Source organism: Streptomyces sp. D2-8, from assembly GCF_023184515.1.
Classification (GTDB): domain Bacteria; phylum Actinomycetota; class Actinomycetes; order Streptomycetales; family Streptomycetaceae; genus Streptomyces.
This window is the reverse complement of sequence record NZ_JAAHBP010000012.1, coordinates 57672-115342: the sequence shown is the minus strand read 5'-3', so window position 1 is coordinate 115342 and position 57671 is coordinate 57672. Positions and strand designations below refer to the sequence as shown.

Annotated in this window: 39 protein-coding genes and 1 pseudogene (2 of these 40 cut by a window edge); 21 read left to right on the top strand and 19 right to left on the bottom strand. The window is 70.8% G+C overall.

The genetic code is table 11. The features are described 5' to 3' along the window. Positions 1-400 carry the start of an NAD(P)/FAD-dependent oxidoreductase gene (locus tag G3I77_RS21815; protein ID WP_248506270.1) on the bottom strand. Its footprint begins 824 nt before the window's first position, so only the first 400 of its 1224 coding nucleotides appear in the window; it begins with the start codon at positions 398-400; the stop codon falls past the left edge of the window. A 152-nt stretch (positions 401-552) separates the two neighbouring features. On the opposite strand from G3I77_RS21815, the gene G3I77_RS21810 reads away from it, so the two are divergent. The 3 genes from G3I77_RS21810 to G3I77_RS21800 all read left to right on the top strand — a co-directional run bounded on the left by G3I77_RS21810 (position 553) and on the right by G3I77_RS21800 (position 4734). Continuing rightward, positions 553-1479: a LysR family transcriptional regulator gene (locus tag G3I77_RS21810; RefSeq protein ID WP_248506268.1), complete on the top strand. Its 927-nt coding sequence runs from the start codon at positions 553-555 to the stop codon at positions 1477-1479. 189 nt (positions 1480-1668) lie between these two features. Next, positions 1669-2541, top strand: a complete 873-nt coding sequence (locus tag G3I77_RS21805) for a hypothetical protein (protein WP_248506267.1) — start codon at positions 1669-1671, stop codon at positions 2539-2541. Between the two features lie 60 nt (positions 2542-2601). Continuing rightward, positions 2602-4734 (top strand): SpoIIE family protein phosphatase, encoded by a 2133-nt coding sequence (locus G3I77_RS21800; protein ID WP_248506265.1) that lies wholly within the window; start codon positions 2602-2604, stop codon positions 4732-4734. Positions 4735-5456: 722 nt separating this feature from the next. Here G3I77_RS21800 and G3I77_RS21795 read toward each other — a convergent pair. From G3I77_RS21795 to G3I77_RS21785, 3 genes are read right to left on the bottom strand one after another with little or no spacing between them, the layout of a single operon-like run. Beyond that, complete coding sequence (locus G3I77_RS21795) at positions 5457-7049, bottom strand: nickel transporter (protein WP_248506264.1); 1593 nt, start codon at positions 7047-7049, stop codon at positions 5457-5459. A 3-nt stretch (positions 7050-7052) separates the two neighbouring features. Further along, a complete protein-coding gene (locus G3I77_RS21790) occupies positions 7053-8315 on the bottom strand; it encodes a tetratricopeptide repeat protein (RefSeq protein ID WP_248506263.1) in 1263 nt (420 codons plus the stop codon). Further along, a complete protein-coding gene (locus G3I77_RS21785; RefSeq protein WP_248506262.1) occupies positions 8312-9799 on the bottom strand; it encodes a DUF4331 domain-containing protein in 1488 nt (495 codons plus the stop codon). The genes G3I77_RS21790 and G3I77_RS21785 overlap by 4 nt, the downstream gene beginning before the upstream one ends. Before the next feature lie 295 nt (positions 9800-10094). Here G3I77_RS21785 and G3I77_RS21780 point away from each other — a divergent pair, with 295 nt between their 5' ends. Next, entirely contained in the window at positions 10095-10790 is a 696-nt protein-coding gene (locus tag G3I77_RS21780; RefSeq protein ID WP_248506261.1) for a hypothetical protein, read from the top strand. A 1274-nt stretch (positions 10791-12064) separates the two neighbouring features. Here the strand turns inward: G3I77_RS21780 and G3I77_RS21775 are convergent. From G3I77_RS21775 to G3I77_RS21745, 7 genes are all read right to left on the bottom strand, one after another. Further along, positions 12065-12490: a hypothetical protein gene (locus G3I77_RS21775; RefSeq protein ID WP_248506260.1), complete on the bottom strand. Its 426-nt coding sequence runs from the start codon at positions 12488-12490 to the stop codon at positions 12065-12067. A gap of 45 nt (positions 12491-12535) precedes the next feature. Continuing rightward, positions 12536-13228, bottom strand: a complete 693-nt coding sequence (locus G3I77_RS21770; RefSeq protein ID WP_248506259.1) for a hypothetical protein — start codon at positions 13226-13228, stop codon at positions 12536-12538. A 134-nt stretch (positions 13229-13362) separates the two neighbouring features. Next, a complete protein-coding gene (locus G3I77_RS21765; protein ID WP_248506258.1) occupies positions 13363-13677 on the bottom strand; it encodes a hypothetical protein in 315 nt (104 codons plus the stop codon). Positions 13678-13905: 228 nt separating this feature from the next. After that, a complete protein-coding gene (locus G3I77_RS21760; RefSeq protein ID WP_248506256.1) occupies positions 13906-14664 on the bottom strand; it encodes a hypothetical protein in 759 nt (252 codons plus the stop codon). Between the two features lie 7 nt (positions 14665-14671). After that, positions 14672-19438: a putative T7SS-secreted protein gene (locus tag G3I77_RS21755; RefSeq protein ID WP_248506254.1), complete on the bottom strand. Its 4767-nt coding sequence runs from the start codon at positions 19436-19438 to the stop codon at positions 14672-14674. Positions 19439-19440: 2 nt separating this feature from the next. After that, positions 19441-20097, bottom strand: a complete 657-nt coding sequence (locus tag G3I77_RS21750; protein WP_248506251.1) for a hypothetical protein — start codon at positions 20095-20097, stop codon at positions 19441-19443. Continuing rightward, the gene (locus tag G3I77_RS21745; protein WP_248506249.1) at positions 20087-20509 is read right to left on the bottom strand and encodes a hypothetical protein; all 423 of its coding nucleotides are present in this window, start codon (positions 20507-20509) and stop codon (positions 20087-20089) included. Before G3I77_RS21745 ends, G3I77_RS21750 begins: the two co-directional genes overlap by 11 nt. A 645-nt stretch (positions 20510-21154) precedes the next feature. Between G3I77_RS21745 and G3I77_RS21735 the strand changes: the two genes are divergently transcribed. The 4 genes and pseudogenes from G3I77_RS21735 to G3I77_RS40900 form a co-directional block, all read left to right on the top strand. Then, positions 21155-21349, top strand: a complete 195-nt coding sequence (locus G3I77_RS21735) for a hypothetical protein (protein ID WP_248506247.1) — start codon at positions 21155-21157, stop codon at positions 21347-21349. Further along, positions 21349-22035 carry a polymorphic toxin-type HINT domain-containing protein gene (locus G3I77_RS21730; protein WP_248506245.1) on the top strand — a complete coding sequence of 229 codons (687 nt, stop codon included), beginning with the start codon at positions 21349-21351 and terminating at the stop codon, positions 22033-22035. The genes G3I77_RS21735 and G3I77_RS21730 overlap by 1 nt, the downstream gene beginning before the upstream one ends. 26 nt (positions 22036-22061) lie before the next feature. Further along, positions 22062-22376 (top strand): hypothetical protein, encoded by a 315-nt coding sequence (locus G3I77_RS21725; RefSeq protein WP_221754559.1) that lies wholly within the window; start codon positions 22062-22064, stop codon positions 22374-22376. Positions 22377-22438: 62 nt separating this feature from the next. Next, a pseudogene (locus tag G3I77_RS40900) lies at positions 22439-23650 on the top strand (FtsX-like permease family protein); the annotation flags it as partial. Positions 23651-24220: 570 nt separating this feature from the next. Here the strand turns inward: G3I77_RS40900 and G3I77_RS21710 are convergent. Together G3I77_RS21710 and G3I77_RS21705 are read right to left on the bottom strand one after the other, a co-directional pair. Continuing rightward, entirely contained in the window at positions 24221-24808 is a 588-nt protein-coding gene (locus tag G3I77_RS21710) for a sigma-70 family RNA polymerase sigma factor (protein WP_248506243.1), read from the bottom strand. 615 nt (positions 24809-25423) lie between these two features. Further along, positions 25424-28552, bottom strand: coding sequence for a BTAD domain-containing putative transcriptional regulator (locus G3I77_RS21705; protein ID WP_248506241.1), 3129 nt, complete (start codon positions 28550-28552; stop codon positions 25424-25426). A gap of 540 nt (positions 28553-29092) precedes the next feature. Here G3I77_RS21705 and G3I77_RS21700 point away from each other — a divergent pair. The 5 genes from G3I77_RS21700 to G3I77_RS21680 all read left to right on the top strand — a co-directional run bounded on the left by G3I77_RS21700 (position 29093) and on the right by G3I77_RS21680 (position 34390). Beyond that, complete coding sequence (locus tag G3I77_RS21700; RefSeq protein WP_248506238.1) at positions 29093-30241, top strand: serine hydrolase; 1149 nt, start codon at positions 29093-29095, stop codon at positions 30239-30241. A 396-nt stretch (positions 30242-30637) separates the two neighbouring features. After that, a complete protein-coding gene (locus G3I77_RS21695) occupies positions 30638-31477 on the top strand; it encodes an alpha/beta fold hydrolase (protein WP_248506236.1) in 840 nt (279 codons plus the stop codon). A gap of 102 nt (positions 31478-31579) precedes the next feature. After that, on the top strand, positions 31580-32413 hold the full coding sequence (locus tag G3I77_RS21690) for an alpha/beta fold hydrolase (protein WP_248506234.1): 834 nt from the start codon (positions 31580-31582) through the stop codon (positions 32411-32413). A 467-nt stretch (positions 32414-32880) separates the two neighbouring features. Next, the gene (locus tag G3I77_RS21685) at positions 32881-33690 is read left to right on the top strand and encodes an SDR family NAD(P)-dependent oxidoreductase (protein WP_374386110.1); all 810 of its coding nucleotides are present in this window, start codon (positions 32881-32883) and stop codon (positions 33688-33690) included. Positions 33691-33823: 133 nt separating this feature from the next. Next, a complete protein-coding gene (locus tag G3I77_RS21680) occupies positions 33824-34390 on the top strand; it encodes a cysteine hydrolase family protein (RefSeq protein ID WP_248506230.1) in 567 nt (188 codons plus the stop codon). A gap of 36 nt (positions 34391-34426) precedes the next feature. Here the strand turns inward: G3I77_RS21680 and G3I77_RS21675 are convergent, their stop codons facing one another. The 4 genes from G3I77_RS21675 to G3I77_RS21660 all read right to left on the bottom strand — a co-directional run bounded on the left by G3I77_RS21675 (position 34427) and on the right by G3I77_RS21660 (position 38568). After that, positions 34427-35458 carry a LacI family DNA-binding transcriptional regulator gene (locus tag G3I77_RS21675; RefSeq protein ID WP_248506228.1) on the bottom strand — a complete coding sequence of 344 codons (1032 nt, stop codon included), beginning with the start codon at positions 35456-35458 and terminating at the stop codon, positions 34427-34429. A gap of 64 nt (positions 35459-35522) precedes the next feature. Beyond that, complete coding sequence (locus G3I77_RS21670) at positions 35523-36350, bottom strand: ATP-binding cassette domain-containing protein (protein ID WP_248506225.1); 828 nt, start codon at positions 36348-36350, stop codon at positions 35523-35525. Further along, positions 36347-37360 carry an ABC transporter permease gene (locus G3I77_RS21665; RefSeq protein WP_248506223.1) on the bottom strand — a complete coding sequence of 338 codons (1014 nt, stop codon included), beginning with the start codon at positions 37358-37360 and terminating at the stop codon, positions 36347-36349. The genes G3I77_RS21670 and G3I77_RS21665 overlap by 4 nt, the downstream gene beginning before the upstream one ends. A 182-nt stretch (positions 37361-37542) precedes the next feature. Further along, a complete protein-coding gene (locus G3I77_RS21660; protein ID WP_248506221.1) occupies positions 37543-38568 on the bottom strand; it encodes a sugar ABC transporter substrate-binding protein in 1026 nt (341 codons plus the stop codon). A 281-nt stretch (positions 38569-38849) separates the two neighbouring features. On the opposite strand from G3I77_RS21660, the gene G3I77_RS21655 reads away from it, so the two are divergent. From G3I77_RS21655 to G3I77_RS21645, 3 genes are all read left to right on the top strand, one after another. Further along, entirely contained in the window at positions 38850-39812 is a 963-nt protein-coding gene (locus tag G3I77_RS21655) for a carbohydrate kinase (RefSeq protein WP_248506219.1), read from the top strand. Positions 39813-40033: 221 nt separating this feature from the next. After that, the gene (locus G3I77_RS21650) at positions 40034-42595 is read left to right on the top strand and encodes a GH32 C-terminal domain-containing protein (protein ID WP_282573651.1); all 2562 of its coding nucleotides are present in this window, start codon (positions 40034-40036) and stop codon (positions 42593-42595) included. A gap of 14 nt (positions 42596-42609) precedes the next feature. Next, positions 42610-42909: a putative quinol monooxygenase gene (locus G3I77_RS21645; protein ID WP_248506218.1), complete on the top strand. Its 300-nt coding sequence runs from the start codon at positions 42610-42612 to the stop codon at positions 42907-42909. 264 nt (positions 42910-43173) lie between these two features. Here the strand turns inward: G3I77_RS21645 and G3I77_RS21640 are convergent, their stop codons facing one another. Continuing rightward, positions 43174-44328, bottom strand: coding sequence for a mannose-binding protein (locus G3I77_RS21640; protein ID WP_248506216.1), 1155 nt, complete (start codon positions 44326-44328; stop codon positions 43174-43176). Between the two features lie 515 nt (positions 44329-44843). Here G3I77_RS21640 and G3I77_RS21635 point away from each other — a divergent pair. The 4 genes from G3I77_RS21635 (at position 44844) to G3I77_RS21620 (ending at position 51563) form a co-directional block, all read left to right on the top strand. Further along, entirely contained in the window at positions 44844-45581 is a 738-nt protein-coding gene (locus tag G3I77_RS21635; RefSeq protein WP_248506528.1) for a type VII secretion system-associated protein, read from the top strand. A 74-nt stretch (positions 45582-45655) separates the two neighbouring features. Beyond that, entirely contained in the window at positions 45656-46858 is a 1203-nt protein-coding gene (locus G3I77_RS21630) for a ricin-type beta-trefoil lectin domain protein (RefSeq protein ID WP_248506214.1), read from the top strand. A 143-nt stretch (positions 46859-47001) separates the two neighbouring features. Then, a complete protein-coding gene (locus tag G3I77_RS21625) occupies positions 47002-50319 on the top strand; it encodes a right-handed parallel beta-helix repeat-containing protein (RefSeq protein ID WP_248506212.1) in 3318 nt (1105 codons plus the stop codon). Next, a complete protein-coding gene (locus tag G3I77_RS21620; RefSeq protein ID WP_248506210.1) occupies positions 50316-51563 on the top strand; it encodes a S8 family serine peptidase in 1248 nt (415 codons plus the stop codon). Before G3I77_RS21625 ends, G3I77_RS21620 begins: the two co-directional genes overlap by 4 nt. A 425-nt stretch (positions 51564-51988) precedes the next feature. On the opposite strand, the gene eccCa is transcribed toward G3I77_RS21620, so the two are convergent. Continuing rightward, on the bottom strand, positions 51989-56014 hold the full coding sequence (gene eccCa / locus G3I77_RS21615) for a type VII secretion protein EccCa (RefSeq protein WP_248506209.1): 4026 nt from the start codon (positions 56012-56014) through the stop codon (positions 51989-51991). A gap of 404 nt (positions 56015-56418) precedes the next feature. Between eccCa and eccD the strand changes: the two genes are divergently transcribed. Then, positions 56419-57671, top strand: the 5' portion of a protein-coding gene (gene eccD / locus G3I77_RS21610) for a type VII secretion integral membrane protein EccD (RefSeq protein WP_248506207.1). 154 nt of this gene lie beyond the right edge of the window; 1253 of the gene's 1407 nt are visible here — the first part of the coding sequence; the start codon lies at positions 56419-56421; its stop codon lies beyond the right edge, outside the window.

The window sequence follows — 57671 nt, the reverse complement described above, 5'->3', positions numbered from 1 at the left end:
CGGTGACGGTACGGCCGAAGTGGATCACGCCCTCCAGACCAGCGGCCATGATCTGCCGCAGGGTGCGCCGGTTCACCGCGGTGTGGGGCCGTACCGGGTCGTTTGGCGGGCCGATGTGCGGGCGGGCACCCAACTCGTTGCCTCGGTGGTCGAGCTGAACGAAGACTTCCCGGCGTGGTGTGGTGCGGGAGGTTCGCAGGTAGAGCTCGTAGAGGTTCTCGGGCAGGCACTCCTGCAGTGCCCGCCCGCCCGCGCTGTTCATGTGCAGCCGGTAGCCGGAGGGCGCGATGCCCCCGGCCGCTTCGAACAGGGTGCACTCGATACCGGACTTGCGCAGGCCCTGGGCCAGACATAGCCCGCCGATGCCTCCCCCGGCGATCAGTACGCGAAACGACGGCATTGCCGATCCTTTGGGTGGACGGGGGAACCTGTTCGTCCTTCAGGTCCTCGATGAGCCCGTACCGCCACTCTCGTCCGCCTCGCAGGTATCGGGGAAGCCGAAGTTGCCTATGCTGAGTATCGGAATATCCGATGCCCTGCGGAGGTGGGCCGATGAGCCTGGACCTGAACCTCCTCGTGTCACTCGACGCCCTGCTGCAGGAACGGAGTGTGACGAGAGCGGCCCAGCGGCTCGGCCTGAGCCAGCCCACCCTGAGCACGGCTCTGGCCCGACTGCGGCGCCACTTCGGCGACGAGCTTCTGACCAGGGTGGGCAACGCCTACGAACTGACACCCCTGGCCGAGCGTCTCTCCGAGAACACGACAGAGGCCCTCAACTGGACGGACCGGGTCTTCCAGACGAGGGCGGACTTCGATCCCGCTACCGCCGAGCACGAATTCACCCTGGTGCTGACTGACTGCCAACTGCCCACCTTCGGGCGGACTCTGGCCGACCTGGTGAGCGAAACGGCGCCCGGTGTGCGTCTGCGGTTCCGACACAGCACCGAGGCATTCGTTCAGCGTGCCCACGACAATCTGCGCACAGTCGACGCCGTCGTGCTCCCGCAGGGTCTCCTGGCGCAGCTGCCGTCGCTCGACCTGTTCCAGGACCGCTGGGTGTGCGTCGCCTCGGCCGATGCCTCACCGGGTGGTGTGACGAGCATGAGGGAACTCGCCGACCGTCCCTGGGTGTTGCCGTTCTACCATCCCACAGTGATCTTCCCCTCGCTGCGCCGCCTGCGCGATCACGGCATCGAGCCGCGAGTCGAGATCACGACCGAGGACTTCCTCGCCGTACCCCATCTCATCGCGGGCACCGAACGGTTGAGCCTGGTGCCCGAACGGATCACCCGTCACTTCGGCAAGGACAGCGGCACGGTCGTCATGGATCTAGCCCTCGAACTGGGCGTGTTGGTCGAGACCCTGTGGTGGCACCCCCTGCACGAACGCGACCCCGCCCACATCTGGCTGCGCCGGACAGCGGCGCTGGCAGGCCGGCTGCTCACCACCGACGACACCGGGATGCGCTCCTCCTCCTGAGCCTGCCCTCGCACCGTGCCCGGCCCGAGGAGGCGGAGGCAGCGTTTCGTCTGGACACCCGGGCTGAACCGGACGCCCGACCCATGGCCGTCCTCTTCTGTTCCATGTCACGGAACAGAGTTTGCCGCTCGGTGAGGGCTCTGCCTATATCGGTGTCAACCCGCCGCTTCCCTGCCCCGGAGGTAACCCGTGCCGACCGCACCCGACGGTGCCCACCCGGACGCCGGCCCACCGGCCGTGGTCAACACCGCCCACCTGCAGTCCGTCACGACCGGTTGTTGGCTGCTGCGCTTCCGCTCGGACATCCCTCGGAGCACGGCGAGCCGCTACTGGGCGATGGAGCACGGTGACATCGCATCCCGGATCCCACACGTCCTGGAAACGGTCGAGCGCCACTTCTCTCGCTCAGCGCGGGGCTTCTGGCCGAGAAGTCCCCTGTGCGCGACGGCCATACCCGAGGAGTGGGCCTTCGATGGCATGCCGGAACTCCGCCTGACGCTCGGCGGGGCGTTGCGGGCGCTGGGTTCCCCCGCTGCCCGTCAGATCCACCACGACGAGCAGAACGTCTTCTCCACCAGTCTCGGTCACCTCGGTCTGCCCGGGTCATCGCGTTGGTGGACAGGCGGTTTCGGCGACCGGACGCTTGACACAGCGGTCGTCCTGATCCGGCGTCGCGCCGGTGTGTCCCGCGCCGGCTTCGCCTCCTTCGTGCATGACGTTCTGGCACGTGCGCTGTCCGAGTCGGGAGCGGCCGAACTGCGCTCACACGTCTTCGCCCCGTGGCTCCCGGCTCTCCACAACACACCGGGTGTCTCCCACGACAATCCCCCTCACCTGCGCTATCACGGAGTACTGGTCATCGGCGCGAAAGCCACCGATGGAATGTCGTCGCTGCTTGAGTCGCCTCCCGTCACCCGGGCAGTCCTCAGTCAAGATCGATATTGCACCGCCCTGCACGCGTACAAGGTCGAGCAGTCGGTTCCGATCGTGTTGGACGGCCGGCCCGTGCCGGCCAGGGACCGAGGCTTTCGCGATCTCGCCTCGGAGGGTGGCGACGCCTGACGCTCACGGGCCCCCCGCTCGGCGTAAGGTCGAAATGTGGACCTCACGGCCGAGGATCTCGTGTCTCGTGTCGCGCGTGAGCTCGCCCCGAGGGCGGACGAGCTGATCGCGGATGTGACGCGGCGCCTGCGCAGTGACGTTCCCGAGCTGTGGAACGCTCCCGACCTCGCCCGCATGACCTCCGAGAGGATCGTCGAACACGTTGCCGGCGTGCTGGCCGGCCTGGAGCTCGGCGTCGAGCCGAGCGAGATGGACCCGCCCCCGGCCGACGCGGACCGCGCCCGTCGACTGGTCCGGCACGGCGCGCCCGTCACCGCGATGCTGCGGGCGCAGCGGCTGGGGGAGGGCGTCGTCCTCGACAGACTTCTCGCGGAGCTGCCCCGGCTGACCACCGACCCCGAAATGATCAGCGTGACGTCGCGCCGACTGCTCGCGATCGCCACCGGGTACGTCGACCGCGCGGCCGAGCAGGGCGTCCTGGACTTCCAGAAGGAACGGGACCGTCGCCTGCAGTGGCGGCTGTCCGTGGTGAAGGAGGCCGGCCTGCGCATCGGGACCACCCTGGACATTTCCCGCACCGCCCAGGAACTCGCGGATCTGGCCACCGACCACTTCGCCGACGTCGTCACCGTCGACCTGCTCGACTCCGTGGTCCACGGGCACGGCACTCCGGAACCGGCCCCGCTGGTACTGCGCAGGGTCGCTCAGGCGCCGGTGGCGGAAGACGGGCCGGAGCCGACGATCCAGGTGCAGGAGCTCCACACCTGCCCGGACGAATCGCCATCGGCTCGCGCTCTGGCCGGCGGGCAGCCCTCCCGGTATACGGCGGCGCCGACGGACGCGGCCGGCGCCGCCGGCACCCCTCGCGTTCACTCCACGCTGGTGGTGCCCCTGAGCGCCCGCGGTACGACCCTCGGCGTCGCGCACTTCTCCCGTTACCGCAACCCCGACCTCTTCGAGGACGAGGATCTGCTCCTTGCCCAGGAGATAGCTGCCAGGGCCGCGGTGGCCGTCGACAACGCCCGCCGCTACACGCACGCCCATGCCACGGCCGTCACCCTGCAGCGCAGTCTGCTCCCACGACGTACGGCGGAGCAGTCCGCCGTCGACGTCGCCTGCCGCTACCTGCCCGCCGGTGCCCAGGCCGGCGTGGGCGGTGACTGGTACGACGTTATTCCGCTGTCCGGTGCCCGGGTCGCACTGGTGGTGGGAGACGTGGTCGGCCACGGCATCCACGCCGCCGCCACGATGGGACGCCTGCGGACCGCGGTCCGCACTCTCGCCGACATCGACCTGCCTCCCGACGAACTGCTGACGCACCTTGACGACGTCGTCATCCGGCTGGCCGCCGAAGCTTCGGCCGACCCGGACACGGAAGCGGCCGGGGACATCGGCGCCACGTGCCTGTACGCCGTCTACGACCCCGTGGCCGAACACTGCTCGCTGGCTCGCGCGGGGCACGTGCTGCCCGTCGTGGTCACCCGGGACGGCACAGTCGACCTCCTCGATCTGCCGCCCGGCCCGCCGCTGGGCCTGGGCGGCCTGCCGTTCGAGGCGGCGGAGGTCGACCTGCCCGAGGGCAGCCTGCTCGCCCTGTACACCGACGGCCTGATCGAAGCCCGCGACCACGACGCCGAGACGGGCCTCGCGCTCCTGCGCCACGCACTCAACCAACCCTCCGCTTCTCTGGAGACCGCCTGCGACACCGTGCTCCAAGCCCTGCTGCCCGCCGAACGGCCCCACGATGACGCCGCCCTGCTACTAGCTCGCACCCGTAGCCTCGGGGACGACCAGATCGCCGCCTGGGACCTGGACGCCGACCCTGCGACCGTGGCCGGGGCCCGGTCGAGCGTCGCCCGGCAGCTGACAGCCTGGGGACTGGAGGACCTCGGCTTCACCACCGAACTCGTGGTCAGCGAACTGGTCACCAATGCCATCCGCTACGGCAGACCCCCCATCCGCCTGCGCCTAATCCACGACCGCACCCTCCTGTGCGAGGTGTCCGACGGAGCCAGCACCACCCCTCATCTGCGCCGGGCCCGTGCCTTCGACGAGGGCGGGCGCGGCCTGCTCCTCGTCGCCCAGCTCGCCACGCATTGGGGGACGCGCCATGCCCGGCACGGCAAGACGGTCTGGGCCGAGCTGAGCGAGACCGGTAACGCCGGACTATCCGGGTTGGCCTCGGCGCTTTAGGGGTCCTTGCACTATGAGCGCCCGATGAGGTCGCGTGGTCCGGCAGCGGCCAGGCCCGCAGCGGCCGTGACGCTCATTTGACGCTCGGGGCCCCGACAGGCTGCTGGCGAGATCGAAACAACCGCGTCTGACCTGCATGTTCTCCCAACTCGGCACGTAGTCACATGTTTCCGATGACGCACCATGTGGAGTGCGTGGCGATTTTGGAGCCTGCGGACAAGGCCGCCTGACCTGCGGTTTTTATGTCCCGAGTGGTTGGCTCGACCTGTTTCCCTCCGCGAAGCGGGTCGAGCGAACAGCCTCACTACTGCAAGTCGCTGACCTGCGGTTTCAGAGTGCGGCGGCTGTCACCCGACCGCCGGTGTCGGATGCTGTTCGTACTTCTTGACGCTCGAGTGACGCTCAGATGGGGCCCGGCGCAGAGGCACGATTCTGTTGGCAAGTGCGATGGCCGGAGATCGAGCGATGGCTACCGAGAGGACCGAGCCGGCAGACGGTGGGTGCGTCGGGGTGCACCCAGTTGCTGACGTCGCCGCGAGAGCGGTCCGCCCGTGGCGGTTTTCGGTGGGACGCTCCAGGGAGCACGGCCGCGTCACGTGCCCTTGGATGTGGTGGTCTCAGCAGAGCGGATGACTTTCGAGTGGTGGGGGGCCTCAAGCTGAGCTGCCGGGAAGGCGCGTGGGATTCCAGGTACGGCTCTCCGTCCTGCACTTCTTTGGGGTTCAGAGTGCGAGCAGGCTTCGCAACGTGAGGCTGATGCCTACGGTGAGGACGGCGAGAGCGGTGAGAACCGTCGCGTAGCGGGTGTATCGGCGCAGGGAGGGCAGGCGGCGTTCACCAAGTGCGGCGAATCTGCTTCCGCCGCCGGAGAGCAACAGGCCGGCGGCAGTCAGAGTGAGGGCCATGCCGAGGCCGTAGCCGACGACGAGCAGGACGCCGAAGAATGTCCGGCTCAGTGCGATGGCGCCCAGCAGGACGACGAGGGCCGACGGGCTGGGCACCAGACCAGCCGCGAGCCCTACGCCGAGGAGCGCGGGGAGGCCGGTGCGGCGCGGCATCTTCCCCGCACGGGAGTCGGTCTCGTGCGCGTGGTCGCCATGGCCGTGAGAGTGTCCGGTCCCGTGCCGGTCTTCATGACCGTGGGGGTGACCATGCGCGTGAGTGTGTTCCCGTGTCTCGCTGTGTGTGTGCCCATGGCTGTGTCCGTGGTGCCAGCGTGCCGGGGGCCGTCCCGCCCGCAAGGCCCGTACCGCCGTCACCGTCAGCACCATCCCCAGTACCGCGATCACCGCACCGCTGATCGCCCCCAGCCATCCCAGCAGTTGCTCCCCGACGAATCCGCCGCCCGCGGTAAGGATCAGGCCCACGGCCAGGACCCCTGCGGTGTGGGTGGCCGTGACCGTCGTCCCGACCGCGAGAGCGGCGCGGAGGCCACCTTGCCGGCGGGCCAGGCAGGCGGCGACGGCGAGTTTGGCGTGTCCGGGCAGTGCCGCGTGGCCCGCGCCCAGGAGCAGTGTCAGCAGGACGGCGAGGAGACCCACCGGCAGAGTGAGGTCCCGGCCCGCGGTCAGGCCGGTGAGCCGGTGCTCCAGCGCCGGAAAGAGCACGGTGCCGCGGTCCGCAGCCTGAACTGCCCGTACCTCGTCCGGTTTTGCCGGCCCGGGGGCCCCCGGGGCGGCCCAGCCCGCCCCCGGTTGCGTACGCAGCTCCGCCTTGACCACATCGAGCGGCTGCTCGTCCCCGTCCCGCGGGTAGTGGCGCAGCACATCGCTCGGGCTCTTCGAGGGAACCGACGAACCGGCCAGCCGTACGCGGTCGCCCGGGACAGCGGTGATCTCCTTCCAGCCGGTCCGTGCCACATCCGCCCCCGAGGCGAACGCAACGTCGGCGGGCCGGGAGAGATCTGCGCCAGCCCGCAGAATGCAGGTCAGCCGGGCGACGGGGACTCCCGCAGACCCTTTCCCGTACGTCAGGGTGGAGTGGCCCACCTTCCAGGCGAGGGGCTCGCCGCCCACCGAAATGCGGGTGCGGTCGGCGAGTTGGGCACATCGCTCGGCTGCCCGGTCCGTCGCTTCGGCTGGTGAGATCGCCCCGTCGCGGTCGGTGTCCGTCGCTTCCTCGTCCTGTGCGGTGGGGATCTCCGCACTGTCGACGACTGCGGTGTCCTCGATCCGGTCGTGCGACAAACGCAGTCCGTCGTAGTGGTTGACGCTGAAGTTACCCAGCGGGTGGGCTTGAGCCGTCGATGCGGGGCTCAGGCCGAACAGCACGAGCAGGGGCGCCGCGACGACTGCCGCGCGGCATGGAAGCTTCATCGACTACCTGTCTCCGTCGGGTCGATACAGGGAGAGGTGTGGGTTCAAGGCGTCGGCCTCGCTCAGATGACGTGATCCTTCGGGCATCGCGAGTGCCTGCTCGATGGCGCCCCGGTGGTAGCGGAACAGCGCGTTCTTCCAGCCGGTTGCGGCTGCCCGGCGTGCGTAGGTGAGGGCCTCGGTGTCCTGCCCCGCGCGGTGCAGCGCCCACCCGAGTGCATCGGCGACGATGACGCTCCGAGCGTGCTTCCACTCCCTGCGCCCGAGTTCCACCGCGACCTTCGGGTCGCCGTGATCAGCCGCATAGAGGATGAGATGTGGGTCGACGGGACCGACGTCCGCGCGGACCATCCGTACCTGCGCCGACAAGGCGGCTCGCTCGCTCCCCTGGCGGGCGTCCCCGGTCGCACGTCGAAGCTCCAGCGTTTCCAGCAGGAACTGCGGCATCGGCGTCCGCTCGACGAGCCGCGTGTACAGGCCGAGTGCCCTGCCGGTCTGCCCCCGTGCGGCGGCCACCCGGGCGATTCCGGCCTGCCCGTACGGATGGTCCGGTACAGCGGCAAGGGCGCGCCGGTAGTGCCTTTCCGCCTGGTCCACCTTGCCCCGGGACCAGGCCAGGTCGCCCAAACGGGCTTCGGCGAAGCCCCGTTCGTCCTGGGTGACCGCGCTGTCCACGGCTCGCTGGAGCGCGATGGCGGCGTCCTCGGGCCTTCCGCTGGTCTCCAGGTCGTAGGCGGCTCTGCTGTAGGCGGCCGTGGCCGGAGCGATGTCGAGCATCCGCTGTACGGCTGCCCGCGCCTGTGGATAGTGCCCGAGCTGGATCTCGGCGTCCGCCAGCACGGCGTACCCGTCCGGCCGGTCTGGTGCCATCCGGGTGGCGCGCAGCCCGTACTCGCGCCCCTTCGCGAACTCGTGCCGGGCGTTGGCGAGCAACCCCCGCCCAGCCACGGCCCCGTAGTTGTCCGTGGCGTCGAGGGCTAGGGAGCGGCGTAGGGCCCTCTCGGCGGCGTCGAGCCGGCCCGCGTCGAGGGAGGTGCGGGCCTGTTCGATTTCGGCGCGGGCCAGGCCGGCCCAGGCGGCCGGGTCGTCGGGGTATGCCTCTGTCGCCTTGCGGGCTGCTACGACAGGGCTGATGCCGGCGCTGTGGGCGCCCGCGGGCGCGGCGGTGGCCTGGGGCCGGGAGGTGTCAGGACCGAGATACAGAAGTCCCGCCACGCACCCGGCCGCGGCCGCCGCCGCGCCCACGGCGGTGATCAGACGCCTCACGGGCCCGCGTGCGGGAGGTTGAGGTACGGGAAGACGGTCTGGGCGTCGGCCGGCTCCAGACCGACGACCGGCTGCGGGAGGAGCCCCGCGGCGGACGGCCCGGCGGGCTCGCCCTCCAGCATCCGGATCAGCGGCCCGTCGATGTTGTCGTTGAGTCGCCGCCCGTTCGGGAAGCCCTGGAGGTCCCCGTCGAGGACACCGTGCGCTTTCGGGCTGGTGGTGACGGGGGTGCTGAGGTTCAGGCGCAGTTGCTCGGCGAGCACGATGCGCCTCGGGTCGGCGTCGGCGTTCATCGTGTGGGTGTTGAGGTCGAAGCCGAACGCGGCTCCGTTGTCCTTACCGATGCCCTTCATGAACAGGGCCTGGATGTCGTGGCGCGGGGTCGCCGGTGCTTTGCGGCCCTGTGCCCTCTCGATCCGGTGCGGCGGTACGGGGTCGAGGGTGGCGGCCAGGAAGTCGCTCTCCCGGTGGTCGTCCTTCGGTGCGCGGGCCTGAAGCCGGTCCTCGGGCCCGCCGGGCCTGGCCAGCCCGATGGTGGAGCCGAACAGCGCGAACGCGACGTGCGGCATGCCGTGCCGGGAGACCTGCCGGAAGGTGGGGGCCTGCGCCGAGAGACTGCGCTCCAGGTTCGCGCCTTGCCGGGAGACTGACGCCCACACGCCGACGACCGGGTTGCGCTTCGGGTCGCCGTTCAGGGCGATCTCGCTCTTGGGCACTTGCAGGACCAGGCTGTTCACGTTCAGCGCCGACAGTGGCTGGGCATCGGGCAGCCATCCCGGTACCGGGCCGCGGGTGCCGACCGTGTACAGGCCGAAGACCTGGGTATCGGCTTTGAACGACTCCGCCGCCTGCGTGGCCACGGTCCGGCCGCCGCCAGGGAGTTGGCGGATCGCCTGTGTCCGCAACTTGCCGTAGTCGGGCATCAGAGCCCGGCCGGTGTGGGTGGGGGAGGCAATCGCGTCCTTCAGCAGCGTCTGGCTGACGCCGCCCGCCTTGACCTTCTCCAGGGTGTACTTCTGGCGTACCCCGAGCGACCGGTCGTCGAGCGAGTTCACCGGCAGGGGCCCGACCTTCGGCCCTGTCCCGAACGGCCTGCGGTCCTCGTCCCGGAAGGTCCAGCGGTAGGTGGTGTCGGGCGCCCCGTCACCATCGGCGTCCGCGTGGATCTCGTACCGGGCACCGGTCGCGAACGGGAAGTCCACCAGCGCGTTGGCCGCGGTACCGGGCACTTGGAAGGGGCGGACGTTCGCGATGAGCGTGACCATGTCCGCGTTGTCCGGGCTGGTGAAGGCATACACGTCGGTCAGGTCCGCCGGGGAGTCGAGAACGGTCGACGGGGCGTCGATGTGCCCGCCCGCCTCGCTGGTGCCCGTGAACTGCCCGGACAGGGCAGCGGCGGTGAATGCGGCAGTGGTGGCGGCCAGGACAGCGAGCCGCCGACGGGACAGTGGGTTGATTCCAGATGTTTGGGGGGTTCCCGGCACGCGTGTCTCCAGGGCTGTGGGTGGGGGGCGCTCCAGCCAACAGCGCATGTGATCTTGGCGCGACCGTTACTCATCGCAGACCACTCGTCGCGGGACTCTTTTCGCCCGGACGGGCTAACAAGCCCGCCCTCACGGTCGCAAAGCCATGCATCCATGGGCATACTCGCCGCTGCGTCGATCTTCCTCCGCGTCGTTGCCTCGACGTCGAACTGGGCCTCTTCACCCCACTGTTGGGCCTATCCAGGAAGGACTCCGACGCCTTCACCCCCCTCACAGACTGGAAACGCTTATGCGCATGCACGCACTCCGCCGTCTCACCGTCCTCGCCGCCGTGGCCGCGCTCTCCGTACCGCTCGGCCTGGCCTCGCCCGGAGCGGCCGCCCAGCAGTCGACCAGCGCCACCAGGACGGCAGCCGCCGCCGAGCCGCTGCCGGGCGCCTACATCTCCCCCTGGGGCGATGCGCAGGTGGAGATCGGTGACGAGACTCTCGCCTGGATGGAGCGCGAGGGCATCACCATGGAGGCCATCAGCCCGTTCGTCATGGACGCCGACGGCCGGGGCTTCAGCATGCCGATCGGTTCGACGGCCGGTGACGGCCTCGACTCCAAGGGCCGTATCTTCTACCCCGGCGGCCTCAAGATCCAGCACCAAGGATCCGGCAAGACGATCACCCTCAAGTCCACGTTCATCCGCGTCATGCCGACGCCCGCCTACTCCGCAGGCGTGTCGATCGACGGCAAGGCGCTCCTTGAGGAAGTAGTGATCGCCGAGTCCACCTATGGCGAGGTCATGGCCGGCGCCCGCCCGAGCGCCACGGGCTTCCGCATCAAGAAGGCCCCGTTCTACGTCACCCAGCAAGCCGCAAACCTCTTCGCGGCCGCCACCGGAGCCACAGCCCCGCGCGCCGGCAGCCTCTTCGGCACGCTCACGCCCAACTTCGACTACGTCCCGGGCACGGCGAAGCCGCCGACGGTCCCGACCCTCCCGTAGCTTCCGCGCACTACCGGAAGGCCAGGCCGACGCCCGGCACGCGCCACGGCTCCTGGCTGTTCCGGCCGTCACCCTTCTGCCTCAACGATCGCTCGGCAGGAGGGGCCGGCGCGGAGGCCGCCGGCAGGGCGTCAGGGACGGAGGCGGACACCCGGCGGGCGCCGCTCCGGCGGGCGCCGCTCGCCGCCGGAAACGGTGCCTCCGCCGCGGCCGCCGAGCCCGGGCTACTGGCGATGCAGTCGGCTGGCAACGGCCTGTTCGGTGCCGCCGAGGTGAACGTCGTGGCCCCGAACACCTACGTCCTGCGGGCTTGTTCAGTCCGTCGCGACCCACCGGCGCCCGCGGTCCGCGCGGGCGCCGGTGGGTGCCCCTGCCGAACTGAAGCAGGTGACGTCGCGGAATGTGCCCCGCCGCCGCGCGCGGTGCGAGAGGGCGCAGGGGCGGGTGCCGCGCCATGACAGCACGTTGCCGATGCCCGGCTGTCTCGTGCGTCCGGATACGTCGGGCGACAGTCGGCCAGTCCGTGGAACGGCTTGGTCGAACGGGAGCCGTGACGCTCATATGACGCCCCGAGCGCCCGACGTCCCCTGCCAGACTCGAGAAATCACGTCTGACCTGCACTTTTTCGTTTCCCAGCTGCGGTGACATGTTTCCGATGACGTCGCATGTGGAGTGTGTGGCGATTCTGGAACCGATCGCGAAGGGTGCCTGACCTGCGCTTTTGCGGCGCGTTGTGGTCGCTCGACCTGTTTCCCTCCGTGTAGCGGGTCGAGCGGGCGGGACGCCCTGTGAAGGCTGCGACCTGCGACTTCGTGGGGGAGGCGTACGCATCGGCGACACCCTCGCGACTTGGTTGGAAGCTTCTTGACGCTCGGATGACGCTCGTCTCGGGGCTCTGGGCCGGTCGCATGGCTGGGGAATTCCAGCCATCGGGAATTCCTGCCTCCCTGGTCGGTCACAATCCGGCCCAAGCGAGTGCCGGGCCCAAGCGCGGCTTGGCCGAGGACGTTCTCGACCAAGCCTTTGCGGTCGTCTCCTCGCGGTGTACATCTGCCGGGGCGTCACGATGCTCCCAGCTCCCACGGCCCTGTTCTCCGTGCACGTGCTCTCTACGAGGATCTCCTCCAGGCAATACGACCGCGAGCTGCGTAAACGCCCCGGCACGTACTACACCCCGCCTCGTCTGGTGAAGGAGATGGTTCGCTTCACCGACGCCGTCCTGCGCACCCACCTGGGCTGTGTGGAGGGCTTCGCGGACGAGCAGGTGACGATCGTCAAGCCCGCCATGGGCCCCGGCACATTATCGACAGGGTCGCCGAAGAAGGCTCCCGCCGCGGGGAGGGTTCCGCGGCGAAGCACTGGAACAGCTGGCCGGCCGGCTGATCGCCTTCGAGCCTGCTCGATGCCTTCCACCGGATGCGCTCGGAAGCCGTGTTCGCGCACGTGGCCGGGGTCGCGCCGACGCCGGCCACGTCCGGACGTAGCACCGCCGCCGCCTCAACCGCGGCGGCGACCGGGCCGCCAACAATGCCCTGCAATCCATCGTGCTCACCCGCATTCGCTTCGACGAACGCGCCCGCACCTAGGTCGAACGCCGCGCCAAGCAAGGGATGAACAAGAAGGACATCATGCGCTGCCTCAAACGATTCGTGGCTCGAAAGGTCTACCGGGCCCTGACCCAGCGCGCTGACCGAACGCATCACTCAAACCGACCGGGAAATGGGGCTCGTGAAGCTTATCGGACCTCAGAATTCGTGCACTACGACCCAGTATTCGGATTCTTCGACCGAGGCGGCACACAGGTGGCGGCCGTCAACTGAAACGGCCATGAACTCGGGGGAACCCGTCGCCGCGCAGATTCGGGAGGGGAGGTTCTTGCCGACCGGGTCTTTTACACGCACCCAGCCGACCTGGCTCCCGCCAGGTACGGGTGGGAGGATGAGGAACTCTCCGTTCTCCCCGTAGAGCGAAGCTTGCGCAGCATGGCGATGCCACGCCTCGTCCAGTCCGTCGGCGGCGTGGGGGGTGGCGGCGAGGATTGCGGTGACCGGCTCCCCCTCGAATCCGCTGACCGCATAGATGGCGGCGTTCACAAGTGGGCTGTCAGATGCCGCCTTCCCCGTCACCTCAAGCCCGCAGCGCCCAAGGGTGTCCAGCCACTCCGGTGCCTGCCGGTCGTTCATGAACCCTGACCTTTCGTCGGACCCCACGGCATTCAGCCGCCTTCGTAGAACCGGTGATGATCGGACCCCGGGCTTGGGGCCGATTGCCGTCACACCGGAGCCGCCGCCCCTGATCCTCGACGGCCCGAACGCCGTGATGGCCTGGCCGACTTGGGAGACGACCCCTTCGGGGGTGGCGAAGCCGGTGGTCAGGTAGCGCGCGGGGTAGGTGAGGCTCCAGCCGACGACGGTGCCGTGCTGGACGAGGAGCGCCACGTCGGAGGCGATGCCGATGTGGGCCTCCTGCGGCTCGTCCAGGACGTCGAGGTCGCGTAGGCAGGTGAGCGCGGTGTCTCCGGGGGGCGCGGCAGAGCTCCGTGGTTACCTCCAGGCGGAAGTCCCGGGCTTCGTCAGCGCGAAGGCCGCCCGGGCGGACGGGGGGTGGCGGGAAGGCGGGCGGAGTCCTCGGCATCGGCGGCCTCATAGGGCAACCGGAACCCGGCGCCGACCAGTGCCCGGTCGGCCTGGTCGAACCGGAGCTCGTCGGGAGCGTCCCACAGCCACTCCCGGCTGCCGAAGGTCTCCACGAGGAACCGCTGCCATTCCGTCACGTCCGCGTACTCCGCGATGCGTACACACTGGCCCGGGAAGTCGAAGTGCGGGGTGCTGCGCAGTGGATCGTCCGTCACCGTAGCGGTCCAGTTGTCGTCGAGGGTGAGTCTCATGGTGACTGCCGCCTTATCGAATCTGCACAGCGGGAGCCGTGCAGCCGGTCTAAGCCGGAATGGGGAGCGGTGGGGAGGCTGCCAGCGCCGTGGCGCCAGAGTTACTCCTCATGCCCGACGGGTCGTACGCCGTCAGGACCTTGCCGCAGTGCCATGGTCGGCGCCCGCCCGTCGATCCGCACAGACCGCCGCACCCATCCCCCCCGGTTCCTTGGTCTTCGTCCTCGTTCACCAGTTCCCGTAGTCCTCCACGTAGGTGGCGATCAGCTCGAGCAGGGCGTCGGCCCGGTGCCGGTCCTGGCGTTGTTCGCGCAGGGCCTTGTCGGCGGCCTGGAGGCGGGCCAGGGCGGCCGGTTCACCGTCGACCAGGTCGTCGACCACTGGCGTGGTGACCAGGTCCAGGCATTCGGTGAGCAGGCGGCGGGTGGCCGGGACGGGGGGAGCCGGGTCGGGGGCGGCGAAGCTGGTGGTCAGGTAGCGCGCGGGGTCGGTGAGGCTCCAGCCGACGACGGTGCCGTGCTGGACGAGGAGCGCCACGTCGGGGGCAATGCCGATGCCGGCTTCCAGCGGTTCGTCGAGGACGTCGAGGTCGCGCAGGCAGGTCAGCACGGCATCGCCGGGAGCGCGGCACAGCACCGTGCACATCTCGTGCCGGAAGTCCTTGACCTCGTCCGCGCGGAGCCCGCCCGGGCGTACGGCGGGCATGACGGGAAGGCGGGTGGAGGTCTCGGCGGCGGCGTACACGTACGGCAGCTGGAGTTCGGCCCCGACCAGCTTCCGGCTGTCCGGGGCGAACCGGAAGACGTCCGGCGTGTCCCACAGCCAGTGCTGGCTGCCGAAGGTGTCCGCGAGCAACCGCTCACGCTCGCTCACGTCCGCGTACCGCGCGAGATCCACGGAGTCGCCGGTGAAACGGGGAGTGATGTGCAGCGGATCGTCCGTCACTGTTGCGCGCCAGTCGCCGTCAAACGACAGTTTCGTGGTCATTCCTGCCTCATCTGATCTGCACTCCTGGGGCCAGGTTGCCGAACTTGCCGGGAATCCTGCCCTCCACGACGTCCTCGTGGGTGACCGGCTTGCCGGGGTCCGACGGACTGCCGCCGAGCGCCTTCGCGCCGGAGTCACCCTTGATACCCGACTCTCCGTACGCCGTGATGGCCTGGCCCTGCTTGGCGCCGGGCCCGTAGACCACGGCGATGTCATTGTCCTTGCGGAAGAGGAAGTTCCCTGACTGGCCCTGTGACTGGTACACGGCATCGGGATTCTTCAGGATCTCCAGGACCCGTTCGTCGGTGAAGCCGTGCGTCGTGTCCCCGTGGTAGTCGGCGTGCTTCTTGAGCTCGCCGTTCTGTGCCCTCGCGAGGACCTCGTCCACAATCTTGTCGATCCGCTTCTGGGCCTTCTCCTCCTTCGTGTACTTGGGCATGAGGCCCAGCGGGTCGCACCCGCTGTGCGGGTTGTCCACGTATGTGACGGGGTTCGGGGCGGGAGCGAGGCCGAGGGGGTCGGGGGAGGTGTAGCGGCCGGTTTCGGGGTCGTAGTGGCGGAAGTAGTTGTAGTGGAGGCCGGTTTCGGGGTCGTAGTACTGGCCGGGGAAGCGGAGGGGGGTGTAGGTGTTGCTGTCCCGGGACCAGGCCGTGGTGCCCCAGAGCGTGCTCCGGGTACGCCACGCAATGTCGCCCGTCTCGTCGATCAGTTCGGTCGGCGTGCCGATGAGGTCGGTGGCGATGGCGAAGAACCGGCGGTCGATCTCCTCCTGGCGGTCGTCGGCCGTGAGGATGCGCTCGGTCTGGGCCAGGGGGACGACGTCCCGGTGGTCCCAGGTGAGGGCGACCGTGTTCGGGACGTCCGGCTGGTGGCTGGTCTGTTCGCACAGGGTGAGGCCGTCCCAGGTGAAGCGGACCTCCTCCGCCACGCTGTCGCCGTCGGCCGCCAGGCGCTGTTTCGCGGTGCGGCGGCCGAGCGGGTCGTAGCGGTACCTCCACCGCGTTCCGTCGGGGGTGGTCACGGAGGTGAGGCGATTCTCCGTGTCCCACTCGTAGTGCCAGGTGTCCGGCTTGCGGGAGAGGCGGGTCTTCTGCCGCAGGGTGACCCGGCCGAGGGCGTCGTACTCGAAGCGGACGTCTCCGGCGCGGGTGAGGGTGGTGCCGGTGTAGGCGCGCGGTCCGGTGGCCTCGCTGCCGGGGTGGCGGGACGGCCAGGATGCCGAGGTCTGGTTGCCGGCGTCGTCGTAGGCGTACCGCTCCGTCCAGCCCTGGGCGTGGACGGCGGTGACCCGGCCCGCCCGGTCGAGGTCGAAGGTGCGGGTGCCCGACAGCCGGTCCGCTACGGAGGTCAGATAACCGTCGGCACGGTAGGAGTAGGCGCGGCTGTTGACGTTGTGCCCGCCGGCGGTGATGTGCTGCGCGGAGAGCCGTCCGGCCTCGTCCCAGGCGGAGGACACGGTGATCGTGTCGCCGAAGACGCGGACGAGTTCCCGGCCGGCGGCGTCGTGTGTGAAGTCGATTCGGTGACCGCCGCTGGTCACGCGGTGGGGTTGTCCGTCGGCGCCGTAAGAGTAGGAGGTGACGTGACCGGTGGGCGTGGTGCGGCGCGTACGGCGGCCCAGGGCGTCGTACGCGTATGAGAGAGGACGGCCGTCGACCAGTTCCGTCTTGGTGAGTCCGCGTCGGTCGTACTGGTAGCGGAGTTCGCTGTCCGGTCCGGCTGCCTCCAGCAGGCGTCCTGCCCTGTCGTAGGCGTAGGCCGTCACCTGGCCGTCGACGTCCTTGCGGACCACCTGGCCGAGCTGGTCGCGCTCGAACGAGATGGTCCTGCCGAGAGCGTCGGTGCGGGCGGCGAGCCGGCCCGCGGCGTCCACCCGGTAGGTGAGGGTGCGGCCGTCGAAGTCGGTCTCCGAGACGATGTCGCCGGCGGCGTCGTAGTCGTAGGTCCAGGTCAGCCCCTGCGGGTTGATGACGCGGGTGAGGCGCAGCTCGGCGTCGTGCTCGAACTCGTAGCGGGCGCCGTCGGGCCGGGTGTGGGCGACCGGAAGGTCGAAGTGGGTGTACTCGAAGCGGGAGACGCCACCGGACGCGTCGGTGTGGGTGAGCAGGTTGCCCTCGCCGTCGTAGGTCCACGACTCGGTGGCGCCGTCGGGGCCGGTGCGCCGGGAGAGCTGCCCGTCGGCGTGCCACTCCAGGTGGGTGACACCGCCCACCGGATCGGTGATGCGGACCGGCCTTCCGAGGCCGTCCCGCTCCGTGCGGGTGACGGCGCCGCCGGGATCGGTCACCTCCACGGGCAGCCCTGCGGCGTCGCACGCCACGCGTGTCGTGGCTCCCAGGGCGTCGGTGACCGAGGTGAGCCGGCCGGCGTGGTCATAGGTGTAGCGGGTGGTGGAGCCGGCCGGGTCGGTGACCGCCGTGCGGTTTCCCCGCTCGTCGAACTCATGCACCATACGGGCGCCGTCCGGCCCGACGACCTCCACCGGCAGGCCGAACCGGCCGCGCACGGTGCGCAGTTCGCTTCCGTCGGGGCGGGTGGCGGAGACGACCCGGCTGTCCTCGTCGTAGGAGAACGCCGTGGTGAGGCCCAGAGGGTCGGTGCGGGTCCGGAGGTTGCCGAGTGCGTCGTAGGTGAACCGGGTGGTTTGGCCGAGCGGGTCGGTGACGGCCAGGAGGCGGCAGCCGGGGCCGAACACGTGGCGGGTCGCGTGCCCGGCGGCGGTGGTGAGCGTTGTGGTGCGGTGGCCTGTCTGGGGGTCCGGTTCGGTGTAGGTGAGGGTGATCTGGACGTGGCCGGCCTCGCCGCCCTCGGCCACGACGCGGTCGCGGTCGTCGTAGATGTAGTCGTAGCGGCTGTTGTTGGAGTCGATCCAGGCGATGACGCGGCGGCGGTCGTCGTAGACGAAGGTGGTGGTGGCACCGGACGGTTTGGTGACCGTGGTGAGGTTGCCGTCCTGGTAGCCGTAGTTCATCAGGGGCAGGTCCGCGCCGCCCTCACCGGCGCCGGCCAGGGAAAGTGCGGTGATCCGGCCGTCGGCGGTGGCCAGCTTCACCTGGTGACCGGCCGAGTGGACGAGGGCCAGGGGCAGGCCGTCGTCGGTGCGGTCGAGGGTGATCGTGTGGGCGTTGCGGTCGGTGACAGATGACAGCCAGGCGGTTCCGTCGTCGCCGGGTTCGCTGCCGGGCGGGGCGGTGAAGTGGAAGGTCAGGCCGCTGTCGGGGTCGGTGACGGTGTAGTCGCCGTTGGCGTCGCGGGCCAGCAGGGTGCGGGCTCTGCCCGATGACGGGGTGGTGGGCGCGCCGGGGACCGGGTGCGGGTACGGGATCAGGAGCCCGTCGGCAGTGACGTGGACGACTCCGATGGCGTCGATGCGCAGATGTTCGTCGACGGTGGACGTCCAGGAGGGGCCGAGGAAGCGGCCGGCCGTGCAGCCGGACTCGGTGCGGCGGGTGAAGACCAGGGGCAGGATGCCGGGTATCTCGAGGTCGGTCTGGGGCAGGAACATCCGGCCCGAAGCGAGGTCGACGGGGTCGGTGCCGTCGGTGGTGCGCTCGCCGTCGGGGCGGTTGTGGGTGCCGTCGGGGGCGTCGTCGACCAGCTTGCGCACCCGTGCGGCGTCGGCGGCCTCCCCGGCGATGCGGATGCCCTTCACCGCGGCGCCACCGCCACCCGTGGCGGCGGTCAGCGCGAGGTCGGGAATCAGCCTGCCGAAGCCCTCGGCCGGGTCCTTCATGAAGTCGCTGACCATCTGCTTGCCGGTGCCGACCGGGTCGTTGGCGGCGACGATCAGTCCGGCGGCGAGGCTGTTGAGGGAGGTGGCGTACTCGGCCGGGTGCGTGATGTTGTACGGGTCGACGGGGTTGACGCTGCGGACGAAGTTGAGGATGCCCGCCGTGCCCTTGATGATGCCGCCGCCGACATGGTCGCCCATGATCTGGAACTCCTGGAACCCACCGGCCAGTTGCTCGGCGTAGGAGGGCTTCTGCGGGGCCATGTCGCGGGCGGCGCGCACCGCCGTGCGCGCGGTCTCCGCCGCCGAGTTCCGCTGCTTGCGCGCCTCGGCGAGGATGTCCTGGGCCTCCTGCATCAGTTTCTTGCCGGGGTCCTCGAACGTCGCCGCGGGCCTGGGCGGGAGCGAGCCCGGATCGCGCTTGTCGGCGGGCAGGGCGTTGTAGCGATCGACCGCGCTGTTGAAGTCGTCGACCTTCTTGCGGTGGGCCTCTGCGGCGTCCTCGGAGGCTTTGACACCCTCCTTCCACTTGTCGATCGCCGTCTGCGCCTGTGCCTGCGCCCAGGTGATCGTGCCGGCGAACGCGTCGAGCGCGCCGAGCGCCTTCGCACAGGCGTCGGCGGCGGCGTACCACTTGGGCGGCTGGGTGCTCACCGCGGTGCGCAGCGCGTCGGCCGTCTCGCCCTTGAGCCGGGAGGAGTCCAGGCCCTTGAGACCGTCACCGGCGTCGTCGAAGGCGGTCTGGAAGGCCCGGAGTTTGTCGGCGGTGGCGTTGATCTTGCTTGCGCTGCCGTAGATCAGCCTGGTCTTGTCCTCGGTCTGCCCGAGGTCCATCTCGTCGACCTCGGCGCCCATGCGGTTGGCGACCGAACGGGACTGCTCGCGCACCCAGTCAGCACCGGACTCCCAGCCGACGTCCTGCAGCCGGTCGGCGGTCCAGTTCCCGGCGTCCTCGACCCGGTTGCCGGCCCACTCGACACCGTCCTCGACCGCGTTCTCGACCGAGTCGGGCGTGATGTCGCTGAGGAAGTCGCCTATACCCACCGTCAGTTCCCCCCGGACTCACCCTGCTGCTGCGCCTGCCGGGCGCGTTCCTCCGGCGACGGGCCGAAGGTGTTGTCCAGCGCCTGGTTCCACTGGTCCTCGGAGAGCCCCGACGCGTCGATGATCGCCTGCGACCGCCGGCCGCCATCGCCCTCGGTGAGAACCGAGCGGCCGGTGTCCTTCCACGTCTGCTCGATGTCCTCACCCGCCTCGTCGAACGACTCCGCGCTCCAGTCAGGGTTCAGGGCGTCCGGCGTGAACACCTCGCCCCAGTCCTGCCGGGCGATCTCCTCCTCGGTGGCATGCGGGTTGCCGCCCATCACGGAATTGACGCCCACCTTCAGCGTGCCCTCGACGTACTGGTCGTGCTCCCACTGGGTGCCCGCCGCCAAGCCGAGGCGGTTCGCGAGAGCGCTGGCGTCGCCCACCAGGGCCCTCACACCCCACTCCCAGCGCTCGCAGAAGTCCTCGAAGTCGACCGAGAGGCCGTGGTGCCCGGCCTCCATTCCGGTCATCGCCAGCTCCGAAAAGCCCTTGCCCAGCACCGAACCGGTGGCGCCGCCCAGATCACCGAGCCCGTCGATGGTCGCGCCCACGCCCTGCGTGAACTTCGCGACAGACGCCTTGTCGAACTGCAGATCGGCCCCGTCAACGCCCATGGCCGCGCCCCTCCTGTGCCTCGCCGGAGTCGACGGCGACGCCGTCCGCGACGACGCCCACGACCGGGGGGAAGAACATCGACCCGTCCTCGGTGGCGATGTCGACGGCCAGGCCGGCGGGCTCGTCCAAAGACGGCACGACCTCGTCGACGATGCGCGCGCCCAACAACGCCGCGTAGTCCATGGGTTGATCACCGGACCCGTGATGCAGGGCGAACCGGGCCAGTGCGGCCTCGTCGGTGAACCCGCAGATCCACCGCACCCCGCCCGACCACGCCGACCAGAGGCCCCCACCGGCCGTCGGCACCAGCAGAACCGAGCGCCGCATCTCACCGACCAGCGCCCGAGGGTCACCGATTCCCCTTCTCTGCTCGGCGATTCGCTCGGCGAGCGCTGTCCTGGTCTGCTGCACGGCCTCTCCCCGTCCTAGGTGACTGTTGGCACCGTAGATCAAGACGCATGCGAACATGTCGGTGGTTCTCCTGGAGGCTCATCGTGGCCCTGCATGTCGCCCTCAGTTCGAGACCGCTGTGGAACAGGACCAGCCCTCACGGTGCAGATTCGCGCCAGGAGCCGCATGTGCAGCTCCGGTATGTCCGTCACGCGGCGGCCCGGGTGCGGGAGGCGAGCTGGGGGGAGGCGTCTTCCCAGACGGTGCGCACGGTACGGCCGACGAGTGTGCGCAGCACCGGCCACAGCTCAAGGAGCAGATCCTGGGCAATGGCAGCTCCACGGCCCCCTGGGCCGGGCCGTGCAACTCGTCCAGCGACTCCGGCAGCCGGAGCCGGAACTTCTCCCGGTACAGCGCGAGGTCCTCGGCAACTGCGCCCGAGACGTCGTTCTGCGTGGGTGCGGCGGGTTGTGGGCTGGAGGGCATGACTCCACCTCCTCGGAGGCCGACACCCGGAATCCCTGCACGCGGTCCTGGGGATGGGCGGCGAGGGTCCTTCTCCAGCGCCGTGAGCTGAGCGTAGGTGCGGCGCAGGCCGATTCGCCCGGGCCGCTGTCGCCGTCCAGCCGCAGCCAGCTCGACCACTGCCCGGATCGGACGGCCCGGGTGCGCGCATCGACGGTTCCCGTGACGCTCGCCGGCGGGTCGGTCCAGGTGAACGCCGCGACGCCCGGCGGACACATGACGACGACCGAGTACGACCGCTTCGGCAACACCGTCCGCGAGCTGACGGCGGCCAACCGGGCCGTGGCGAGGGAGCCGTCCTCTGCAACAGCTTCCCGGCCGGCACTCCCGTACTGATGGCGGACGGCACGCACCTGCCCATCGAGCGGGTGCGCGTGGGCGATGAGGTGCTCGCCACCGACCCGGAGAGCGGGCGCACACAGTCCGAGCCCGTCACGGCCCTCATCACCGGTCACGGCGACAAGGAACTCGTCACGGCCGAGGTGCGCACGGACGACGGCACCTCCTCGGTCACCGCGACCGAGGGGCACCCCTTCTGGATCGAGGACCTCGGGGTGTGGGGCACCGCGGGCGACCTGCGGCCGGGCATGTGGCTGCGCACGAGCGCGGGGACGCAAGTACCGGTCAGCGCGGTGTCCGCGTGGACGGCGCAGGACCGGACGGTCCACAACCTCACCGTCGCGGACCTGCACACGTACTACGTGGTGGCGGGCACCACCCCGCTGCTCGTCCACAACGCCAACGGGTGCGGCGTGTGGAAGTCGGAGTTCGACGCCCTCCCGAAGGGCAAGCAGTCACACGTCCGTGAGATGTCCAGCGTCTCCGACATGCGCAAGGCGTTCGAGAAGTGGACCGCCGGCGCGGAGCGCCTGCCCGCACGCGGGCCCAAGATCCCCGAGGTATACAAGCTGGCGGACGGCACGGTCATCCAGTGGCGTACCTCGTCGAGGTCCGGCGGGGAGACGATCGACATCTTCCCCGTCGGGGGGAAGGGCATGAAGGTACACCTTCCCGATGAATAGGAATCCGGATGAATAGGGACGTCATCGTGTGTGAGCTCCTCGTGGAGGGGCTCGGCGACTGGGTACCCGTGGACAGGCTGATCGGGCTCGCACGCGAAGCGGCCGAGCGGTCGCGGAGCGACTTCAGGGCCGTCGCGATCGAGGTCCTCACCCATCTGGTGCGGGACGGCTTCATGATCGTCGGAGAGCTCGGCGGTGGCGGCTTCGAGGCGTGGCCCGGAAGCGCCGACGAGGTCCTGGAAAGAGCCGTGGCCGCGCTGGATGGTGTCCACTGGGCACCGGCCGGGGGCGGTTTCTGGCTCATGAACACCCCGAAGGGAGACCGTACGGCTGCCGCATGATCGCGGCGGCCCGGGAGCCCGGGTGAACCATGGTGCCCTTCGCCACGGCCGGTGGCGAAGGGCGCCGCGCGTTCCGTGATCAGGTTCCCGGCGTCGTGAAGTGCTACCAGCGTCGCACCGACTGCCTGGCAGACCAACTCGGCTCCGCAGTCGAGGAGTTAGAGGGCCGGGCGGGCGCCCGTCTCTCCCGCGCGATCTCCCGCTCGACCGAACTGCGCATGCTCATGCGAAGGGCGGCGCCGCCGCTGCGCGTCCCGCGCGTGCTCGGCATCGATGACATCGCCCCCAAGCGCCGGCACCGCTACGCCACCGCGATCATCGACGCCGAGCGGATCGACGTCCTGCCCGAGCGCACCGCCCAGACCCTGGCCGCGTGGCTACGTGAGCACCCCGGGGCCGCATACGTCTGCCGCGACGGCTCCGGCTCCTACGGCGAGGCGATCCGCCAGGCGCTCCCTGAAGCGGTGCAGGTCAGTGACCTGGCAGCTCACCGTAGGCAGCCAGGGCCCGCAACCAAATGGTCCTGCTCAAGCACGTCCCGAGATGCTCTGAATCCGTCGCCTGCAGTGAACCGTGCTGCAGCGGAGCTCGGCGAACTCACTCTGCAGCCGACACCGGGCACCCAACCGGTGCTGGTCAGGGTGGCCGCCGTCGTCGACGACGGACTCTCCACACCGCAAGTCTGGATTCCGCTGAAGCAGGTGCAATCCCGGGCCGGCACCGAGACTGAAGCGACCGTGCACGTCATCGCTCGCCTTGGTCCCCACTCGACCACGTCCGTCGGCTCCCAACTCAATTCCGCAGTCCACACATTCGGCCTCCAGGTCAACGGCAACGCGCAACGCGTGGACACAGTCGACGAACTGGCCGTCACCCTGGACACCATGCGCACGACGTTCCTCATGGTGGGAGCCGTAACCCTTCTCGTCGGCGTCATCGGCATCCTCAACATCGGACTCGCCACTCTTAACGAACGAGCGGAAGAGTTCGCTCTGCGGCGCTCGCTCGGAGCGACCCGAAGGGACGTCGCCGTGCTGGTGCTGGCCGAGTCAGTGATGATCGGGTTCCTGGGTGCCGCTGTTGCCTCCGGAGTCTGCTGGGCACTGTACGTAACCCTCATGCCTGTCGTCGCCGAGGGCGTGAGCGCCGGAGCGTTCCCGCTCCGGGCTTGCCTTGTCGGACTCGCAGTCGGTTCGGGGGCGGGGCTGTTGGGGGGAGCCGTCCCGGCATTTCGGGCGTCGCGCCTCCCCATTGCGGTAGTAATGCGTGCCTGATGTACGGCTCCGGGCGAAAGGTGTCGCGTCATCGCGACACCTTCGCGCTCAGCTACGCTGCCAGTTCAGCTAAGGCAGTCGTTCTGGAGACCGAGCGTGCGCCGGGCGATGTACAGCCGGTGGCAAGGAGCGACTGCCGAATCTCTATGGCGTCATCTCAGGTGAGGCAGTTGTCGCGGCGTCTTGCCCGAGCAAGAGCTGTGCGCTGTCGGTCATGACGCTCATGTGACGCTCCGGATGTCCGTAGGCTGGGTGATGAGCCGATAATCCGGCTCTGACCTGGGGCTTTGCGCGACGCGTTCAAAGCGACATCTTTCCGATGACCTCGCCCGTGGAGTGGGTGGCGATTCTGGAGCCGGTCGGACAGGGCGTCTGATCTGCGAGTCAGGTCGTTGGGGAGCGACTCCGCGTTTCGTGACCTCCGCTACGGTCTGGACAACGTGCTTGGCCCACCATTCGTCGTGCGGCGGATACGGGCCGGCGAGCCGAATCGCCCCGGCCGGTTCGGGAGGTGTGCGCTCCTGCCGACGTTCCGGCCGCCCCCACGGCACCGATCGCCACCTCCGCACGCTATGGCTGTGCGCCGAGTACGTCTTGTTTCTCCAGGGCCCGGCGCAGTGCCCGCACGGCGTAGAAGGCGCGGCTCTTGACGGTGCCGGGCGGGATGCCGAGGTGCTCGGCTGCCTGGGCCACACTGCATTCCAGGTAGTACATGAGGCCGATGATGGTCCGATGCTGCTCTTTCAGCTCCCGCAGCGCTTCCAGCACCGCGTGGGAGGTGATCGTGGATCTCATGCCGTCCCATGAGGTGTCCAGGTCCTCGACCGGCATCAGCTCGAGCGGCCTGATCTGCCGAGCCCGGTGGTGGTCGATGACGAGGTTCCTGGCCACGGTGAACAGCCACGGCCGGATGTGGTCGCCGCGGGTGCGCAAGAACCGGGCGTGTTTCCAGGCACGGGCCGCGGTCTCCTGAAAGATGTCCTCCGCCTTGTGCCAGTCGCCGTCCAGCAGTCGCGTGGCGTACCGGACGAGCAGAAGTCCGTAGTGGTCGTAGACGTCTCGGATGAAGGCATCGCAGTCGGCGTCCGAAGTGGCGTTCTGCGCATGCGCCCGAGCCGGAGCGAGGGCGGTGGTCCCCGCTTTCGTGATCCCGTTCATGGGTGGCGCCCATCCTGTTCGAGTGTTCTGTGGCGTGCACTCCCGCATGCGCGGGCGAGTGGCTCAACACTCGTAGGGAGCCCTTGGCCAAACCTTGCCGTCTCCTTGTCGTGCCCCTTGGTGTCTCTCGCTGACCGTGCCGGCCAGGCCCCGGCATCCGCTGAGGACGCCGCTGTTGGCCGAGCCGCACACGGGAGGGCAGCCGCCGCGGTTCGGGCCGAGGGGAGGGCGGAGCGGGTGCCCGCCGGTGTCGGACATCAGTCGCGACGCTCTGGTGCAAGGAGGCGCCGGCGATCTCGCGGCCACTTCGGGCCGACCACCGGCGCGAGACCCTTCAGGCGCGGCTCGCCCGTGACGGCGCCGAGGACGGCATCGACCGCAGTGTGAACCGGAGAGCCGCCCGCCACGTTCAGCAGACCGAACGCCTATGTGTCGGTGCCTGCGGGCCAGGGGGTGACTCCTCGCTCGCCAAGCCTGTGCCCAGGTCCGACACGGTGGCACACAGACCAGTCGTCCACCCCTTCACCCCGGGCCGGCCCCTCGGTCGTGTTGCTTCGGAGCACGGCACCTTCTCGGAAGGAGGGACTTCACTGATGAAGCCGACAACGCTCGTGATCAGTACGCCTGGCGCCCAGGATCACCACTCCTCGGAGCCGGGAGCTCATGGCCCCCGGCCGCCCTCTCCGGCACGGTCGGCGTGGGATCCGCATCCATGTCGAGGGCGGTGAGCCGGTCACGGACCTGCTGGGCGCTGTGCGACATGGCTCGCTCGTCGGCGCTTTCGAGGGCGTGGACCCAGTCCGCTCGCGCGCCTTTCCGGTCGCCCGAGGCCAGCCGGGTGTCGCCCAGCCGCATCAGTGTGCCGATGGCGTTCCTGTGGTCACCGAGTTCCTCGAACGCCTGTGTCGCCCGCTGGTAGGTGGCCACCGATTCCTCGTAACGGCCGAGCTGACGCAGGTTGTAGCCCAATATGTCCCAGGCCTGGGCCAGCTGCCACGGCGCGTCCAGGCGCTGGAACAAGGCGATGCCCTCCTCGCAGTACTGAAGGCTCTTCTCGAGCTGCCCCAGGTTGGAGCGGAACCAGGCGAGTTCGACGAGGCACTCGGCCAGCCACAACTCCTCACCTGTCTCCCGGGACAGCTCCAGTCCCCGCTCGGAGGACGCCACGGCCTCCTGGACGCGGCCGAACAGGAACAGCGCGCACGCCGTGACGTAGTGGGCTCGAGCCTGATCACCGGTTACGTCGAGCTCTTCGAAGATCGTGGTGGCTAGTCGCAGGTGGTGCAGGGCTTGTTCCTGGTGGCCGAGATAGCCGTGGACGCCACCGAGGTGGCGCAGGCAACGGCCTTCTTCGAGGCGGTCGTTCTGGCGTCGGGCCACTTCGAGGGCGGGGGTCAGCGCGGTGATGGCTTCGGGCCAGAACTCCTGGCGGTAGAGATAGTCCTTGAGCGACCAGGCCAGCCCGGTGGTGTGGTGGTCCAGCTTCTGGCTGACGGCGGTGTGGAGCAGGCCGGTCAGTACCCGGTGTTCGGCGGTGAGCCACCGGGTCGCCTGCTTGATGGTGGTGAGGTTCTCCGGGGTGACGCCCGGGTTGGGTGCGCCGAGGTCGAGCTCGGGTGTTGTGTCGTGTTTCAGGAGCTGGTTGGCCTCGTGGGCGGTGAACATGTAGTGGTCGAGGACTCGGAGGGTGGCCTGGTGGCGTTCGTCGGTGGTGTCGTGGGCGTGGGTCAGTTCGGTGCCGTAGCCGCGCAGGAGGTCGTGCAGGCTGTAGCGGCCGGGCAGGGGTTGTTCCACGAGGCAGGAACTGACCAGGCCGGCGAGTGCGCGGCGGGTTCGGGGGAGGGGGAGGCCGGCGAGGCCGGCCGCGGCGGGGGCGGTGATGTGGGGGCCGGGGTGCAGGGCCAGGAGGCGGAAGAGCCGGGCGGTGGGCTCGTCCAGGGACTGGTAGGACCAGGAGAAGACGGTGCGTACGTCGGTGGTGGTGTCGAACCCGGTGAACGCTTCGAGGCCGCCGTCGGTGTGTCGCAGCTCCTCGGCGATGGCGTGAAGGGGAAAGGAAGGATCGAGTTCGGCGCGGGCGGCGACCACGGCCATGGCCAGGGGAAGTCGTCCGCACAGGCGGATGATGTCGGCCGTGGCGGTGGGCTCGGCCGCCAGCCGTTCGCTTCCCAGGCGTCGTTCGAGGGCCTCGTGGGCCTCGCTTTGTGAGGGCAGGGGGAGGGTGAGGGGTTTGGCGCCGTCGGTGGTGATCAGGCCGGGGAGCTGGTTGCGGCTGGTGATCAGGGTGAGACAGCCCGCTCCCGCGGGGAGCAGGGGGCGCACTTGTTGCTCGTCGCGGGCGTTGTCCAGGACAAGGAGCATCTGCCGGTCGGCGAGAAGGCTGCGGAAGAGTGTGCTGCGGCCGGGGGTGTCTTCGGGGATGCGCGGGGCGGGAACGCCGAGGGCGGTGAGGAAGCCGTGCAGGGCGTTGCCGGGGTCGACGGCGGGTGCGTGGGGGTGAAATCCGCACAGGTTGACGAAAAGCTGTCCGTCGGGGAAAGAGGGGGCGATGCGGTGGGCGTGGTGGACGGCGAAGGTCGTCTTGCCGACACCGGGAGCACCGCTGATGACGACGACAGGGGCAGCGGTCGGTCCGGGCCGGCCCGGTGCACCGCTCACGGCCGACAGCCACGCCCCCTCGGCCGCCCGCCCCGCGAACACCGGAAGACCGCGCGGCAGTTGTGCCGGACGGGCCAGGGGCGGCGACGTGGTTCCCTCGGCATCCGCGGCCGGGCCGCACCTCGCATCGGACCGATCGGCCGCGTCGGCCGGTTCGTCGGCGGCCGGGCCGATTGGCGCGGCCGCCTCGCCCTCGTCAGGCACCCCGGACATGGCCGACCCGTTCGGATGGCGGCCGTGCCCGGCACCTCCGCCGGGGGCGGATGCCCCGCCGAATCTGTTCAGTTCGTCGGCTGAGTGAAGGGGTGGCAGGTCGTGGTGAAGGATGCCGTGGTGCAGGGCACGAAGGGACGGGCCCGGTTCGAGGCCGAGTTCGTCGGAGAGGTGCCGGCGCAGGTCGGTGTAGCGCTGAAGCGCTTCGGGGTGCCTGCCGGCGAGGTACAGGGCGCGCAGCAGCAAGGCCCAGCCGGTTTCCCGCAGGGGATTCTCTGTGGTCATTTCCTGCGCCGCGTCCAAGGCTTCGGTGATCCGTCCTTGCAGGAGCAGGGCAGTGGTGCGGATCTCGCGGGTGGTCTGCCGCAGTTCTTCCAGACGTGCTGCCTCGTGGGTGGCGAACAGATGGTGCGCTGCGTCGGCGAACGGGGTGCCGCGCCACATCTCCAGGGCTTTTCCGGCCTCTTCCACAACGCGTTCGGGCCGGCCCTGCTCCATGAACCGGTGTGCCTGGGCAAGGGACCGCTCGAAGCGTACGGTGTCACGACTCTCGGGCGGCACCCGCAGGGCGTAGCCCAGGGGTTCGGTGACCAGCACCTCGAAGGCGCCCTGTCGGCGCAGGTGCTGGGGTTCCAGGACCGCGCGCACCTTGCTGATGTGGGCGTGCAGGGAGCCCGTCGCTCCGGCCGGTGTGCGTCCCGGCTGCTGCGGCCACAGTTCCTCGCACAGCGTCTGCGGAGCGACCGCCCGGCCGTCGGCGAGCAGCAGGCGGATCAGCAGCAGCCGCTGCCTGCGCCGACCCGGATCGAGTACCGTGCCCGCCCGCCGTACCACCAGCGGACCCAGCAGTCCGAAGTCGAGCCCCTGCCTCACAGTTGTCACCGTACCCACTCAGAATCGCGCTCGACGGCGCCGCCGTCGGGGGCACACACATGACCATGGCCCGCGAACCTGTGGGCGACCCGTTCCCGGGCTGACGAAAACCGGGCGTCGGCTCCTCCCGGGCACCCGCGTGACCCTTGTCGCAGTGATCTGTCCGCCGAGTTGGGGGGCCGGAGCGGGTGATCGGAGCGGCGAGGACCCCGTCGTCCGCCTCCCGCATACCGGACAGGACATTAGCAGGACGCCACTCGCCCGCGATGGCTTGTGGAGCCGCAACTGGACTGCCTTCCCGAGGACGACCCGCGTCCGGCTGATCCGGCCGCCCCTGATCTGTGAGTACCCCGCGCCGGACGGCCCGTGAAGTGCCCATCCGGTACGCGGCCCGTGCCGGTCGGCGGTGTCGCAGAGCGGGCCGGCTCCCTGTAGAGGGTCTCTGCACCTGCCGGAGGGCACCTGCGACGAAGCCTGAACCAGCGTGATGTGCACGCCGTTGAGTGGTCGAACGGTCGTCGTCAGGAGTGAGGAAGAAACATGGTCATCGTCGAAGGAACGAGCACCGCCCGGTTCGAACCGGTCCGAGCGGCGCTGGCAGCGCACCTCGAGTCCGGCGAGGAGTTGGGGGCGTCGATCGCCGTCGATGTCGACGGAGTCATGGAAGTCGACCTGTGGGGTGGGCATGCCGACGAAGCGCGGTCCGTTCCGTGGCGCCAGGACACGTTGGTCAGCCTGTGGTCGACCACCAAGACCCTCAGCAGTCTGGCGGCCCTCGTCCTCGTCGACCGGGGGGCACTGGATCTGCACCGCCCGGTGGCGCACTACTGGCCCGAATTCGCTGCTCAGGGCAAGCAGGACATCGAGGTGCGGCATGTCCTGTCACACACCTCGGGGCTCTCCGGCTGGCAACAGCCCTTCACCATCGACGATCTGTACGACTGGCCGACCGCGAGCGCGCGGCTGGCCGCGCAGGCGCCCTGGTGGGAACCGGGCAGTGCCTCGGGCTACCACGTGCAGACTCAGGGACAGCTGGTGGGAGAGCTTGTCCGACGGGTCAGCGGCCGTACCCTGACCGAGTTCGTCGACACCGAGATCGCCAAGCCGTCACAAGCCGACGTCCAGATCGGTGCGCGGCAGGCCGACTGGCCGCGCATCGCCGAGCTGGTGGCGCCGTCGCAGCTCCCCGGAATGCCCGCCGGCCTCGATCCCGAGGGGATCTTCACCAAGACGTTGCTCGGAAGCCCCGCCCGGGACGAGCACGTCGACACCCCGCAGTGGCGTCGTGCCGAACTCGGAGCAGTCAACGGGCACGGCAACGCACGGGGCATGGCTCATGCCCTCTCCGTGATCTCCCGGCGCGGCCAGGTGAACGGCCTCCGGCTTCTCTCCGCGGACACGGTGGACAAGGTCCTCGACGTACAGGCCGACGGAATCGACCTGTTCCTGGGTGTTCCCGTGCGCTGGGGCATCGGCTTCGCGCTCGCCGATGCGAGGACGATGCCGCACATGCCCACCGGAAGGGTCTGCTTCTGGGTCGGCAGGGGCGGTTCGATCGTCATGATGGACCTCGACCGGCGCGTCACGTTCTCGTACACGATGAACCGGCTGGGCGACGGAATACTCGGCTCGGAGCGCACCTTCAGCTACATGAGGCATGTCTACGACGTCCTGGACTCCACCGACTGAGGACCATCACGAAGCGTGAGGACCGCGGATCGCCCGCGACCGTAGGCTCGATCACCTCGGGAAGTCGCGGACCACCGTGCCCCACGCAGCCACGTTCGACGCCCGCGAAGAACATCCCGTTCCCGGGGTGAACCGGCCCTGTCTTCTCATCGTAGGACAGGACGAAAGACGTTCCGCCCCGGCCGTTGCGGGGTCGGCCGATGCTCCGGGGCCAGGTCGGGCCGCAGCCCGCCGGCCGCCCTCCGGGCCGCAGTCGCCCGTCGCCCACCATCCATCCGATCCGTGCTGACCGGCCGGCTCAGACGGAACGCACATCGGCTCGGTCATCCACAAAGGGATTCGCTGCTCCGGCACGGTCCGGTGAGGGCCGACATCCAAGGAAGAGGACATTCACGCATGCGCATCACCCGCCTGGCCCGTCCGAGCCGTAGATCCGCCCTCCTCGGTGCCACAGCGGCCGTGGGGCTGTCTGTGGCCGCCGTCGCCCTGCCCGGCGCAGCCGGTGCGGTGTCCCACCATCCGACCCGTCCGACGATCGTGCTGGAGCACGGGGCGTTCGCCGACGCGGCGAGCTGGGACGGTGTCGTCACGCGGCTTCAGCGTGCGGGCTATCCCGTGGTGTCCGCCGCCAACCCGCTGCGTGGCCCGGCGACCGATGCCGCCTACCTGCGCAGCGTCGTCGACCACATCGACGGGCCCGTGGTCCTGGTCGGTCACTCCTACGGAGGTACCGTCATCAGCCAGGCCGCCGCGGGCCTGGAAGGCAAGGTGAAGGCGCTGGTCTACATCGCCGCGTTCCTGCCCGACACGGACGAGAGCTCGCTCGGACTGACGAACAAGTTCCCCGGCAGCACCCTCGGCCAGGCGATCGAGTCCGTCAACTACACGCTGCCCGACGGTGGTCAGGGCGCGGACGTCTACATCACGCCGGAAAAGTTCCGCGACCAGTTCGCCGCGGACGTGCCGGCGGACAAGGCCAGGCTCATGGCAGCGGGACAGCGTCCGATCGCCGCCGCCGCACTGGAGGAGAAGTCGACGAAGGCAGCCTGGAAGACGATCCCCTCCTGGTCGTTGGTCACTACCGAGGACCTCAACATCCCCGTGGCCGCCCAGCGCTACATGTCGGCCCGTGCCGGGGCTCGCACCACGGTCATCGACGCGTCGCACGCGGTAACCGTCTCCCGCCCCGGGGCCGTCGCCCGCATCGTGGAGCAGGCGGCCCGCACGGTCCGCTGACCGGCAGCTCCGCCCTGTCGCGGCATCACAGGTCCCCACAGCCGTGCCCACCCGGGCACTTCACCCACCAGACGCATTTCCCACCGAAAGGCAGTACCCAGCATGGCGTTCATCACCGTCGGCCAGGAGAACTCGACCAGCATCGAGCTGTACTACGAGGACCACGGCAGCGGGCAGCCGGTCGTACTGATCCACGGCTACCCGCTCGACGGCCACTCGTGGGAGAAGCAGTCCGCCGCCCTGCTGTCGGCCGGCTACCGCGTGATCACGTACGACCGGCGCGGTTTCGGCCGCTCCAGCCAGCCCACCACCGGTTACGACTACGACACCTTCGCCGCCGACCTGAACACGGTCCTGGAGACCCTCGACCTCAACGACGTCGTCCTGGTCGGCTTCTCCATGGGTACCGGCGAAGTCGCCCGCTACCTGGGAACCTACGGCTCGGCCCGGATAGCCAAGGCAGCCTTCCTCGCCTCTCTGGAGCCTTTCCTCCTCAAGACCGACGACAACCCCGGCGGCGTCGACGGCGCCATCTTCAAGGACATCGAAGAGGCCGTCACCGCCGACCGCTACGCCTACTTCACCGCGTTCTACGAGAACTTCTACAACCTCGACGAGAACCTCGGCACCCGCATCAGCGAGGAAGCCGTCCGCAACAGCTGGAACGTTGCCGCCGGAGCCTCCTCGTACGCCTCCCTGGCCTGCGTGGCGACCTGGTCCACCGACTTCCGTGCCGACCTCCCCAAGATCGACGTCCCGGCACTGATCCTGCACGGCACCGCCGACCGCATCCTGCCCATCGAGGCCACCGGAAACCTCTTCCACCAGTCACTCCCGCAGGCCGACTACGTCGTCATCGACGGCGCCCCGCACGGCCTGCTGTGGACCCACGCCCAAGAAGTCACCCAGGCCCTCCTCGCCTTCCTGGCCAAGTGACCGAAGGCCTACGGCCCTCCAGCCGGGAGCGGGTACGCGCCCCGTCATCCGGTAGGCGCGAGGCTAAGCCTGCTCATTCACTCGCGGGCCGCTCGTCGGTAGGACCGTGAGCCGTGCGCACCCCGCCGTCGCTCTCACGACGGCGGGGTGCGTGAACCTCTGTCGGATCCCGGACAGTTGCCCGCCGAGTGGCTCTGGCATGGTTCGAGAGCCGGAGCGGGGCGCCGAGCACGTTCCGGGTAGGACGTGCCGATGCCGATGCCGATGCCGATGCCGATGCCGTTGGCGGGCCGGGGTGTCCAGCTCTCGGGAGCCCTTGAAAGCCTTGCCATGGCTGCCCCACCATCGCCACCGCGCCGTGCTGTGTCTCAAAGTCGTCAGCGATGCATCAGCGGGTTCTAGGCTCGGTTGCGTCCTGTGACCCAGAAGGAGCCGGAACAGCAGTGGTGGGCCGACGAGTTGTCATCGTGACCGGTGGAGGTACGGGCATCGGGGAGGCCACCGCCCGGCTCCTGCGCGAAGGAGGTCACCACGTGGTCGTCTCCGGCCGGCGAAGCGAGCCGTTGCGACGCCTCGAAAAGGAGACCGGAGCACTCGCGCATCCGTCCGACATCGGGGACCCCGAGGCCGTCGGCGGTCTCGTCCGAGCCGCCCTGGCCGCGTACGGACGCATCGACGGACTCGTACTCAACGCGGGCATCGGGCGTGGTGGGGCCGTGGGCGACTTGTCGATGGAGGACTGGGACGAGGTGATGCGCACCAACGTCACCGGCCCGCTGTTGCTCCTTCGCGCGGCGATCCCGCACTTGGTGGAGACGAGCGGGGCAGTGGTCGCTGTCGCTTCAGTGTCCGCGCTGCGCAACGGCACGAGCAACGCCCCGTACGCGACGTCCAAGGCGGCCCTGCTCCAGCTCTGCCGTTCGGTCGCCGTCGATTACGGGCGGCAGGGCGTGCGTGCCAACATCGTGTGTCCCAGCTGGGTGAGGAGCGAGATGGCCGACCGGCGCATGGCGCGTTTCGCCTCGGAAGCGGACTTGGGAGGAGACGGCGTTGGGGCGGCCTACGAAGAGGTGACCAGGCTCCTTCCCCTGGGTCGGCCGGGTGAGCCGCGTGAGATCGCGGAGGCCGTCGACTGGCTGCTGTCCCCGGCGGCGTCGTATGTCAATGGCGCCGTGCTCACCGTCGACGGCGGGGCGACGGCCCTGGATCCCGGGACGCTCGCGTTCGACTTCCATGTGGCGCCACGCGGCGACGGAGCTTCCGACACTCCTCGCTGAGTTCCGCCGGACCCAGGCCCCGCCACCGGTCGAAACGGAGCGGCGTTCCCCCCCCGGGGCCTCTTGGGCCGTACGATCCGGCCGTCGGAAGCCGGACCTTTCGGCACCTGAACTCCCCCTCACTGGAGGCGACTTGAGCAGCACTCTGGTCGTGATGGACGTCCAGCGGGCCATCGTGGACATCGCTGACGACGGCTCCGGATACCTGCCACGCCTGCGCAGGGCCATCGACGGGGCCCGGGCGGCGGACATCCCCGTGATCTACGTGGTCATCGCGTTACGCCCCGACTTCCCGGAAGTCGGCACGCGTAACAGGGCCCTCACCGCCATCGCACGGGCCGGCCTCTACGTCGAGGGCGCCCCGGGCACCGAGATCCACCCCGAGGTCGCGCCCCGGCCGGGCGACGTGGTGGTAACCAAGAGACGGGCGAGCGCCTTCTCGGGCAGCGATCTCGACGTGGTGCTGCGGGCACGCGGTATCGACAGCGTCGTGCTCACCGGCATCGCCACGAGCGCCGTGGTGCTGTCCACCCTGTGCCGGGCGAACGACCTGGACTTCGGACTCACCGTCCTCTCCGACGCCTGCCTGGACACCGACCCCGAGGTGCACCGGGTGCTCATCGAGCGACTGTTCCCGCAGTGGGCGGATGTCGTCACCGTCGACGAGTGGGTCGAGTCGGTGTCCGGTCCGGCCGCATGAGCAGGGCGATGCCGCGCCCTTACGGAGACGGCCCGCTCATGCCTCCCGCGAGGCGGGCACCCGCTGCTCGCCCGAGCCCCGGACGATCAAGCGGGTGGGGACGGTGACGGTGCGTGCCCGGGATCGGTCGCCGTCCAAGCGGGCGAGGGCGGTCGTCGCCGCTGTTCTGCCGATTTCCCCGGGGTCCTGGGCGACGACGGTCAGGGCCGGTTCGAGGGCTTCGGCGAGCGAGACGTCGTCGAAGGCGACGAAGGCGACGTCCTTGCGCTTGCTGCGGGCGAGTTCGGCCACTATCCCCAGCGCCATGATGTTGTTGCCGGCGTACAGGGCCGTGGGCGGATCGGTCAGGTCGAGCAGCTTCGCGGTCGCGGCCTTGGCCCCCTGCTGGTCGTGTGCGCTGGCGACCAGGGAGCGGTCGTACGGAATCTCGGCCTCCTGCAGGGCCGCGCGGTAGCCGGCCAGGCGCTCACGGCGGGTGTAGAGCTTGGTGGGCAGGTCGCCGATGAAGCCGATGCGCCGGTGTCCATGGGCGATCAGGTGGGCGACGCCCTCGTGGGAGCCGTCCCGGTTGGAGCTGACGACACTGTCCGTGGCCAGGCCCGCCCCGGGGCGGTCGATGAAGACCACGGGCAGTCCCGCGGTGCGGTGGGCTTTGAGATGGGAGTGGTCGGCGCCGACGGACGGTACGACCATGAGGATGCTGACGCGGCGGGCGAGGAACTTGTCCGTCAGCGAGCGCTCGCGGTCGGGATCGTCCGCGGAGGAGCCCACGAGCAGGGTCAGGCCACGGTCGCGGACCGTGTCCTCGATACTCCTGGCCACGGCCCCGAAGAAGGGGTTGGCCAGGTCGGGGACGACCAGTCCGATCGTGGTGTCGGGCCCTCCCACCCGGATGTTGCGGGCCATGAGGTTCGGCTGGAAGCCGAGCTTGGCAACGGCGGCGAGAACCTGTTCCCTGGTCTGTTCCGAGGCGTATCCGTCCTCGTTGAGAACCCGGGAGACGGTCTTGGCGCTGACGCCCACTTCTCGGGCGACGTCAGCCATGGTCGGGCGGCGGTTCGCTGCCATGGAGGAAACAGTCTCCTGTGCTCGTCGGTCCCGGCCGCGGCCTCGGCCGGAACCTGTGAGTGCTTCAGTTGGCCCGGACTCCCGCGGCCTTCGCCGCAGCGGAATCCGCTACGACAGTATCCCCGGCCGCGTCGACGGTGAGCGCGCCGGTCATGATGGCCACGACCTCCGCCATGGAGTAGTCGGACGGCTTGATCACGGCGGCCCGCCGGCCCAGCCGGTGGACGTGGATCCGGTCGGCGATCTCGAAGACGTGCGGCATGTTGTGGCTGATCAGGACGACCGGCATGCCCCTGTCCCGGACCCGGCGGATGAGGTCGAGGACCTGCCCCGACTCCTTGACGCCGAGGGCGGCGGTGGGCTCGTCCATGACCACGACACTGCGGGCCCAGGCGACGGAACGCGCGACCGCGACGGCCTGCCGCTGCCCGCCGGAGAGGGTCTCGACCGACTGCGTCAGCGAGCGCAGGCCGATCTTCAGGTCGGCCATGTGCTCGGCGGCCTCCTGGCGCATGCGCTTCTTGTCCAGCATGCGGAAGACACTGCCGAGGACACCGGGACGGCGGAGCTCGCGCCCGAGGAACATGTTCGAGGCGATGTCCATGGACGCGGCCACGGCCAGGTCCTGATAGACCGTCTCGATGCCGTGGGCGCGGGCACTCTGCGGCCCGGAGAACTGGATCGGCTTGCCGTTGAGGCGGATCTCGCCCTCGTCCGGGACCACCGCACCGGTGAGTGCCTTGATCAGGCTGGTCTTGCCCGCTCCGTTGTCCCCGATGACGGCGAGCACCTCGCCGGGCATCAGGTCGAAGTCGGCGCCGTCGATGGCGGTGACATGGCCGTAGCGCTTGACCAGACCGCGGGCCTGAAGGACAGGGGTGGGGGAGGTCATCGGGCCTTCTTCCGGGAGATCTGGTCGACGGTCACCGCGAGGATCACCAGGACGCCGGTGATCAGGGTCTGGTAGATGGAGGCGACGCCCATCAGTTGCAGGCCGTTGCGGAAGACACCGACGATGAGGACGCCGATGAAGGTGCCCAGCACCGAACCGCGTCCGCCGAAGAGGCTGGTGCCGCCGAGGACCACGGCCGTGATGCTGTCGAGGTTGTCGGTCTGTCCCGCCTGGGGGTCGCCGACTCCGGTGCGGGAGATGAGCAGCAGGGCGGCGATGCCGTAGAGCACGCCGGCCGCGGTGTAGACGCCGATGGTCAGGCGGGAGGTGCGGATGCCGTTCAGCCGCGCCGCTTCCTGGCTGTTGCCCAGGGCGTAGACGTGCCGGCCCCAGCCGGTGCTGCTCAGCGCGTAGGCGAGGAGGAGGAACAGGCCGATGGTGACCAGGGAGCCGTAGGTGATGTCGGTGTGGCCGAGCGGGAAGGTCTGCCCGAGGGCCGTCAGCGGGCCGGGCAGGTTGGTGACCGTCTGCTCCTCGGAGTAGATGTGGGTCAGCGCGAACGCCACGTTGAGCATGCCGAGGGTGACGATGAACGGCGGCAGCGGGATCTTCTGCACCAACGCGCCGTTGAGCATGCCGAAGCCGCCGCAGACGACAAGGCCCAGCGCGATCGCGGCGAGCGGGGGCAGCGAGCCCTCGGCGGCCATCTTGGCGATCATGATGCTGCCGAACGCCATCACGGCGCCGCACGACAGGTCGATGCCCGCCGTGAGGATGATCAGGGTCTGGCCGATGGCGAGGGTGCCGACGACCATGACCTGCTGCACGATCAGCGAGAAGTTGCCGCCCGTGAGGAACTGCTCGGTCGAGAAGGAGAAGAAGGCGCAGGCCAGGAGGAGGGCGACCAGTGGGCCGGTGGTGGGCGCCGTGAGCAGTCTGCGGGCCGTGGTCGGCGCTTTGAGCCCGGCGTACGGCGAGGACGTGCTCGGAGGCGTGGACGTGGCGGTCATGCGAAGTCCTTGTCGGAAGACAGAGTCCTTGTCCGTCCCTGTCCGTCCTCGTGGGAGGAGCCGGAGGAAGCGGGGACACCGGAGGACAAGGGAACGAGGGGGCGGCCGTCCCCCCGGTCGGGGAGGAGGGGGCGGCCGCCCCGATTGAGGGGAGGCGGCGTCGTACGGTCGTCGGGGGCGCCTCAGCCCCAGCAGTTCTCCAGGCCGTAGGCGGTGTCCTTGGACGTGACCCCGTCCTGCGCCTTGTCGGTGATCAGCGTGACGCCCGTGTCGGTGTAACCGGACGCCTTCTTGCCGTCCTTGGCGTACGCCACGACGGCCTTGACGCCCTCGGCGGCCATCTTCAGCGGGTACTGCTGGGACGTCGCGGCGATCTTGCCGTCCTTGACCGCCTGGGTGCCGGTGCAGCCGCCGTCGACGGAGACGATCAGGACGTCCTTCTCCCGGCCCTTGGCCTTGAGCGCGGTGTACGCGCCCAGGGCGGCCGGTTCGTTGATCGTGTAGACGACGTTGATGCCGGGTTCCTTCTGGAGGCAGTTCTCCATGGCCGTCTGGCCCTTGGACTGGTCGCCGCCGGTGTCCTGGGCGCAGGCGACGTCCTTGTCGGTGGCGCCGAAGCCCTTGAGGAATCCGTTGTGCCGCTGGATACCGACGGACACACCCGGCGCGAGGTCGAGGGCGGCTATCTTCGCGGTCTTGCCCTTCATGGCGGCCTTGGCGTACTCGCCGATCAGCTCGCCCGCCTTGAGGTTGTCGGTGGCGAAGAGGGCGTCGACCGCGCTCTCCGGGTCGGTCGGGGTGTCCAGCGCGATGACCAGCACACCCTTGGCCTTGGCCTTCTCGATCGCGGGCACGATCGCCTTCGAGTCGCTCGGAGTGATCAGGATGCCCTTCACGCCGGCGGCGACCATGTTCTCGAGGGCGGTGACCTGCCCGGCGTTGTCCCCGTCGAACTTGCCTGCGGCGGTGGACAGTTCGGCGCCGTTTTCCTTGGCGGCCTTCTCCGCGCCCTCCTTCATCTTCACGAAGAACGGGTTGGTGTCGGTCTTGGTGATCAGGCCGACCTTGACGCTGCCCGAGCCGGAGCCCGAGGAGCCCGTGGAGCCCGAACCGGAGCCGGATCCGCAGGCCGTCAGGGTGAGGGCCGCGACACCCGCGACGGCGGCCGCTCTGAGGAGGGAGGAGGACAGACGAGTGGTGCGAGGCATGTTCGACTCCTGAGGTGTGGCGAGCGGCGCGGGGCTGTTGTCAGAGCTAGCCGCCCGGGGTGTCATCGTTGACTTATGTCATCGTTGACACCGCATGGCGAGGATGATGGACTCCGTCTCCCGGAAACGTCAATGCCCTGCGTTCGTCACAAATCGGCAAACACCTCGAGACCCCCCCGCAGTGGTGGCGGCGGGCTCCGCGGCCGCCCCCCTGTCGTCACCCGGCAGTCGCGCCACGACGCGCCCGGTGTGCCCGTACGTCCGTCAGAGAAGAGCAGCCCATGAACCCGCGCCAGATCACCGTCCTGGGAGAGTGCGTCGCGGACGCGTTCACCGAACCCGCAAGCGCCTCCGGCGAACTCACCCTGCGCGTGCTGCCCGGCGGCGGACCTGCGAACACGGCCGTGTCACTGGCCCGGCTCGGCACCCCGGCCCGCTTCCTCGCCCGGCTGTCCGGCGATGTCTTCGGCCGCCTGTTCCGCGCCCACCTGGAGACGTCCGGGGTGGACCTGTCGAGCGCCGTGCAGGCTGCGGAACCCAGCACCCTGGCCGTGGCGGAGCTGGACGCCCGGGGGCAGGCCGCGTTCTCCTTCCACGCGCAGAACACGGCCGACTGGCAGTGGACGGCGGAGGAACTGGCGCGGGTGGACCTGTCCAGCACCGCCTGCGTGCACACCGGATCCCTGGCCCTGGTTCAGCGGCCCGGAGCGGCGGTGGTGGAGGACTTCCTTGCGGCGGCCGCCCCGCACGCGACCATCAGCATCGACCCCAATGTCCGGCCGCTGCTCGTGCACCCCGACGTCTACCGTGCCCGGCTGGCGCACTGGTGCGGCCTGGCCGACGTGCTGCGGCTGAGCGAGGACGACCTGCAACTCCTGCTGCCGGGCACACCGCCCGACGAGGCGTGCGACATCTGGCACGCGGCCGGTGCGCGGCTCGTGGTGATCACTCGCGGCGGCGACGGCGCCCTGGCCTCCCTCGAGGGTGAACGCGTGGAGGTGCCTGCCGTGCCGACGAGCGTCGCCGACACGGTCGGGGCGGGGGACTCCTTCACGGCCGGGCTGCTCCACCACCTCGGCGTCCGCGGCCTCCTCGGTGGCCGGCTGGCGGAGATCCGTCTCGACGATGTCGCGGACGCCTGCCGGTTCGCCACCCGGGTCGCGGCCCTGACCTGCTCGGTCGCCGGTCCCAACCCCCCGTGGCAGAGCCAGTTGGAGCAGCTCGCCACAGCCGAACACGCGTGACGGGCAGGCGAGTCGCGCAGTGGACATCACGGCCGGACCGTTGACGCGTCGGCCGGACTGCGTCCATCATCGGGCCAGTCGATGTCATCGATGACACAAGTCAACGATGACATCTCTTTTCGGTGTGGTGGACGACCGCGCCGAGAAGGCGTCACTCTCTGGCCGGTTCCGCCCCGGGCATCAGGCTTCGCTGTGCGGACGGCCGCAGCACAGGAGACACGATGAGTTCAGGACGTGCATCCCGGCCGGCCCGTATACGGATGATGGCGGCGGTGGCGACCGTCTGCGCCCTGTCCGCCGCCACGCTCGCCCCCCAGGCCGTCGCTGCGGACACCCCGCCGTACTCCGAGACCTACCGGCCCCAGTTCCACTTCACTCCGGAGAAGAACTGGATGAACGACCCCAACGGGCTCGTGTACCACAAGGGCGAGTACCACCTCTTCTACCAGTACAACCCCAACGGCAACACTTGGGGCGACATGTCCTGGGGGCACGCGGTGAGCAAGGACCTCGTGCACTGGGAGGAGTTGCCGCTCGCTCTGTCGCACGACGACGAGGAGATGGTGTTCTCCGGCAGCGCGGTCGTCGACCGGGACAACACCACCGGCTTCGGCACCAGGAAGAACCCGCCCATGGTGGCGATCTACACCAGCGCCTACAAGAACGGCGGCAAGCAGGCCCAGTCACTCGCCTACAGCACCGACCGCGGCCGCACCTGGACCAAGTACCAGGGCAACCCCGTCATCGACATCGGCTCCAAGGAATTCCGCGACCCCAAGGTCCAGTGGTACGAGCCGACCAAGAGCTGGCTGATGACGGTGTCGCTGTCCACCGAGCACAAGGTGCGGTTCTACTCGTCGAAGAACCTCAAGGACTGGACCCAGCTCAGCGAGTTCGGGCCGGCCGGTGCGACGGGCGGCGTGTGGGAGTGCCCCGACCTGTTCCCCCTCGCGGTCGACGGGGACGAGAACAACATCAAGTGGGTCCTGGTCGTCAACATCAACCCCGGCGGCATCGCGGGCGGTTCGGCCGCCCAGTACTTCGTCGGCGACTTCGACGGCGAGAAGTTCACCGCCGAGGACAAGGGCACCTACACCCCGCCCACCGGCACGGTCGTGCAGGACTTCGAGAACACCGACTTCGGGGCGTGGACGACGACCGGTACCGCGTTCGGCGACGGACCGGCGGCCGGGGCGGTGGCCGGACAGGGGACCGTCGACGGCTTCGACGGCAAGGGGCTCGCCAACAGCTTCCACGGCGGTGACGCGAGCACCGGCATCCTCACCTCGCCCGAGTTCACCGTCGACAGCCGCTACCTGAACTTCAAGGTCGGCGGCGGACGGCACCCGCACCAGCCCGGGACACTCCTGGAGCAGGGCGACCCGCCCGCGGGCACGGTCCTGGCCGACTTCGAAGGCGGCAGCTACGGCGACTGGACGACGACCGGAGACGCCTTCGGCTCGGCACCGGCCACCGGCACCCTCCCCGACCAGCAGGAAGTCTCCGGATTCCGGGGCAGCGGCCTGGTCAACAGCTACCTGAACGGCGACTCCACCACCGGCACCCTCACCTCGCCGGAATTCACCCTCGACAAGGACTACGTCAACTTCCTCGTCGGCGGCGGCAACCACCCCACCGGCTCCGGCAACCCCACCGCCGTCGAACTCCTCGTCGACGGCCAGGTGGTGCGCAGCACGACCGGAAAGGACGCCGAGGCTCTCAACTGGGCCTCCTGGGACGTCGAGGACCTCGCCGGCGAGAAGGCGCGGATCAGGATCGTCGACGACAACACCGGCGGCTGGGGCCACATCAACGTCGACCACATCATGCTGTCCGACGCCGAGGCGCAGCCCGTCTCCCAGGAGACGTCCGTCAACCTGATCGTCGACGGCAAGGTCGTCCGCAGCGCGACCGGCGCCGACAGCGAGACCCTGGACTGGGCGTCCTTCGACCTGCGCCCGTACGCCGGCAAGAGGGCGCAGATCCAGGTCGTAGACATGAACACCGCCGGCTGGGGCCACGTCATGGCCGACCAGTTCACCGCCGCCGACAAGCCCGCCCTCTCCGCCGTACAGCGCGCCGACTGGGCCGACTACGGCAAGGACTACTACGCGGCCGTGTCCTGGGAGAACGCGCCCGGCGGCAAGCGCTACATGATCGGCTGGATGAACAACTGGGACTACGGCCAGTCCATCCCCACCTCCCCCTGGCGCGGCGCGCAGAGCATTCCCCGGGAGATGGCCCTGCGCACGGTCGACGGCCGGATCCGGCTGACCAGCAAGCCGGTGCGCAGCCTGGAGTCCCTCCGGCAGAGCGGGCCGCCGACGGCGTCCGGCGTCACCGTCAAGAGCACCTCCAAGCCCCTGATCAGCCGCGCAGCCAAGGGCAAGGCGCTCGACATCGAGGCGACCTTCTCCCTCAAGGACGCCGACCGCTTCGGCCTGAAGGTGCGCACCGGCGCGGGCGGCGAGGAGACCGTCATCGGCTACGACACCACGACCCAGGAGCTGTACGTCGACCGCACCCGCTCCGGCGCCGTGGACTTCAACAGCACCTTCCCCGGCGTCCAGACGGCACCCCTGAAACCCAAGAACGGCAAGGTCACGCTGCGGATCCTCGTCGACTGGTCGTCCGTCGAGGTCTTCGGCGGCAATGGCGAAGCGGTGATCACCGACCAGATCTTCCCCGACCCCGCCGCGCAGGGGGTGCAGGTCTTCGCCGAGAACGGCTCGGTGAAGCTGGACCGGGCCCGCGTCTGGCACCTCGACTCCGCCCACGACTGACAAGGACGCACACCATGACGAAGACCCTGCTCGCCGAGTTCACCGCCCGCGAGGGAGCTGAGGACGAAGTCGCACGCATGATCCTGGAGTACGCCGAGAAGGTCCGTCAGGAGGAGGGCAACCTCGCCTTCGACGTCTACACCAAGGAATCCAGCCCCCGCGCCTACTGGATCTTCGAGGCGTACCGGGACGAGGACGCCTTCCAGGTACACCTGAAGGCTCCGTACGGCGGCCCGTTCAACGCCGCCCTCACCCCGCTGATCGAGGAGGACGCCTCGGTGCTGACCTTCCTCGACCCGGTTTCGGCCCCCTGACGCGGCACCGGCCGGGCCCGCACAGCGAACCCGGCCGCCGCTCCTGGACAGCGGACTCGGCGCGCCTTGCCGGTGCGGGGCGACGGCGGTGCGCGCGCTGGTCCGTCACGGCCACCGCCGGATCGGCTTCCTCGGCAACGTCGACGACTCGCCCTGGAGGAGGGGATGTTCCGGGGTGACGGCTGAGCGGCATCGATGTCGCGCTCGTCCGACGGCCGGGCCGGGGACCGTCGGACGAGCCCTGCGATGTCAGGTGTCAGGTCGTCAGGTCGACCAGATCACACCGCCGTTGTGCACGACGACCACCTTGCCGTCGGTCCTCAGGACCAGCTGGGCGCCCTCGTGGCCGTGGGTCTTGGAGGCCCAGATGGGGCGGTCGTCGCCGTTGTGGATGACGAGGTTGCCGTCGCTCTGGAAGATCGCCCGGTGGTTCTGGCCGAAGGTCATGGACGCCCAGGTGGGCTTGCCGTGCTCGTTGTAGACCACCAGGTTGCCGTCGGTCTGCATGACCATGCGGATGCGGTTGGTGGTCCAGGCCTGGTTGACCTCCAGGACGCTGGTCGCGTGGACGGTCTCCGTGCTCCACTTCGGCCGTGGGGGCGGCTTGGGCTTCGGCTTCGGCTTCGCCTTGGGAGTGGACTTCTTCTCGGGCGCGTCGCTCTTCGAGGGCGCGGGTGCGGCGGGGGGCGGGGCGACAGCCTTCGGGGCTTCGCTCTTCTCCGGCTTCTTCCCGGTCGGGGACGAACTCGGCTTCTCGGCCACGTAGTCGTCGAGCCCGGCGGGGGCCGTGTTCGGGTTCAGGACCGTGTCGGAGCCGGCCGCGGCCGGCCCCTTGGCGGAGTCGCGGGGTCCGTCGTCGTTCGCGCTTCCGGCCAGCAGCAGCGGTATCGCGACCAGGGCGGCACCGAGGATCGCGGCGCCCGCCAGGACCGGCTTGCGGGGACGCCCGGTGCCGGTGCCGGTCGTGACGCCGGGCGGCGCCGTGGCCGCCGCCACTACGGCGATGCCTTCCTCGGGCGCTCGGGCGACTCGGGCGGCGGCCGGGGACGGGGCGGGGTCGCCGGCGCGGGCCGCGGGTTCACTGGTCGAGGCGGCGCGTTCACCGGACGCCGCGGTGGGCGCGGAAGCCGGGGCGGCGGGCTCATGGGCCGGGTCGGGGCCGGACTCCGGCTCGGAGCTGGACTGCGACTCGGGGCCGGACTGCGGCCCGGTGGCAGGCTCTCCCGCCGGCATGGTGGCGGGCTTGCCCTCGGGGGCGGCCTCTCCCGCCGGGGTGCTGCCGGACTTCGACCCGGGGGCGGCGGCCGTGCCCGGCGCGTTCTCGTCCGGAGCGGAGGGCGTGGGCGGGGCCCCGGCCTCCCCTCCGCGGGCGGTTGCCGCCTCCGCGTTCGCGCCGGGGTCCTGGTGCTGGGGGGACATGCGGTACTCCTCCTCGGTGGCGGAGCTGTCGATGGTGGGCGGGGCCCGCACGGCAGCCGGGCCGGTCGAACGCCGGTGTCTCCGGCCGGCGTCGGGCGGATGCCGGGCGGGTGCCGCGCGGAGGCGAGCGAGCCGGTTCGGGTCGGTCCCGGTCGCCGCGTTCCGTGCGACCTGCCGCGGTGGCGGCCGCTGACCGATCGCGCCTTCTTCCCGCCGCGGGGCGTACGCCGACGGGGTCGCTGCCGTACCCAACTTAGCCCGTCCCGGGGGCGACACCCGCTCCTCCCGCCCCAACCGGCCCGTCACTTTGTCCGCCCGCGCCTCACTGCTCCCGGAAAGTTCTCGGAACGGGCAGTAAACGGGCACGCTCGAGTCCGATACGGATCATCCCGGAGCGTCTACGGGCAGGGCTCGTGTGGCATTCTGTTGACCCCCCGATCTGATCAGTGTCGGCATGCGCGCACATACCGCCCGCCCGACCAAGTATTCGTACGGACCCAAGAGTTCAGGTGGAGATGCGGCCCGGAGAACGGCAAGAGGGCAGGCATGGTGCCCGCCCCGCGGAGCCCTCCGTCACCGATGCCGACGAGCCCACCGGCGACCCCGAGGTACCCGAAGCCGTACGGGCCGCCGCCCGCCGGGCACCGGGCCACTGGATCGGGATGGCGGACCCCGAGTGGACCGAGGAGCGGACGCCGCCGGAGTGGGCGGTGCTGGGGGAGTGGCGGTCGGACGAGGGCGGGGATGTGGGCGAGTACCGCGCCAACCCGGCATACCGGCCCTCGCCCAGGATGCTCGGCTGGCCCGAGGCCACCGACCCGGTGGACGCGGCGGCACAGCGGGCGGCCACCGGTTACGGCTCGGTGGACGAGGCCGTCGCGGCGCTCGCGGAGGCGGAGGTCATGCTGGTGCGCGGGACGGACGGCGGACCGCTCACGGCCGCCGGGCGGGACGGAGCGCCGGTGGTGCTGCTGTTCACCTCGGCGGCACACGCGTTCATGTCCGAGGCACTTCGGCATGACACACTTCCGGCACGTGAGCTGGCCCGTTCACTGAGCGGTGCGGACACTCTGCTGATGGTCAACGCCGGGGCCGCGGCTCCGCTGCTCGTCCCGGCGGACCGTCTCCTCGGTCCCGTGCGGGCGGAGGGAGACGAGGGAGAACGTGCCGGCGGTCCGGCCGGGACCGTCTCCGCCGACCGGACCGACAGCTCTCCCGAACCCCGGCCCCACACCGCAGGGAGGTCACTGTGACGCGCTCGGCCCAGCAATCCCCCACGCCCGCAGGGGCGGAGTCCGGTTCCGGCGGCGAGGAGACGGCCGAGGCCGTGACAACCACCGCCGGCGCTGCCGCCGGCGAGCGTGCGGAGGGGAACTCCCCGACCTCGGAAGGCAACCCCGCGGCCTCGGAAGGCAACTCCCAGCCCGTGCAGGACCCTTCCGGCTCCCCGAGGTCGAACGCGAAGCCCGAGCCCTCGCCGACGAGCAGCGGCACCAGTGCCGCGACCGGTACGCAGGTCACCGAGACCGGGACAACCGGAACCGGACCTGAAGCCGAGCCCGAGCCCGAGAACGGAACCGATACAGCCGAAGCCGAAGCAGAGCCCGACACCGACCCCGGTGCGGCAGCGGCGGCCAAGAGCCGGCTGCCCGCCCTCGTACGGACCATGACCGCGACCGCGATCGACCGGCCGCAGCAGACCGGACCCGTGGGACGGCCGGGCAAGGCGGTGCTGGCCGGTGCCGCGGTCGCGGGGGCGCTGCTCGTGTCGGTGCCGTTCCTGGTGCTCGGCGGGCACGACGACAAGGACCGCGAGAGGTCGGCGTCGGCGGGAACCGTGCTCGGCGGGAGCGGGCAGGAGGCACCGGGTGAGTTCGCGGTGACCGAGTCCGGCAGCAGCTCGCCGAGCGCCCGCGAGAAGGACTCTGGCAAGAACGGGAACAAGCCGCAGAAGCCGGTCCGGGAGAGCAGCGCGTCCGCCCCGGCGGAGAAGGCCGGCGCGGGCGAGGCCGAGAGCCCGGACAAGGGCGGGTCGCAGAAGGACGCCGACCGGAACGACCCGCCGAAGAAGAAGCAGGACAGCGGAACGAAGGCCGGCAACAGCGCCAAGAGCCGTCCCGCGGGGGGCGGTTCGGGCGTGACGTTCAGTGCTCCCGTCTCCCTGCGCAGCCATCTCTCCGGCCGCTGCGTCGACGTACCCTGGAGCGACTTCAGTGACGGCGCGAAGCTGTTCGTGTGGGACTGCAACGGCAGCGCGGCGCAGCAGTGGCGGTTCGCCTCCGACGGCACCATCCGCGTCAAGGACAAGTGCCTGGACGTGGCCAACGCGAACTTCAACGACGGCACCCCCCTCCAGATCGCCTGGTGCAACGGCAACGCCGCCCAGAAGTTCGCGCTGAACGGCAGTCACGACCTGGTCAACACCGTGGTCGGCAAGTGTGTCGACATCAGGGACAACAACCGGGACAACGGGGCCTGGCTGCAGCTGTGGAGCTGCAACGGCGCCGACACCCAGAAGTGGAGCGCCTGACGGGCGCCCCCGTACCGGGAGCACCGCTCCCGGCATCCGCCCGCCCCGTGGGCGGGGCATGATGGCACCGTCGGTTCGCCGACACGTGCCCCCGGCGAAGGGGGCGCCCGCTGAAGACGCCCCCGTGGCAAGGAGGTTGGTGCGTGTCGCGCCAGGTACTGACGGTCGGTCCCGGGGACCGGGACCGCTACCGGACGATCGGTGAGGCACTCGCGGCTGCCCGTACCGGCGCGCTGATCAGCGTCCGGCCCGGGACGTACGCCGAGAACCTGGTGATCCAGACCCGGGTCACCCTCACCGCCGCCGAGGGGCGGGGCACCGTGGAGATCCGGCCGCGCTCGGGCAGTGTGCTCGCGCTGCGCGCCGACGCCGTGATGCTGTCCGAACTGACCCTGCGCGGCGGCGACGCCGAGCTGCCGGCCGTGGACGTGCGGCGCGGGCAGGCCGCGCTCGACGGCTGCGAGGTCGCCGGCGCCGCCTGGACCGCGATGCTGGCCGGGGGCACCGGTTCGCTCGCGCTGCGGGACTGCCGGGTGAGTAATCCACAGGGCGCCGGCATCGTGGTCACCTCGACCACGCCCACGACCGTGGAGTCCTGCACCCTCGAACACCTGGGCACCAGCGGCCTGGTCCTCGCCGAGCAGGGCGAGGCACGTATCCGCAGCTGCACGGTGCGCGGCGCCCGCGGCAACGGCCTGCTCGCCAACGGCGAGGCACGCGGCACCGTCGAGGACTGCGACATCTCCTCCACCGACAAGCCGTCCCTCGCCCTGGAGCAGAACTGCTCCCTGACGGTGGTCCGCACGGTGGTGCACGACACGAGCACGGGCGTGCACCTGAGCAGCGCCGGGCGTACGACGCTGGAGGACGTCCGCGTCACGGGGGCCTCCGGGAACGGGATCGCGCTGGCCGGAGGCACCGACCCGGTGCTGCGCCGCTGCCGCGTCTCGCGCACCCGCGGCCACGGCGTGCTGGTCACCGACCGGGCGCGCGGCACCTTCGAGGACTGCTGGGTGGACGGCGCGCAGGGCGCGGCCCTGCGGGTCGCCGGGGCCGCCTCCCCGGCCCTGACCGGTCTGACGGTCCGCGACTGCGAGGACACGGGGCTGCTCCTGGAGGAGGACTCGGCGCCGGAACTGGACCGCCTTGAGGTGATCGGCGGGTCGCCCGCGGTCGCCGTGCGCGCCGGTTCCAACCCGCTGCTGCGCCGGGCCCGGCTGGTGGAGCCCTCCGGCGACGGCATCGCGGCCGCGAAGGACGCCCGGGGCCGGATCGAGGACTGCGAGGTCGTACGGCCGGGCGGCTCGGGTGTGCGGGTGGCCTCCGGCAGCACGCTCTACCTGGCGGGCGGCGGGGTCTCCGAGGCGGTGGTCAGCGGCCTGGTCGTGGAGGACGGCGGCAGCGTCACGGTCCGCGACTTCCGCGTCGAGAGGTCCGGGGAGGACGGCGTGGTGGTGGCCGCGGGCGGCGAACTGACCGCCAACCGCACCGCCGTGCACGCCCCCAGAGGCCACGGCTTCCTGCTCCGTGAGGGCGCGCTCGCCTCACTCAGCGGCTGTGAGGCGACCGGCGGCGCCCAGGACGGCTTCCGGGTGGAGTCCACCGCGCCCGTCTCGCTCGTGAACTGCCTCGCCCGGGAGAACGAGGGCGGCGGCCTGGTGCAGACGGCGCCCGGCGAACGGCTCGCCGTGGAGGGCCTGAGCAGCACCGGCAACGGCAAGCGCGACGCCTGGGGCAGCGGCAGCGCCGAGAACACCGACCCGGCCGGTTCCGGCGCCGCGGACGCGCCCCCGCCGGACCGCGCCGACGGCCCGCTCGGCGCCCTCAACGCGCTGATCGGCCTGGAGAACGTCAAGCAGCAGGTGGGCACCCTGGTCAACCTGACCCAGCTCGCCCAGCGCCGTGAGCAACTCGGCATGCCCGCACCGCCGATGAGCCGGCACCTGATCTTCGCCGGGCCGCCCGGCACCGGCAAGACCACCGTCGCCCGCCTCTACGGGGCGATCCTCGCCGAACTGGGTTCGCTGCGCAGCGGGCACCTCGTGGAGGTCTCGCGCGCGGACCTGGTCGCACAGGTCGTCGGCGGCACCGCGATCAAGACCACCGAGACCTTCCAACGGGCCCTCGGCGGCGTGCTGTTCATCGACGAGGCGTACACGCTCACCGCGGACAGCGGCAACGGCGGCGCCGACTTCGGCCGCGAGGCCGTGGACACCCTGCTGAAGCTGATGGAGGACCACCGCGACGACGTGGTGGTCGTGGCGGCCGGATACTCCCGGGAGATGGAGTCCTTCCTCGGCTCCAACCCCGGCCTGGCCTCCCGCTTCTCGCGGACCGTCCAGTTCGAGAACTACTCGGTGCCCGAACTGGTCGCGATCATGGAGAACATGTGCGCCCAGCACCAGTACGAACTGGGCGAGGGCACCGCGGCGGCGCTGGCCGCGCACTTCGAGGCGATGCCGCGGGACTCCGGCTTCGGCAACGGCCGTGCCGCGCGCGGGGTGTTCGAGGAGATGGTGGACCGGCAGGCGGTCCGCCTCGCCTCCCAGGCGCAGGTCGGCGAGCGCGACCTGCGGCTGCTGCTGCCGGAGGACGTCTCCGCCACCGCCGCCGCGCAGGCCGCCGAGACCACCGCCCCCGACGACGACCCGCTGACCCGCCTCGGCGACATGGTCGGCCTGGCCGAGGTGAAGCGCGACGTCGCGGACCTGGTCAACCTCATCACCACGGCCCGCCACCGCGCCGCCGCCGGACTGCCCGTGCCCTCGCTCAGCCACCACCTGGTCTTCACCGGCCCGCCCGGCACCGGCAAGACCACCGTCGCCCGCCTCTACGGGCAGATCCTCACCCAGCTCGGCATCCTGGAGCGGGGCCAGCTGGTCGAGGCGGCCCGCGCGGACCTGGTCGGCCGCTTCATCGGCCACACCGCCCAGCTCACCCGCGAGGTCTTCGAACGGGCCCGCGGCGGCGTGCTGTTCATCGACGAGGCGTACACCCTCACCCCGCGCGGCGGCGGCGCCGACTTCGGCCAGGAGGCGGTGGACACCCTGCTGAAGCTGATGGAGGACCACCGCGACGAGGTGGTGGTCATCGTCGCCGGCTACACCGACGAGATGGAACGCTTCCTCGCCTCCAACCCGGGCCTGTCCTCCCGTTTCCCGCGCCGGATCACCTTCGCCGACTACTCCTCCGAGGAACTGGTCACCATCGTGCGCTCCCAGGCCGCGAGCATGGGCTACGAATGCGGCCCCGGCACCGGCCCGCTGCTCAAGGAGTACTTCGACGCACTACCCCGGGACCGGGCCTTCGGCAACGCCCGCCTGGCCCGGCAGGTCGTCGAGTCGATGGTCACCCGCCAGGCGGGCCGGCTCAGTTCGCTGGCCGCGCCCACCCTGGACGACCTGCGCATCCTCCTTCCCGAGGACGTCGCCGCCGCGGCACCGAAGGCGGCCGGCCGGTGAGGCGTCCCACCCGCGCGGCCGGTCGCCTGGTGTCCTGCGCCGGCCTCGCCGCCGCCCTGCTGCTGCCCACGGCCGCTCCGGCCCCGGCGGCACCGCCCGCACGCGTGCCGGCCGCCGACGGCAAGAAGGGGCAGGAACTGCCCGGCATGCCCTCCGCGTTCGACGCGGAGGCCGGGCAGGCGGCCTGCACGCCCGCCTCCCGCGAGAAGGCGAAGAAGCAGGACTGGTCGCGCCAGCGACTCGACCTGGACCGGCTGCACCGGCACGGCACCGGCGCGGGCGTGACCGTCGCCCTGATCGGTACCGGTGTCGCGCCCGGTGCCGCCGGGCTCGACGGCCGGGTCACCGCCCCGGGCGCGGCCGGTGACGACTGCGTCGGGTACGGCACCTTCCTGGCCGGGCTGATCGCCGGGTCCGGCGGGGACAGCCCGAGCCTGGCCGGGGTCGCCCCGGACGCCGAAATCCTGGCCTTGCGCGGCACCGACCAGCAGGGCCGGGCCGACGCCGGTCTGGTGGCGGCGGCGCTGCGCGGGGCGAGCGAGGCGCGGGCCGAGGTGATCGCGGTCGCGGTGGCCCTGCCGCGCCGGGACACGGAACTGACCCGCGCGGTCGCCGAGGCCCGCCGCGCGGGCGCGGTGGTGGTCGCCGCGGCCACCCCGGACCCGCCGCGCGGCGGCACCGACGAGATCCCCTCCCGCACCTACTGGCCGGCGGGCGAACCGGGTGTCCTCTCGGTCGCCGACATGCTCCCCGGCGGCGCCCGCCCGGACGGCTCCCTGCCCACCACCGGCATCGACCTGGCCGCGCCCGGCGCCGGTGTGGTCTCCGGCGGCCCGCGCGGCGAGGGCCACTACCTCGGCGGCGGCGCCTCGGTGGCCACCGCCTACGCCGCCGGGGCCGCCGCGGTGGCCCGCGGCGCCCACCCGGGCGAGACTCCCGACGCCGTCGCCCGCCGCCTCACCGCCACCGCCTACCCCGCCGACATCCCCCAGCTGGACCCCTACGCCGCCGTCACCGCGGTTCTCGACGGCCCAGGAGACCCGGCCGGCGCCGAGCGCGCCGACGCGCCCGTGACCGTCCGCGACACCTCCGCCGCGGACCACGTCACCGGCCGCGCCACCCTCTTCGTCCTGACCGGTTCCGCCGGCGTCCTCGCCGCCCTCTGGGCCGCGTTCGTCCTTCCCCGGGCCCGTGCCCGGGGCTGGCGCCCGGCGGGAGCGGGCGGCGGCACACAGACCGACTGAGCCGACGGCCGGGGCGCCAGAGCCCCGGCCCACACCGTTCGCCCGTTCGCGAGTGGCGCCGGGGTGCGCCGCCCGTCGGGGCCTCGGCCCCGCCCGGTGCGGCCCTTCGGTCGGGCTGCGCTGGGGCTTGCGTCCGGTGTGGGACCGCGCGGGTGGGCGTCGCGGTGAGGAGCACGTGCCCTTCGGGCGCCCGGCGGGTTCCGGTGCGTGTGACCGCAGGCAAGAAGGTGCCCGCACCGGGCGTACGCGGGGCCCCGACGACGCGGCGAGCGCGCCTGCCAGGTATCCGCAGGGGCGGGGCGTGCGTGACACGTCCTGCCGTGTGCCGAGGGCCGGGCCGCTTCCCGGAACGGTCCCGAACGGCCCGGAACGCAGGCGGGGAGCCACTCAAGTGGCTCCCCGCCTGCGTCGTGCCCGCGTTCCCCTCAGCTCTCCTCCACCAACGCCGTCTGCATCAACCGAGCCCGGCGGCGGGCGACGTGCAGGGCACGGCCCGGCGGCAGGTTGAGCGGCTTGGCGTCGCCGAAGAGGCGGCCCTCGGTGGGCGGGCAGGACAGCAGGACCGCCGGGTTGTTGGCCTCGTCGAGGCGGCGGAGCAGACCGTCGCCGAGGCCACGGCCGGCCCCCATGGCGCTGCGGGCGACGACCAGGTGCAGGCCCATCTCGTAGCCGAGGGTCAGGTACTCGAAGAGCGGCTCGAAGGGGCTCTGGAAGGAGTTGCCGGAGACCATGTCGTAGTCGTCGACCAGGATGAACAGCCGCGGGCCGGTCCACCAGTCGCACTGGCGCATCCGGGCGGGGGCGATGTCCGCGCCCGGGACGCGGGTCTTCAGCGCGCGGGCCGCGCCGTCGATGGTCTCCTTGAGACTGTCCAGGGAGATCACGTGCCCGATGCGGTACTCCTGCGGGACGGCGTCCACCAGGGTGCGGCGGTAGTCCACGGCGATGATCTTCGCCTCGTGCGGGGCGTACCGGGAGGTGATGCCCTCGGTGACGCGGCGCAGCAGGTTCGTCTTGCCGCTCTCGGTGTCGCCGACCACGATCAGGTGCGGAGTGCGGCTGAATTCGTGCCAGACCGGCTCCAGGGCGTCCTGGTCGATGCCGAGGGGGAGGCGCATGCCGCCGCCCTCGGTGGCCTCGGGCGCGGGCAGTTCGGCCAGGGGGAGCCGGTGCGGCAGCATCCGGACCTGCGGGGCGGCCGGGCCGGTCCAGTGCCGGGAGACCTCGGCGACCAGGTGGGCCACGCCCTCGCCGAGGTCGTCGAGGGAGCCGCTGCCGTCCAGCCGGGGCAGCCCGGCGAGGAAGTGCATCGTGCTGTCGGCGGTGATTCCCCGGCCGCCGGTGCGCGGCACCGACCGTGCCTTGCGGGTGTCGATCTCGGAGTCCATCGGGTCACCCATCCGCAACTCGAGCCGGGTGGCGGCCTGGTCGCGGACCTGGGCGGACAACTCCACCCAGCGGGTGGTGGTGATGATCAGGTGGATGCCGTAGTTCAGGCCGCGGGCGGCGAGTTCGTTGAACTTCGGGATCAGGTCGTCGTAGTCCTGGCGGACCGTGGACCAGCCGTCGACCACCATGAACACATCGCCGAAGGGCTCGTCCGGGAACTCCCCGGCGGCCCGGCGACGGCGGTAGGACTGCATGGAGTCGAGGGTGTGGTCCACGAAGAACTGCTCACGGCGGGCGAGCAGCGTCATCACCTCGGACACGGCCCGGTGCACCCGCTCCGGGTTGAGCCGCGCCGCGACGCCGCCGACGTGGGGCAGGGCGGCGAGCTGGGAGAGGCCGCCGCCACCGAAGTCGAGGCAGTAGAACTGGATCTCGGCGGGGGTGTGGGTGAGGGCGAGCGCGGCGATCAGGGTGCGGGCGAGGGTCGACTTGCCGCTCTGCGAGCCGCCCGCGATGGCCACGTGGCCGCCGGCCCCGGCGAGGTCCACGACCAGCGGGTCGCGGCGCTGCTCGAAGGGCTTGTCCACCAGGCCCACCGGGACCCGCAGCCTGCCGTTCCCGGACCAGCCCGCCGCGGTCAGGCCGCGCTCGGGATCGGGGGCGATACCCGGCAGCAGGGCGTCCAGCGGGGAGGGCTCGTCCAACGGCGGCAGCCACACCTGGTGGGCGGGGGGCCCGGAATCGCGCAGCCGGTCCAGGGCCACGTCGAGGAGGGTCTCCTCGGCACCGGTCTCCTCGGTCTCCGGCTCCGGCTCGGCGGACGTGTCCGGAGTGCGCGGCACCACCCAGCCGCTGGTCCACGGCACCACCTGGCTGGCCACCCGGGCCTGTACCACCGCGCCGGTGCGCCGCCGGTACGTGCCGGAGGAGTAGGCGGCGCGGAACCGGGTCAGGGCCTCCACACCGGACTTCAGGTAGCCGCTGCCGGGCTGGGCCGGCAGCTGGTATGCGTCCGGCACACCGAGCACACCGCGGCTCTCCATGGCGGAGAAGGTCCGCAGGCCGACGCGGTACGACAGATGGCTCTCCAACTGGTGCATGCGGCCCTCGTCCAGGCGCTGCGAGGCGAGCAGCAGATGCACCCCGAGTGAACGCCCGAGACGGCCGATCATCACGAACAGGTCCATGAACTCCCGGTGTGCGGAGAGGAGTTCGCTGAACTCGTCGACCACCACGAACAGGCTGGGCAGCGGTGCCAGATCGGCCCCGGCGGCGCGGGCCCGCTCGTACTCCAGGGCCGAGGTGTGGTTGCCTGCGGCCCGCAGGAGCTCCTGGCGGCGGATGAGTTCGCCGTGCAGGGCGTCCTGCATGCGCTCCACCAGGGCGACTTCGTCGGCCAGGTTGGTGATGACGGCCGAGGTGTGCGGGAGTTCCTCCAGACCGAGGAAGGTGGCACCGCCCTTGAAGTCGACCAGGACGAAGTTGAGGGTCTCGGAGGAGTTCGTCAGGGCCAGACCGAGGACCAGGGTGCGCAGCAGCTCGCTCTTGCCGGAGCCGGTGGCGCCGATGAGCATGCCGTGCGGCCCCATGCCTCCCTGCGCCGACTCCTTGATGTCCAGTTCCACCGGACGGCCGTCCACGCCGACCGCGATCGGCACCCGCAGCCGACTGGAGCCGGTGTGCCGCTCGAAGAGGGTGCGCGGGTCGTGCCGGTGCAGGTCGGGGATGCCGAGCAGGGTGGTCAGCTCCACGTCGGTGTCCAGCGGCTGCGCGATGTCGGTGCCCAGGCTGATCCGGCGCGAGGTGAGCAGCCGGGCCAGGGACTCCGCGCCGAGCGGGCCGAGCCGGTCCGGCCGGCCGAGCGGCACGGTGCGCTCCTTGCGGCTGCGGTCGGTGCGCACCAGGCTCACCCGGTCCGCCCCCACGGTCATCCGCAGGGTGTTGCGGCCGGGGCGCCAGCGCAGCGCCCCGGAGACGTCGAGGGCCAGGGCGTTGCGGTAGCCGTGCCCCTCCCAGCGGTGCCCCTCGGGGACGGTGACGCCGTCCAGGACGACGACCGTGTACGGCTCGTCGCGGCCGGGACGGGCGTCCGGGTCGAAGCCGGGGCGTTCGGCGAACTCGGCGCCGAGCAGGTCGTCCAGCTCGGTGAGGTCGCCGGTGATGCGGCGGGCCTGACCGGCACCGTCCTCCTCGTGCGGGTGCAGCGCGTGCGGCAGCCACTTCACCCACTCCCAGTCGGAGCGGCGCTCGTCGCTCACGCACAGGGCGATCCACAGCTCCTCGGGGGCGTGGAAGAGCGCGAGCTGGCCGAGCACGGCGCGCACCAGGGCGCGTACCGCTTCGGTGTCGGCCTCGCCCGGCGCGGTGCCCGGCGTGGCGGACTCCCCGCCGGACGCCTCCTCGGGGCGCAGCAGGACCCGGGCCGAGGAGCGCAGGTACAGGCCCAGGGGCTGCTCGGGGATGGTGGAGTAGGCGCGGATGAAGCGGCGCAGGGCGTGCGCGCACAGCGGTTCGAGGTCCTCCACGGGCCGGGTGGAGACCGGGTTCAGGGTGAGTGCGAGCTGCTGCTCGCCGACCGCGATCCGGACCTCGCCGAAGTCCTCGTCGGCCGGGCGGCGTTCCCACAGCCGCGAGGTGCGGGCCAGTGACCGCAGCGAGGCGGGCTCCGGGTGGCGCCAGGCGAGCGCCCGCTGCTGCTCGGCGATGGTGGCCCGGACCCGCTTGCGGGTCTGCGCCAAGTAGCGCAGGTAGTCGCGGCGTTCGCCCTTGAGGCGCTGCTTGCGCTCGCTGGAGCGGCGCATCAGCTGACCCAGCAGCATGGCACCGGCGGAGAGCGCCATGACGCCCATCGCCAGATACATGAAGACGCCGTTCCCACCGCCGGGGCGCAGGAACATCAGCATCATCGAGACCGACATCAGCGCCATCGGCAGGTAGGTCCACACGGCCGAGGTGTCCGGCACCGTCTCCGCGAGGACCGGCGGCTCCTGGAGGGTCAACTGCCCCTCGGGCATCTCCGGTCCGCGCCTGCGGGCCGGCCGGCGAAACAGCACCACACTCAAGGAACGAAACCTCCGGTTTCACTGGCTTTCCGGCCCGCGCCGAATACCGGCGCACCCGGGAGCGGGAAACACCGGACCGCGCCGATTCTCCGGGCTCCCGCGAGGCGGTGAACGCCGGAGGAATGTTTCGGGCGGATTGCGGGGGACGGCCGACTCCCGTGACGGTCAACTCCATACCGGACGGGCAGTCCGGTCCGCAGCACGATCCGGCGGGCGTAGGCAGTAGTCTGCATTCACGGAACGCGCCCTGTCCACGCGGGAGGCGGCAGCGGGCAGCGGGAGCGCAATTCCCTTGTCCGGCCCCCCTGTTCACGGCCGCGCGGGCTTTCCGTACTCTTCGCACGTTCGCTCTGCCGGAGAAAGTCCTCCGGTCGAAGCCCCCACGGAAGACGAGAGTTCAGCTGATGACCGACAGCGCGGTGGCCGAACTGTGCCGCCTGACCGTACGTGCGCCGAGCGTCTCCGTCGATCTGGCCGTGCCCGCCGACGTGCCGGTCGCCGACCTCCTGCCCACGCTGCTGCGTTACGTCGGCGAGGAGGCCGAGGAAGCCGGACTCGACCACGCCGGCTGGGTGCTCCAAGTGCTCGGCGACGCCCCCCTCGACGAGGAGACCACCCTCGGCCGTGCCGGGCTCGCCGACGGCGCCGTGCTCTATCTGCGCCCGCACACCGAGGCGCTGCCCGAGGCCCGGCTCGACGACCTGGTGGACGGGATAGCCGACACCGCCGGCCGGCGGCTGCACACCTGGAACCCCGGGGCGGCCCGCGGGTTCCTCGTGGGCGCCGTGGTGGCGACCGTCCTGGCCGCCCTCGCCCTGGTGCTCCGGCCCGGCGTGACCGGCTCCGACTCCGCCCGTGCGCTGTGTGCGGCCGTGATCGGGCTGCTGCTGCTCGCGGGCGCGGGCTCGGCCAGCCGCGCGGTCGGCGACCGGCTCTCCGCCACCGCGCTCGGCCTGCTGGTCGCGCCCAGCCTGGCACTGGCCGGCTGGCTGCTGCCCGGCGGCGAGCTGACCGGCCCGGACGCGGCGCGGGTGGCCGGCGCGCGGCTGCTCGCCGCGGGCGCGGCGGGCGCGGGCGGCGCGGTGCTCGCGCTCGCCGCCACCGCCGTCGGGGCCCCGGCCCTGCTGGCCACCGCGGTGGTCGCGGTGGCCACCGCGACCACCGGAGCCCTGATCGGCTACACGGGCCTGCACGTGCCCGCCGCGGTGGCGCTGGTGGCGGCGGTGGCCGCCCTCGCCGCCGGGGTGGTGGCACCGTTCGCCTTCAAGCTGGCCGGGATGCGGATGCCCGCGCTGCCGTCCTCCGCCAGCCAGCTCCAGGAGGGCATCGAGCCCTACGCGGGCAGCGAGGTCGCCGAGCGCACCGAGCTGGCCGGGCGCTGGGTCACCGCACTCTTCGCCGCCACCGGCGTCATCGCCGCGGCCGCCCTGGTGGTCCTCGCCGAGCACCCGAACCTGCCCGAGGTGCTGACCTCCCTCACCCTGAGCGTGCTGCTGCTCCTGCACTCCCGCGGCCTGGTGCACATCGGGCAGCGGCTGACCCTGACGGTGCCCGGCGTGTGGGGGCTGCTGCTGCTCGCCCGCGCCTGGGCCGTCGACAGCGACGGCAACGGGCGCCTGGTGGTCCTCGCGGTGCTGCTCGCCGCCGCGGCCGCACT

Excerpts from the sequence above, each read along its gene's own strand:
- G3I77_RS21670 (WP_248506225.1), bottom strand. The coding sequence starts at position 36,350 with ATGACCTCCCCCACCCCTGTCCTTCAGGCCCGCGGTCTGGTCAAGCGC.
- G3I77_RS21765 (WP_248506258.1), bottom strand. The coding sequence starts at position 13,677 with ATGAGACTCACCCTCGACGACAACTGGACCGCTACGGTGACGGACGAT.
- G3I77_RS21730 (WP_248506245.1), top strand. The coding sequence starts at position 21,349 with ATGGCGGACGGCACGCACCTGCCCATCGAGCGGGTGCGCGTGGGCGAT.
- G3I77_RS21795 (WP_248506264.1), bottom strand. The coding sequence starts at position 7,049 with ATGAAGCTTCCATGCCGCGCGGCAGTCGTCGCGGCGCCCCTGCTCGTG.
- G3I77_RS21695 (WP_248506236.1), top strand. The coding sequence starts at position 30,638 with ATGCGCATCACCCGCCTGGCCCGTCCGAGCCGTAGATCCGCCCTCCTC.
- G3I77_RS21700 (WP_248506238.1), top strand. The coding sequence starts at position 29,093 with ATGGTCATCGTCGAAGGAACGAGCACCGCCCGGTTCGAACCGGTCCGA.
- G3I77_RS21780 (WP_248506261.1), top strand. The coding sequence starts at position 10,095 with ATGCACGCACTCCGCCGTCTCACCGTCCTCGCCGCCGTGGCCGCGCTC.
- G3I77_RS21750 (WP_248506251.1), bottom strand. The coding sequence starts at position 20,097 with ATGGGCGTTGACGGGGCCGATCTGCAGTTCGACAAGGCGTCTGTCGCG.
- G3I77_RS21655 (WP_248506219.1), top strand. The coding sequence starts at position 38,850 with ATGAACCCGCGCCAGATCACCGTCCTGGGAGAGTGCGTCGCGGACGCG.
- G3I77_RS21660 (WP_248506221.1), bottom strand. The coding sequence starts at position 38,568 with ATGCCTCGCACCACTCGTCTGTCCTCCTCCCTCCTCAGAGCGGCCGCC.
- G3I77_RS21710 (WP_248506243.1), bottom strand. The coding sequence starts at position 24,808 with ATGAACGGGATCACGAAAGCGGGGACCACCGCCCTCGCTCCGGCTCGG.
- G3I77_RS21635 (WP_248506528.1), top strand. The coding sequence starts at position 44,844 with ATGCGGCCCGGAGAACGGCAAGAGGGCAGGCATGGTGCCCGCCCCGCG.
- G3I77_RS21760 (WP_248506256.1), bottom strand. The coding sequence starts at position 14,664 with ATGACCACGAAACTGTCGTTTGACGGCGACTGGCGCGCAACAGTGACG.
- G3I77_RS21645 (WP_248506218.1), top strand. The coding sequence starts at position 42,610 with ATGACGAAGACCCTGCTCGCCGAGTTCACCGCCCGCGAGGGAGCTGAG.
- G3I77_RS21640 (WP_248506216.1), bottom strand. The coding sequence starts at position 44,328 with ATGTCCCCCCAGCACCAGGACCCCGGCGCGAACGCGGAGGCGGCAACC.
- G3I77_RS21665 (WP_248506223.1), bottom strand. The coding sequence starts at position 37,360 with ATGACCGCCACGTCCACGCCTCCGAGCACGTCCTCGCCGTACGCCGGG.
- G3I77_RS21810 (WP_248506268.1), top strand. The coding sequence starts at position 553 with ATGAGCCTGGACCTGAACCTCCTCGTGTCACTCGACGCCCTGCTGCAG.
- G3I77_RS21775 (WP_248506260.1), bottom strand. The coding sequence starts at position 12,490 with ATGCGTTCGGTCAGCGCGCTGGGTCAGGGCCCGGTAGACCTTTCGAGC.
- G3I77_RS21675 (WP_248506228.1), bottom strand. The coding sequence starts at position 35,458 with ATGGCAGCGAACCGCCGCCCGACCATGGCTGACGTCGCCCGAGAAGTG.
- G3I77_RS21650 (WP_282573651.1), top strand. The coding sequence starts at position 40,034 with ATGAGTTCAGGACGTGCATCCCGGCCGGCCCGTATACGGATGATGGCG.
- G3I77_RS21690 (WP_248506234.1), top strand. The coding sequence starts at position 31,580 with ATGGCGTTCATCACCGTCGGCCAGGAGAACTCGACCAGCATCGAGCTG.